Annotated in this window: 60 protein-coding genes and 2 pseudogenes (2 of these 62 running past the window's edge); 30 read left to right on the top strand and 32 right to left on the bottom strand. The window is 37.1% G+C overall.

Features of this window, described 5'->3' with window-relative positions; genetic code table 11:
* A protein-coding gene (gene map, locus FJR09_RS10430; RefSeq protein WP_015079452.1) for a type I methionyl aminopeptidase crosses the window boundary here: on the top strand, positions 1–717 show its 3' portion. The gene continues 54 nt to the left of window position 1, outside the view; only the last 717 of its 771 coding nucleotides appear in the window; its start codon lies off the left edge, out of view; the stop codon is at positions 715–717.
* Positions 612–926: a hypothetical protein gene (locus FJR09_RS10425; protein ID WP_168654065.1), complete on the top strand. Its 315-nt coding sequence runs from the start codon at positions 612–614 to the stop codon at positions 924–926. Before map ends, FJR09_RS10425 begins: the two co-directional genes overlap by 106 nt.
* Here the strand turns inward: FJR09_RS10425 and FJR09_RS10420 are convergent.
* The 3 genes from FJR09_RS10420 to FJR09_RS10410 form a co-directional block, all read right to left on the bottom strand.
* Positions 899–1321, bottom strand: a complete 423-nt coding sequence (locus FJR09_RS10420) for a protease inhibitor I42 family protein (protein ID WP_015079451.1) — start codon at positions 1319–1321, stop codon at positions 899–901. The two genes, FJR09_RS10425 and FJR09_RS10420, sit on opposite strands and share 28 nt — an antisense overlap.
* 87 nt (positions 1322–1408) lie before the next feature.
* On the bottom strand, positions 1409–2596 hold the full coding sequence (locus FJR09_RS10415) for a C1 family peptidase (protein WP_168632460.1): 1188 nt from the start codon (positions 2594–2596) through the stop codon (positions 1409–1411).
* A gap of 232 nt (positions 2597–2828) precedes the next feature.
* A complete protein-coding gene (locus FJR09_RS10410; protein ID WP_168651880.1) occupies positions 2829–4142 on the bottom strand; it encodes a pentapeptide repeat-containing protein in 1314 nt (437 codons plus the stop codon).
* 496 nt (positions 4143–4638) lie between these two features.
* On the opposite strand from FJR09_RS10410, the gene FJR09_RS10405 reads away from it, so the two are divergent.
* The 4 genes from FJR09_RS10405 (at position 4639) to FJR09_RS10390 (ending at position 7703) form a co-directional block, all read left to right on the top strand.
* Complete coding sequence (locus FJR09_RS10405) at positions 4639–5382, top strand: tetratricopeptide repeat protein (protein ID WP_168653509.1); 744 nt, start codon at positions 4639–4641, stop codon at positions 5380–5382.
* A 144-nt stretch (positions 5383–5526) separates the two neighbouring features.
* A complete protein-coding gene (locus FJR09_RS10400) occupies positions 5527–6231 on the top strand; it encodes a 16S rRNA (uracil(1498)-N(3))-methyltransferase (protein ID WP_168653508.1) in 705 nt (234 codons plus the stop codon).
* Entirely contained in the window at positions 6228–6839 is a 612-nt protein-coding gene (locus tag FJR09_RS10395) for a TIGR04282 family arsenosugar biosynthesis glycosyltransferase (RefSeq protein ID WP_015079446.1), read from the top strand. The genes FJR09_RS10400 and FJR09_RS10395 overlap by 4 nt, the downstream gene beginning before the upstream one ends.
* 99 nt (positions 6840–6938) lie before the next feature.
* Positions 6939–7703, top strand: a complete 765-nt coding sequence (locus FJR09_RS10390) for a WecB/TagA/CpsF family glycosyltransferase (protein ID WP_015079445.1) — start codon at positions 6939–6941, stop codon at positions 7701–7703.
* A gap of 133 nt (positions 7704–7836) precedes the next feature.
* Here the strand turns inward: FJR09_RS10390 and menH (FJR09_RS10385) are convergent, their stop codons facing one another.
* The 3 genes from menH (FJR09_RS10385) to FJR09_RS10375 form a co-directional block, all read right to left on the bottom strand.
* The gene (menH, locus tag FJR09_RS10385; protein ID WP_168654071.1) at positions 7837–8655 is read right to left on the bottom strand and encodes a 2-succinyl-6-hydroxy-2,4-cyclohexadiene-1-carboxylate synthase; all 819 of its coding nucleotides are present in this window, start codon (positions 8653–8655) and stop codon (positions 7837–7839) included.
* A 372-nt stretch (positions 8656–9027) separates the two neighbouring features.
* Entirely contained in the window at positions 9028–12312 is a 3285-nt protein-coding gene (locus FJR09_RS10380) for a CHAT domain-containing tetratricopeptide repeat protein (RefSeq protein ID WP_168652865.1), read from the bottom strand.
* A gap of 44 nt (positions 12313–12356) precedes the next feature.
* Complete coding sequence (locus FJR09_RS10375) at positions 12357–13229, bottom strand: hypothetical protein (RefSeq protein ID WP_168652864.1); 873 nt, start codon at positions 13227–13229, stop codon at positions 12357–12359.
* Between the two features lie 448 nt (positions 13230–13677).
* Here FJR09_RS10375 and FJR09_RS10370 point away from each other — a divergent pair, with 448 nt between their 5' ends.
* Together FJR09_RS10370 and FJR09_RS10365 are read left to right on the top strand one after the other, a co-directional pair.
* Entirely contained in the window at positions 13678–14205 is a 528-nt protein-coding gene (locus FJR09_RS10370) for a hypothetical protein (protein ID WP_168652863.1), read from the top strand.
* Between the two features lie 110 nt (positions 14206–14315).
* Positions 14316–14711 (top strand): hypothetical protein, encoded by a 396-nt coding sequence (locus tag FJR09_RS10365; protein ID WP_168632469.1) that lies wholly within the window; start codon positions 14316–14318, stop codon positions 14709–14711.
* Positions 14712–14821: 110 nt separating this feature from the next.
* Here the strand turns inward: FJR09_RS10365 and menH (FJR09_RS10360) are convergent, their stop codons facing one another.
* Positions 14822–15631 carry a 2-succinyl-6-hydroxy-2,4-cyclohexadiene-1-carboxylate synthase gene (gene menH, locus FJR09_RS10360; protein WP_168654070.1) on the bottom strand — a complete coding sequence of 270 codons (810 nt, stop codon included), beginning with the start codon at positions 15629–15631 and terminating at the stop codon, positions 14822–14824.
* Positions 15628–15996, bottom strand: coding sequence for a metal-sensitive transcriptional regulator (locus tag FJR09_RS10355; RefSeq protein WP_015079443.1), 369 nt, complete (start codon positions 15994–15996; stop codon positions 15628–15630). Before FJR09_RS10355 ends, menH (FJR09_RS10360) begins: the two co-directional genes overlap by 4 nt.
* 237 nt (positions 15997–16233) lie before the next feature.
* Here FJR09_RS10355 and FJR09_RS10350 point away from each other — a divergent pair, with 237 nt between their 5' ends.
* Positions 16234–17445 carry an HhoA/HhoB/HtrA family serine endopeptidase gene (locus tag FJR09_RS10350; protein WP_168651884.1) on the top strand — a complete coding sequence of 404 codons (1212 nt, stop codon included), beginning with the start codon at positions 16234–16236 and terminating at the stop codon, positions 17443–17445.
* 64 nt (positions 17446–17509) lie between these two features.
* On the opposite strand, the gene ebsA is transcribed toward FJR09_RS10350, so the two are convergent.
* The 7 genes from ebsA to FJR09_RS10315 form a co-directional block, all read right to left on the bottom strand.
* The gene (gene ebsA / locus FJR09_RS10345; RefSeq protein ID WP_015079441.1) at positions 17510–17896 is read right to left on the bottom strand and encodes a type IV pilus biogenesis protein EbsA; all 387 of its coding nucleotides are present in this window, start codon (positions 17894–17896) and stop codon (positions 17510–17512) included.
* A gap of 105 nt (positions 17897–18001) precedes the next feature.
* Complete coding sequence (locus FJR09_RS10340; protein WP_015079440.1) at positions 18002–19210, bottom strand: 4-hydroxy-3-methylbut-2-enyl diphosphate reductase; 1209 nt, start codon at positions 19208–19210, stop codon at positions 18002–18004.
* A 74-nt stretch (positions 19211–19284) separates the two neighbouring features.
* The gene (locus FJR09_RS10335; protein WP_168653506.1) at positions 19285–20097 is read right to left on the bottom strand and encodes an SGNH/GDSL hydrolase family protein; all 813 of its coding nucleotides are present in this window, start codon (positions 20095–20097) and stop codon (positions 19285–19287) included.
* A 274-nt stretch (positions 20098–20371) separates the two neighbouring features.
* The gene (locus FJR09_RS10330) at positions 20372–21793 is read right to left on the bottom strand and encodes an ammonium transporter (RefSeq protein WP_168653505.1); all 1422 of its coding nucleotides are present in this window, start codon (positions 21791–21793) and stop codon (positions 20372–20374) included.
* A gap of 285 nt (positions 21794–22078) precedes the next feature.
* Positions 22079–22225, bottom strand: a complete 147-nt coding sequence (locus FJR09_RS25140) for a type II toxin-antitoxin system Phd/YefM family antitoxin (protein WP_235081971.1) — start codon at positions 22223–22225, stop codon at positions 22079–22081.
* Positions 22226–22450: 225 nt separating this feature from the next.
* Complete coding sequence (locus tag FJR09_RS10320) at positions 22451–23284, bottom strand: ImmA/IrrE family metallo-endopeptidase (protein WP_168653504.1); 834 nt, start codon at positions 23282–23284, stop codon at positions 22451–22453.
* A gap of 28 nt (positions 23285–23312) precedes the next feature.
* A complete protein-coding gene (locus FJR09_RS10315; protein ID WP_041457810.1) occupies positions 23313–23714 on the bottom strand; it encodes a helix-turn-helix domain-containing protein in 402 nt (133 codons plus the stop codon).
* Positions 23715–23890: 176 nt separating this feature from the next.
* Between FJR09_RS10315 and FJR09_RS24665 the strand changes: the two genes are divergently transcribed.
* Complete coding sequence (locus FJR09_RS24665; RefSeq protein ID WP_041457809.1) at positions 23891–24145, top strand: hypothetical protein; 255 nt, start codon at positions 23891–23893, stop codon at positions 24143–24145.
* A 103-nt stretch (positions 24146–24248) separates the two neighbouring features.
* Here FJR09_RS24665 and FJR09_RS10310 read toward each other — a convergent pair.
* Positions 24249–24599: pseudogene (locus FJR09_RS10310) on the bottom strand (ferredoxin:protochlorophyllide reductase (ATP-dependent) subunit B); the annotation flags it as partial.
* Between the two features lie 884 nt (positions 24600–25483).
* Between FJR09_RS10310 and FJR09_RS10305 the strand changes: the two are divergent.
* From FJR09_RS10305 to FJR09_RS10285, 5 genes are all read left to right on the top strand, one after another.
* Positions 25484–26128 (top strand): COP23 domain-containing protein, encoded by a 645-nt coding sequence (locus FJR09_RS10305; protein ID WP_015079433.1) that lies wholly within the window; start codon positions 25484–25486, stop codon positions 26126–26128.
* A 156-nt stretch (positions 26129–26284) separates the two neighbouring features.
* Positions 26285–27082, top strand: a complete 798-nt coding sequence (locus FJR09_RS10300; protein WP_254433074.1) for a serine protease — start codon at positions 26285–26287, stop codon at positions 27080–27082.
* Between the two features lie 22 nt (positions 27083–27104).
* Entirely contained in the window at positions 27105–28109 is a 1005-nt protein-coding gene (locus tag FJR09_RS10295; RefSeq protein ID WP_217361117.1) for a serine protease, read from the top strand.
* 96 nt (positions 28110–28205) lie between these two features.
* The gene (gene murF / locus FJR09_RS10290) at positions 28206–29561 is read left to right on the top strand and encodes a UDP-N-acetylmuramoyl-tripeptide--D-alanyl-D-alanine ligase (protein ID WP_168653096.1); all 1356 of its coding nucleotides are present in this window, start codon (positions 28206–28208) and stop codon (positions 29559–29561) included.
* Between the two features lie 367 nt (positions 29562–29928).
* Positions 29929–30111: a hypothetical protein gene (locus FJR09_RS10285; protein ID WP_015079429.1), complete on the top strand. Its 183-nt coding sequence runs from the start codon at positions 29929–29931 to the stop codon at positions 30109–30111.
* 181 nt (positions 30112–30292) lie between these two features.
* On the opposite strand, the gene FJR09_RS10280 is transcribed toward FJR09_RS10285, so the two are convergent.
* Both FJR09_RS10280 and FJR09_RS10275 read right to left on the bottom strand, forming a co-directional pair.
* On the bottom strand, positions 30293–30622 hold the full coding sequence (locus FJR09_RS10280) for a hypothetical protein (protein WP_015079428.1): 330 nt from the start codon (positions 30620–30622) through the stop codon (positions 30293–30295).
* Between the two features lie 207 nt (positions 30623–30829).
* Positions 30830–31231: a fasciclin domain-containing protein gene (locus tag FJR09_RS10275; protein WP_015079427.1), complete on the bottom strand. Its 402-nt coding sequence runs from the start codon at positions 31229–31231 to the stop codon at positions 30830–30832.
* A 120-nt stretch (positions 31232–31351) separates the two neighbouring features.
* Here FJR09_RS10275 and FJR09_RS10270 point away from each other — a divergent pair, with 120 nt between their 5' ends.
* Positions 31352–32290, top strand: coding sequence for a putative 2-dehydropantoate 2-reductase (locus FJR09_RS10270; protein WP_015079426.1), 939 nt, complete (start codon positions 31352–31354; stop codon positions 32288–32290).
* 136 nt (positions 32291–32426) lie between these two features.
* Here the strand turns inward: FJR09_RS10270 and FJR09_RS10265 are convergent, their stop codons facing one another.
* The 5 genes from FJR09_RS10265 to FJR09_RS10245 form a co-directional block, all read right to left on the bottom strand.
* Positions 32427–32984, bottom strand: a complete 558-nt coding sequence (locus tag FJR09_RS10265; protein ID WP_148761982.1) for a CBS domain-containing protein — start codon at positions 32982–32984, stop codon at positions 32427–32429.
* 166 nt (positions 32985–33150) lie between these two features.
* Positions 33151–33606: a CBS domain-containing protein gene (locus FJR09_RS10260; RefSeq protein WP_015079424.1), complete on the bottom strand. Its 456-nt coding sequence runs from the start codon at positions 33604–33606 to the stop codon at positions 33151–33153.
* Between the two features lie 2 nt (positions 33607–33608).
* Positions 33609–33962: a hypothetical protein gene (locus FJR09_RS26130; RefSeq protein ID WP_015079423.1), complete on the bottom strand. Its 354-nt coding sequence runs from the start codon at positions 33960–33962 to the stop codon at positions 33609–33611.
* Positions 33963–33974: 12 nt separating this feature from the next.
* Positions 33975–34334, bottom strand: a complete 360-nt coding sequence (locus tag FJR09_RS10250) for a co-chaperone YbbN (RefSeq protein ID WP_015079422.1) — start codon at positions 34332–34334, stop codon at positions 33975–33977.
* A gap of 210 nt (positions 34335–34544) precedes the next feature.
* On the bottom strand, positions 34545–35201 hold the full coding sequence (locus FJR09_RS10245) for a nucleoside monophosphate kinase (RefSeq protein WP_168653095.1): 657 nt from the start codon (positions 35199–35201) through the stop codon (positions 34545–34547).
* Positions 35202–35334: 133 nt separating this feature from the next.
* Between FJR09_RS10245 and FJR09_RS10240 the strand changes: the two genes are divergently transcribed.
* Together FJR09_RS10240 and FJR09_RS10235 are read left to right on the top strand one after the other, a co-directional pair.
* Positions 35335–35676 carry a recombinase family protein gene (locus tag FJR09_RS10240; protein ID WP_015079420.1) on the top strand — a complete coding sequence of 114 codons (342 nt, stop codon included), beginning with the start codon at positions 35335–35337 and terminating at the stop codon, positions 35674–35676.
* A gap of 243 nt (positions 35677–35919) precedes the next feature.
* A complete protein-coding gene (locus tag FJR09_RS10235) occupies positions 35920–37104 on the top strand; it encodes a CBS domain-containing protein (RefSeq protein WP_168651893.1) in 1185 nt (394 codons plus the stop codon).
* A 144-nt stretch (positions 37105–37248) separates the two neighbouring features.
* Here the strand turns inward: FJR09_RS10235 and FJR09_RS10230 are convergent, their stop codons facing one another.
* The gene (locus tag FJR09_RS10230; protein WP_174782890.1) at positions 37249–37467 is read right to left on the bottom strand and encodes a hypothetical protein; all 219 of its coding nucleotides are present in this window, start codon (positions 37465–37467) and stop codon (positions 37249–37251) included.
* 261 nt (positions 37468–37728) lie between these two features.
* Entirely contained in the window at positions 37729–39270 is a 1542-nt protein-coding gene (locus tag FJR09_RS10225) for an NAD(P)/FAD-dependent oxidoreductase (RefSeq protein ID WP_168653094.1), read from the bottom strand.
* Between the two features lie 125 nt (positions 39271–39395).
* On the opposite strand from FJR09_RS10225, the gene FJR09_RS10220 reads away from it, so the two are divergent.
* The 4 genes from FJR09_RS10220 (at position 39396) to FJR09_RS10205 (ending at position 44923) form a co-directional block, all read left to right on the top strand.
* Complete coding sequence (locus tag FJR09_RS10220; RefSeq protein WP_015079417.1) at positions 39396–39590, top strand: hypothetical protein; 195 nt, start codon at positions 39396–39398, stop codon at positions 39588–39590.
* Positions 39591–39893: 303 nt separating this feature from the next.
* Positions 39894–41753, top strand: coding sequence for an NAD(P)H-quinone oxidoreductase subunit F (locus tag FJR09_RS10215; protein ID WP_015079416.1), 1860 nt, complete (start codon positions 39894–39896; stop codon positions 41751–41753).
* A 184-nt stretch (positions 41754–41937) separates the two neighbouring features.
* Entirely contained in the window at positions 41938–43431 is a 1494-nt protein-coding gene (locus tag FJR09_RS10210; RefSeq protein WP_015079415.1) for an NADH-quinone oxidoreductase subunit M, read from the top strand.
* 169 nt (positions 43432–43600) lie between these two features.
* Complete coding sequence (locus tag FJR09_RS10205; RefSeq protein ID WP_168653093.1) at positions 43601–44923, top strand: CO2 hydration protein; 1323 nt, start codon at positions 43601–43603, stop codon at positions 44921–44923.
* Positions 44924–45153: 230 nt separating this feature from the next.
* Here the strand turns inward: FJR09_RS10205 and FJR09_RS10200 are convergent, their stop codons facing one another.
* From FJR09_RS10200 to FJR09_RS10170, 7 genes and pseudogenes are all read right to left on the bottom strand, one after another.
* On the bottom strand, positions 45154–45624 hold the full coding sequence (locus tag FJR09_RS10200) for an ArsC/Spx/MgsR family protein (protein WP_015079413.1): 471 nt from the start codon (positions 45622–45624) through the stop codon (positions 45154–45156).
* 234 nt (positions 45625–45858) lie between these two features.
* Positions 45859–46470 carry a cupin gene (locus FJR09_RS10195; RefSeq protein WP_168653092.1) on the bottom strand — a complete coding sequence of 204 codons (612 nt, stop codon included), beginning with the start codon at positions 46468–46470 and terminating at the stop codon, positions 45859–45861.
* Positions 46471–46711: 241 nt separating this feature from the next.
* Positions 46712–47197, bottom strand: a complete 486-nt coding sequence (locus tag FJR09_RS10190) for a hypothetical protein (protein WP_015079410.1) — start codon at positions 47195–47197, stop codon at positions 46712–46714.
* 137 nt (positions 47198–47334) lie between these two features.
* On the bottom strand, positions 47335–47601 hold the full coding sequence (locus FJR09_RS10185; RefSeq protein ID WP_168653091.1) for a type II toxin-antitoxin system ParD family antitoxin: 267 nt from the start codon (positions 47599–47601) through the stop codon (positions 47335–47337).
* 188 nt (positions 47602–47789) lie between these two features.
* Positions 47790–48893 (bottom strand): hypothetical protein, encoded by a 1104-nt coding sequence (locus tag FJR09_RS10180; protein ID WP_168653090.1) that lies wholly within the window; start codon positions 48891–48893, stop codon positions 47790–47792.
* Positions 48894–48987: 94 nt separating this feature from the next.
* Entirely contained in the window at positions 48988–49326 is a 339-nt protein-coding gene (locus FJR09_RS10175; protein ID WP_015079404.1) for a XisI protein, read from the bottom strand.
* Positions 49314–49733 (bottom strand): annotated as a pseudogene (locus FJR09_RS10170) (XisH family protein). The gene FJR09_RS10175 and the pseudogene FJR09_RS10170 overlap by 13 nt, the downstream one beginning before the upstream one ends.
* Before the next feature lie 323 nt (positions 49734–50056).
* On the opposite strand from FJR09_RS10170, the gene FJR09_RS10165 reads away from it, so the two are divergent.
* From FJR09_RS10165 to hypB, 8 genes are all read left to right on the top strand, one after another.
* Positions 50057–51217 (top strand): hypothetical protein, encoded by a 1161-nt coding sequence (locus tag FJR09_RS10165; RefSeq protein ID WP_168650980.1) that lies wholly within the window; start codon positions 50057–50059, stop codon positions 51215–51217.
* 39 nt (positions 51218–51256) lie between these two features.
* Positions 51257–53608 (top strand): carbamoyltransferase HypF, encoded by a 2352-nt coding sequence (gene hypF, locus FJR09_RS10160; protein WP_015079401.1) that lies wholly within the window; start codon positions 51257–51259, stop codon positions 53606–53608.
* A 58-nt stretch (positions 53609–53666) separates the two neighbouring features.
* Positions 53667–53915 (top strand): HypC/HybG/HupF family hydrogenase formation chaperone, encoded by a 249-nt coding sequence (locus FJR09_RS10155; protein WP_015079400.1) that lies wholly within the window; start codon positions 53667–53669, stop codon positions 53913–53915.
* Between the two features lie 58 nt (positions 53916–53973).
* Positions 53974–55125, top strand: coding sequence for a hydrogenase formation protein HypD (gene hypD / locus FJR09_RS10150; RefSeq protein WP_015079399.1), 1152 nt, complete (start codon positions 53974–53976; stop codon positions 55123–55125).
* A 24-nt stretch (positions 55126–55149) separates the two neighbouring features.
* On the top strand, positions 55150–55365 hold the full coding sequence (locus tag FJR09_RS10145) for a 4-oxalocrotonate tautomerase family protein (RefSeq protein WP_015079398.1): 216 nt from the start codon (positions 55150–55152) through the stop codon (positions 55363–55365).
* A 68-nt stretch (positions 55366–55433) separates the two neighbouring features.
* Positions 55434–56528: a hydrogenase expression/formation protein HypE gene (gene hypE / locus FJR09_RS10140; protein ID WP_015079397.1), complete on the top strand. Its 1095-nt coding sequence runs from the start codon at positions 55434–55436 to the stop codon at positions 56526–56528.
* A gap of 157 nt (positions 56529–56685) precedes the next feature.
* Positions 56686–57027, top strand: a complete 342-nt coding sequence (gene hypA / locus FJR09_RS10135; RefSeq protein WP_015079396.1) for a hydrogenase maturation nickel metallochaperone HypA — start codon at positions 56686–56688, stop codon at positions 57025–57027.
* Positions 57018–57252: the start of a hydrogenase nickel incorporation protein HypB gene (gene hypB, locus FJR09_RS10130; protein ID WP_168650984.1), read on the top strand. Its footprint extends 590 nt past the window's final position; only the first 235 of its 825 coding nucleotides appear in the window; the start codon lies at positions 57018–57020; its stop codon lies beyond the right edge, outside the window. Before hypA ends, hypB begins: the two co-directional genes overlap by 10 nt.

The following is a 57252-nucleotide window of genomic DNA, read 5'->3' as shown; positions in this document are numbered from 1 at the left end:
CGTGCTGGCAGCTTGGCCGCCAAGTTATTACAACATTTAGAACCTTTGGTTAAACCGGGAGTTAGCACTCTACAATTGAATGATGAAGCGGAAAGATGGACTCAAAAGCATGGAGCAAAAAGCGCTCCTTTAGGTTATAAAGGTTATCCTAAATCTATTTGTACCAGTGTGAATGAGGTGATTTGTCATGGTATTCCCAATGCTAAACAAATTCTCAAGGATGGGGACATTATTAATATAGATGTTACGCCTATTGTTGAAGGTTATCATGGTGATACATCAAAAACATTTCTAGTGGGTAATCCTTCCCCCACAGCCCAAAAGTTAGTAGAGGTAACCCAAGAGTGTTTGCGGTTGGGGATTGCAGAAGTAAAACCAGGGGCAAAAATTGGGGATATTGGGGCAGCGATTCAAGAGTATGCGGAGTCTTTCGGCTTTTCTGTGGTGCGGGATTTTGTGGGACATGGAATCAGCAATATTTTCCATACTGCACCGGATGTTCCCCATTATGGCATCAGAGGTAGAGGCAAGAAACTTAGAGCCGGGATGGTGTTTACTATTGAACCAATGATTAATGAAGGCACTCACGAAGCCGAAATGCTGAATGATGGTTGGACTGCGGTAACAAGCGATCGCTTACTTTCTGCTCAATTCGAGCATACCATAGCTGTCACGGAAGATGGCGTAGAAATTCTGACTTTGCCAGAAAATTTATAGTCACCGAGTCAGGAGTCAGGAGTCAGGAGTCAGGAGTCAGGAGTCAGGAGTCAGGAGTCAGGAGTCAGGAGGAAGAAAGAAGGAGTCAGGAGTCAGGAGTCAGGAGTCAGGAGGAAGAAAGAAGAAGGAAGAAGGAGGAAGGAGGAAGAAAGAAGGAAGAAGGAGAAAATGCTTTTTATTGTCAACGAATTTGGACGTTAATTTTATAAGTTTTTAACGGTGGAAGATTTCTTTCCCAGGGACGTAAATAGTGAAGTTCTAGCATGGTTAAGCCCGAATTTTGGGCTAAAAACCGGAAAACTTGATTTTCAGATGCTCCTGGGGCTTCTGCTTCTATTGGTTTTAATACTGAATCTCCCAAAGATTTGAGTTTATCAGGATCATTTTTAATAATTTGCCAACTATAGCCTGTTCCTGGGTTGGTTAACAATTCAACAATCATAATATTACCTTTTTGAATAATAATCTGACTGTTATTGTTAGTATCGTTGACAGTGATTTCTGAGTTAGACATGGGAGGAGTAGCAGCATTACTAACTTGAAAAATAATGGTCAAGGTAGTTAGCAGAGAAATAATCAAAAAGACTCGCTTGGTAAAAGTCATAATTTTAATCTACCTTGTCGAGTGAATTCAAAAAAATCAATTTAGGTCAGATAAAACTTGCGCTTTACCCAACCTAAAATCAAAAAATTATCGAGAGATGTTTTTGGAATTAACTTTAATTAATTCTGGATTGATTTGGAAGATGTTGATTTTTTTCAACAAGTCAGGAGACAATTTATAGAAGTTGCTTCTAGCTTGAGTCCAAGCTGCGCCATAACCGATGCTATTACTGTTATAACCAATCCACATATAACCATTATCACCCCAACCTGTACCCCAAGAATTTTTGATTAACCAGGCTTGTTTTTGATCATCCCAACCAATGAGGGTGACACCATGATTGATAGGACCTTGTGCTTGTTCGTTAAATACGCCGCTAACATAACCTTGGAAAGCAGGAGTAACCCGCACTGCAACTGTTAATGGTCCATGTTTACACATAGCCTGTTTCATTTCTGCAACTGTGGGAATTCCACCATCAGGTTTGACATATCCCCAGGCTATGGAACGGTAGGGAGTGGCTATGCTGGGGTTGTAGGGATTATTGGTTGCTGTATAGGGTACAGTAGCTTCGGTAGCTGTGCCTTTGCTAATGAGGAAATCAAATGCTTTAGACCACCAACCACCACCACAACTACCTGAACCACCCCAGTTGATAATTTGCTGTTCTGAAGCATCAGCAGCAGTGTTATTCCGAATAAGGTTACTACCTTCGTAAGCTCCCAAGGTAGCAAATGCCCAACAACTGCCGCAACCTCCTTGGTTCCGAACTGGGGTAACTTTATTGAAAGTCCGCCAATCAAAGGATTTTGCGGAAGCAAAGCAGCCACGAGCTTTAATTAATTGTAATTCAGGGATTACTCCTGGATTAATGCGTTCAAATTTTTCGCGTTCGGCTAAATCAATATTTAAGATTTGTGCAGCAACGGCATTTTGGATATTAGCCTGTGTTGGTAAATCATCTGGTGCTTTGGTAGCGGCTAGTTGCTCTAGTTTATAATCTAAGGCTGTGGTGTAACCTACCTCAAAAGTTAGATTTTTTGACTGGATATCACGGCGTAATTCCAGTATTTGATTTTTAATGATTAAGGGAGCTTTTTGTTCTCGTTCAAGATAAAGGGGATTGATTTTTATTTGAGATAAATTTCTCTCTACAGTTGAAGAAGCGGGAATTCTTATTTGGCGTTGAATTGGTTGAGCAAAAGCTATGTTTTGGAAGATTCCCAAACTCAATAAAGCCGCACTAGATATTTGCAGAAATTTGGAATTTTTCATCAAATTAAATTATCCTCAAACTTATTAGTTAAGGTTTAGTCTGTTTTTTTTAAAGAGTTTTTTTTACCCATTGATGGGTATGGCTGTTGACTTGTGGTTTGTAGATTTAGTTCCAAGATTTTTGAATATTAAGAATTGTCAATTTCCTGTTAGATAGGTCAAAGAGCAGCGTCTTAGTATAATTATTTCTTTAAAGATTTAGAAACTTAAAGAATGGTCATTTTCCTAACTCTTATCTTCCTAATTTATTGGGAATTCCTTCACAACCACCGGGAATTGTCGGTCTGGTTTTTTCTCCACACCAGGTACAGCAATAGTAACGGGTAGATTCGGACATTCTTTGAGCATTGGTGAAGTCGGCATTTTCCACAACTGCGCCGGTGTGTTCTCCTGTTTCGTAGTTGGGTGGTTCGGTGCGACTGCGGGGGGATGCCTGTTCTCGTAAACCATAAAATAGGCGCACTCCATTTAAGTCAGCGTTGGTCAAATTGGCATCATATAAGATTGTGCGGGAAAGGTTGGCTTTGACTAAATCGCAATTGCTGAGATTAGCACGAATGAGGTTGGCTTCACTTAAATCTGTCCAGCGCAAATCATTGTCGGCTAAATCTGCACCTGCTAACATGACACCTAAGTCAATGACGCGCACTCCTTCTAAACGATCTTCGGCATAACCACCACTACCATCTAGAATAGCTCTTCCTAGTCGGCGATCGCGCTGGAGAGGAGAGAGTAATTTGGAACGGGAAAGAAACCGCAGAATTTTGGCTTTACCACTGCCATCTACACTACTAAATATAGCAGCGGTGCGTCCTTCGGCGATCGCTCTTTCTTGCGGCCAGTCTTCTAATAATCCTTCTTCATCTAATACTAAGTCGGAAACTCCTTGAAAGTAGGAGTCTATGGTTTGTTGTTGGGTAATGATATTTTGCTGTACAGTCAGTAGGTTTTGTTGGATAGTTAAGTCTTTGGAAATTACATATTGTCGCCATGCTACATAAACGGCGATAATGGCAATGGCAATTTGTCCCAATGCTCCAAACCATTCTGCTAAAGTACCAGAGGCATCCCAGTTAACTCTTCTTCCCCAACGCAGTAAGCCACTACCTAAATTAGTAAATCTGAATAAGCCAATTATTCCGACTATTACTCCTATTAAACCCACAAATACATTTCTATCTTGAGGTGAAAACCACTCTTGGATCACATTTCGCAACCACGGAAAGAGGATGAACAGTGATAACGCTAAGGTTGCCAAAGTTCCCAAAATGCCCAGAAATGAGTTATTAATGACAATACTAATGATAGTTGTGGCGATCGCCAAACTAGTGAATAATAAAATTCTGGGGGTGATAGCAGTTTGCAGGCTGGAGTTGCTCTCAACCAGAAACGCAGTTCCTTTGATCATATTTGTTTTGAAGGCAGATTGTCCAGATATTTGTTTTTTTTCTAATCCTTCTGTTAGTAATAAGTGATCACTACCACCAGTTTCTAATTCATCTTCTTGATTTATTTCTGAGTTAGATGAGTCAGGTTCAATTGTCATAATTTTTATTTTCCTCCCATCGTCTCACTATAAATTTCCACGCCGTAAAAATACTTACATTTACAGTATTATATACTTCTAATACCAAATTAAGATCAAGCTGGATAAAATCAGATTTTTAGAATATTTGACCGCAGATAAACGCAGATAAACGCAGATAAGTGCAGATAGGTACGAATAATTATGATTCTGTGTCTCCATTAAGCAACAAGCAGGCAATTTTATCACAGATCATTTAAAATTTTTGTGTGGGATGATTCTTTTTTAGGATGATTAACCCAGATTGATCTAGTTCAGCTAAGTTTGTACTTACCAATAATTGATTTATTGACTACGAGTATGGTATTGTATTCATAACTTCTGATGAAAACCTTATCCAAATCTTCATCTTGAGTTTACATAATCAAAGAACAATTAAGCACAATTAGTTGATTTTGATACGACTTTTAACTTCCCATCAGTTTTAGGATAATTGTATGATTTTTTTAGGTGCAGTATGATAATTTGGCGACAATTAATTACCTCTAGTTTAATCAGTTTTTTGGCGATTGGCTGTAGTGATTTGGCAAATTCTTCACCAGATAATACCAAACAAGTTGTTCAAGAAAGCAATGTTAATCAACTAATTACAGAGGTACAAGATAGTCAAAAAGCAGAAAATTTATTACTACAGGGAAATGGCTTATTAGATACCCATCATTATCAAGAAGCTTTAGGGGTATATAATCAGGTGATAGCTATTAAAACCGATAGTGCGGAGACTTGGGTAAATCGCGGCAATGCTTTGATTGCGTTGCAACAGTATCCAGAAGCTGTAGAATCTTATGATAAGGCGATCGCTATTCGCCCAAATAAAGATGAGGCTTGGTATAATCGTGGTAATGCTTTAACGGCTTTACGAAATTACGAAGAAGCTGTAAGATCTTATGATGAAGCGATCGCTATTCACTCTAATAAACATGAGGCTTGGATTAACCGAGGCATTGCTCTGACTAAATTACAACGCTACAAAGAAGCTTTAGCATCTTATAATCAAGCAATTACTATCCAGCCTAATTTGCATCAAGCATATTATAACAAAGCTTGTAATTATGCCTTACAAAATAATCTAGAACTAGCAATTGATAACCTCAAAAAAGCTATTCAATTTGTCCCCAAAAAATATCAAAACTTAGCGAAAACTGACCCGGATTTTGATAAAATTCGGGGTGAACAGCGGTTTCAAGCATTATTACAATAACGAAAATAGTTAATTCTGCGCTATCAAACACCACTTTTACTTCTTCTTCTTCTTCTTCTTCTTCCTCTTCTTCCTGACTCCTGACTCCTGACTCCTGACTCCTGACTCCTGACTCCTGACTCGGTGACTCCCGACTCCTCCCCTATGTCACAACTTCAACGCATTACTATTCATCCCCAGCAAGTTCAAGCCAACCAGCTTTTATTAACACCTCAACAACAACATTATTTGCTGCGGGTATTGCGCTTGCGAGATGGTGATAAATTTATTGTCATGGATGGTATGGGGAAATGGTGGTTAGCGCGGTTACAAGGGGAACAGGGAGAGGTTTTAGAACCGCTGGAGGTAAAAACTGAATTACCTGTGGCTATTACCTTGATGATGGCATTACCAAAGGGAAATGGATTTGATGAAATTGTCCGGTGTTGTACGGAGTTAGGAGTAACTTCTATTGCACCTATTTTGAGCGATCGCACCCTATTAAATCCCAGTCCCCAAAAACTAGAACGCTGGCAGCGCATAGCTTCAGAAGCCGCTGAACAGTCAGAACGGGCTGTTGTTCCCACCATCCTCCAACCCGTAGCTTTCAACACTGCCATAAAAGAAACTACTGCCACTCATCGTTATATCTGTGAAGCCCGTGGGGATTATCCTCATCTACAGCAGGTAATCAATAAAACTGCAAATGAGATAATTATTACCATTGGACCAGAAGGAGGTTGGACAAATCAAGAACTAGAAATAGCCATAGCATCAGGATTTCAGCCCATTTCCTTGGGTCGTCGGATTCTTCGCGCAGTCACCGCACCCATAGTTGCGATATCTTTAATAGCAGCATATTTTGAATGATCTCCTTAAAACCATCAAAACAACATCTGATTATTTTTACCCGCTACCCAGAACCAGGGAAAACAAAAACCCGGTTAATACCTGCTTTGGGTGATGTTGGTGCTGCTAATTTACAAAAGCAGATGACTGAAGATACTATTTCTCAGGTTAAGGAATTACAAAAAATGTCTAAGACATCTGTAGAAATACGGTTTACGGGTGGCGATTTACAAGTAATGCTAAATTGGTTAGGAAATGATTTACTATATCAATTTCAAGGTGAGGGAGATTTAGGTAAAAGAATGGAGCGATCGCTAATCAATGCGTTTAATCAAAAAGCAGAACGAGTCATCATCATTGGTACAGACTGCCCTGATCTAAACTCGCAAATTTTAACAACCGCTTTCGAGCAATTAGAGGTTTTTAATCTTGTCCTGGGTCCAGCCCTGGACGGTGGTTATTATTTAATTGGATTACAACAACCAATAGCCGAATTATTTATGAATATTTCCTGGGGAACTGCTCAAGTATTCGTAAAAACAGTAGAAATTGCTCAAAAGTTAAATTTATCAATTGGCTATCTGCAATCTTTAGCAGATATTGATCGTCCAGAGGATCTTAACCCCTAAACTGTTTTCCTTGACAAATTATTGTTATTTATTCAGGAAAAAATTTGATACCCTAACCTTTCATCAAACATCCGCCTAAAGTCCGATTTTAAAGAAACTATGTTTAAATTCCCTCAAGTATTTCCCGTATTAGGTTTACCAGTGCATATAATGAGTAATTATCCAAACTGGTTATTAGATTGCTTAAAAGCAGGTCAAGGGACTCATGTAGTCACCCTCAATGCCGAAATGACTATGCAAGCAGAGCGCAATCTCCCATTAGCAAAAATCATTAAAAATGCTGAATTAGTTATTCCCGACGGCGCAGGAGTAGTTCTCTATTTACAATATTTATTAGGACAAAAAGTGCAACGGTTTCCCGGAATTGAATTAGCAGAAAGCCTTTTACAAATAATAGATCAAGAACAAACATCTGCTTCAATATTTTTCTATGGAGGCGCACCAGGAATAGCCGAAAAAGCAGCAGATTTATGGGAAAAACAACTTCCCACTCTCAAAATATCCGGCACACATTCTGGTTATCATTCCCCAGCAGAAGAACAACAGTTATTGCAAACTCTGACTCAACTACAGCCACAAGTAATATTTGTTGGTTTGGGAGTACCACGTCAAGAATTATGGATTGCTGAACACCGTCATTTGTGTCCTCACTCCATTTGGGTAGGTGTTGGTGGTAGTTTTGATATTTGGTCAGGAATAAAAACTCGCGCTCCCCGTTGGTTAGCAAACAATAATTTAGAATGGCTATATAGACTATATCAAGAACCTTGGCGGTGGCAACGAATGTTAGCCTTACCAGAGTTCGTTTACAAATCCTTGATTTATCGTTGGACTAGGAAAGATGTTAATCGTTGGGAGTTCTGAGTTCAACGGCAATACGGAAACAGTTCACAACGAAGAACGACAAACTCAACGTCAAGTTGTGTCATCATCCTGTGGTGCAAGTTAAAGATGGAAAATTATATCGCAAGTAGTCAACAACAAGATCCCCAACTTCTTAAAGAAGTTGGGGATCTAAAAATTTTTGTATATTTTGCACAAATGCTACAGTGTTTTCTAGATGAATATTATGCCCGACTTGAGGAATTATTTGTAATTTAGCCAAGTTGCATTTTTCAGTCATAGCGATATTAATATCAATAAATTTTTCGTCTTTCTCACCAACTAATAATAATAGAGGAGTAGTATTTTTAGTTAGCAATTCCCATAAACTAGCTTGAGAACCTGTTCCCATAAACTGTAATGACTTGACTAGGTTTAAAGGATGATTTGTTAATCTACTGGATATCATAGATTGGTATTGAGGATGATTTTTGATATCACCAAAAATTGGCTGTTGATACCAATTATTGAGAAAGTTATAAAAATCATCTTGATTGATGATTCTAGATAGTTTTCTGGCTATTTGAGTATCACCTTTAATTCTGGCTAATCTTGCGGTTTCTGTTGCTAAACCTGGAGAAGCAGATTCTAAAATGACTTTAATAAACCTATGGGGAAAATGCAAAGTCAAATATAAAGCCAATCTTCCTCCCATTGAGTAACCAATTAAATAACATTGGTCAATTTTTAATTCATCTAATAATTGAATAATAGCTGCGGCTGTAGATGTCATGGGATAGCATTCATCGTCTAAAACCTGAGTTTTGCCATGCCCAGGTAAATCAATGGCCAGATAGGAAAAATCAGCAAATAGTAATTTTATAACTTGATCAAATTCATGAATATTACCCATGAACCCATGTAAAAACAGAATTATTGGTTTTTCTTTATTTAGCTTACATGAGTAATTAAATGTATATTTTTTTAGATTCATTTTTTTATTTTGAACTAAGAACTAACCTGTATAGGAATCTCAATTAGGTACGATTTGTTTAAGTTTTGCTATCATGATTTAATATTTAAAAATAGATCCTATTAGATATAGAAATTGAAAAATATTCTCAGAAGTTTCCATATATCCAGTTGATAATGGCAATGGATATTTTTGAGTCTACTAAGGTTAAGGTAAAAATCTATCTAAAGCAGCTTTTAATTGTTCAATCTCTAATTCTATATTCCCCTTTTGGGCGTTAAGGAAATGTAGAAATGTAGGTTGGGTTAAGCGACAGCGCAACCCAACATTGTCAAAAGTTTTGTTAGGTTTCCTTACGTCAACCCAACCTACGACTATTATATTCACCCTCTATTAATCCGCTAATCCCAGATAAATAAACGCCCCCCAATATTTCGGATGTCTATAAGGTTGATAATCATCTGAATTATTCCTTAATATCCGTAAATTATCCTCCATTCCTTCACTATATCGCCCCACATATTCAATCTTTTCATCAGTTAACCAAGTATCTCGCATTTCCCCCACAGTTAAATTACAGACATATCTTTTCGCCAGTTCTAATGCTTTTCCTACTGGTTCTTTATCCTCTAAATAATAATGATAAAACTGACCCATTAAAATGGCGGTAGAAATATCATTCACAGCCCATAAACTGACAATTAAACTTTTTGCCCCAGTTTGGAGAAATGCGTGTCTTAAACCGTGTACAGATTCCCCTAATTTGACTTCTCCTAAACCTGATTCACAGGCGGATAATACTACTAATTTGGTCGCGCTTAAATCTAAAAATGTGGCTACATCTTGGGCTGTCAGAATGCCATCTTCTGCTGCGGCTGGGAGTCTGCCCCCATTTAACGCTGTATTTGCCCCGGCAAAGGCTAATCCTGCCCTTAAAAGAGGATTTTGAACGTTTTGCATTCCCGCTCGATGTAGGCTGTCTAACTGAGAAAAAGGGGTGTCTTTTAAGGGTTTCAGGTTTTCGATAGTCAGAAAATAGCCATGTGTAGCAATATGCAGAATGCGAGGGGATAATTGGGATTTGACTAGGGATTCTAATGCGTTTTTCTCGGTTTGGGGAGTTACCCCTAAATATCGGGATATTTCTACGCTTTCTAAACCTGTTCCGGGTATGGGTGCAAACATACCGTCTGGTTGGGATTTGTGGAGATCAGAATAAACCGTGTCAATGCTGCGCTGGGTTTGTGTAGGTGTATCTTGGGAAGTGACGGCGTTTTCATCGTTGAGGTTATAGTCAGGATTAGCAATAATTAGAGGTTCGGTAGGTTGGGTGGTACTGGGGAATTTTAAGCGAATAATATCCCGTCCGACGTTCACGTAACTAATGGTATATTCATCCATTAAATATTGATGATTATTGACAGGTAAAAGTTCAAAGGGAAGTAAGTTTAATTCACCATCGGGAGCGATAATTAATTTTTGAGTACCTGCGGTTAAGCATTTTTGAATAGGATCAAATAGCAGTTGTTTTAATTGTTGTTTATTCTGGAATACTTCATTTAATTCAGGATTAGCTTGGATTTTATCTAGTTCCTCTTGGGTTTTCATCTTTAGGATCGTTCTGTCAAAACCATCTGATTTTCCTAGAATGATATTTTCTCGAAACACTTTAATCAGACGATCAATATTATCAGCTTCTCCTAAATCAATCATTTGCACTTGATCTGGTTGTTTTGCGGGTAAGATAAATGCTAGATAACGAGCAGGTTTCCATTGAGTATCACCATTAGCAGGAATTGCTTTGAAATCGAAGACGTTAAACCGCACAAATTCTAATAGGGTTGAATCTTTTGGTAATTTTGAAGCAACCGCACCGCGATCTATTTTTAGTAAATTTTGTTCAATGTTTAATTCAGGAATTTGGCGACTAAGTTCTTCTTCAATTTTTTGTTGTTCTTGAATTAGTTGATTTCTATTACTTTGCTGTGCTTCCGTGAGATTTTGAAAAGTTAAGTTAATAATTATTTGTGTTTTTTCTTGATATTCCTTAAAGAGTGTGTTTAGCTGAGGATAACGTCCTGACAAGAGAGTGTTTTTTTGTAAAATAGTAGTTTCTGTAACTATTAATTTACGTTTTTGGATTAATTCAAATGCTGCTTGTATAGGTTTTGAGGAATTGGCAAGATATTGAAAAATAAGAGAGATAAAAGCCTCAAAATTATAATATTTTTCATCCAGATACAAATAATTTAAACGTTGTGCTTCATTGCTAAGTTTAAAAATTTGAGAAATTAAATTTAATTCAATATCAAAATATTGTTTCATGAATTTATAAGCATATTCATAATCTCCCATTGATGAATACAATATTCCTATATCATATAGAAAAGTTGCTGTATCAGGATGATTAATACCTAAGATATTTTCCAAGTTTTCTAAAGTTTGTTGATACAGATTTTCAGCATCTTTATACCTTCCCATTAATGAATACAATACTCCCAAATTATGTAGAAAAGTTATCGTATCAGGATGATTAATACCTAAGATATTTTTTAGAATTTCTAAAGCCTCTTGATATAGAGGTTCAGCATCTTCATACCTTCCCATTGATAGATAAAATGTTCCTAAATTATTTAGAGAAATTGCTGTATAACGATGATTAATACCTAATCTCTTTTTTAGAATTTCTAAAGCATTGTTATACTGAGTTTCAGCATCTTTATACCTCCCCATTGATTTATATAATGCTCCTAAATTATTGAAAGAAGTTGCTGTATCACGATGATTAAGACCTAAGACAGTTTTACTTATTTCTAAAGCCCGTTCATAGAGCAGTAAAGTATCTTCAAACCTCCCCATTGATTCATACAATAATCCTAAATTATTTAGAGAAGTTGCCGTATCAGGATGATTAATACCTAAGATATATTTCCGAATTTTTAAAGCCTTTTCAATGAGAGGTACAGCGTCTTGATATCTCCCCATTAATTTATACAATAATCCTAAATTATTTAGAGAAGTTGCTGTATCAGGATGATCAATACCTAAGATATCTTCCCGAATTTCTAAAGCCTGTTTATACTGAGGTTCAGCATCTTCATATCTCCCCATTGATTCATACAATAATCCTAAATTATTTAGAGAATTGGCCGTATCAGGATGATTAATATCTAAGATATATTTCCGAATTTTTAAAGCCTTTTTATAGAGTGACAAAGCATTTTTAGTCCTTCCCATTAATTCATACAATCCTCCTAAATTATTTAGAGAAGTTACCGTATCAGGATGATTAATACCTAAGCTATTTTTAATAATTTTTAAAGACCGTTTATACAGATTTTCAGCATCTTCATATCTCCCCATTAATTTATACAACAATCCTAAATTATTTAAAGAATATGCTGTATAACGATGATTAGAGCCTAAGATATGTTCTATAATTTCTAAAGACTTTTGATACAGAGGTACGGCATCTTCATATCTTCCCATTAATTTGTATAATTTTGCTAATTTCTGTAAAATATTTGCAGTACCAGTATCAAAGTTAGATAAGTGTATTTTTATTAATTCATAAATTTGTACTAGTAGATTTATTGAATCAGAATATTTTTGTTGCTCATAGAGGTTATTTGCATTATTCAACAATAATTCAATTTCTTCGATAGTTTTGTTTTCCATAATAGCCACCTAGTTTAAAATAATATGCAACGTTTATTTCAAATTTAACTTACCCTGAAAGTTCGCTGAAATACCTGACAATTAGACAACTTACCTACCTCTTGAAAAATCTCAAATAAACCCTGTTCATCCAAATCCACATCCTCATTACAATAATCTTCATTTATCCAAGATAATTTAATCTCCTTATCCGTTACAATCGCCAAAAACAACTCTTTTTGAGTTCCAAAAGCTAAAGGAGCGCGGTGTGTATCATTATCAGGTGGGAAAAAAAGCGGTTGAGATAGACGACAAGAAGGAATTTGAGAAAAGGCTTTAGAAGGAGAAATTAAGAATTTATCACCATTAGCACTTTCATTAATCAATAATAAATAACCTGTATGGGGTAAATTCAGTATTAATCTATAGTCTTTTTCCTTTTGTAAAGTTTCCTCTCTAGGAATATGTTTGGTGATCATGCGTTTATCTTTTTCATAAAATTGATACAATTCAATTATAGGTATTTCATAAGATTTCATCTCCAATTCATCTTTTACAGGTTCAGCCACTTCTTTAGCCAACTCCCAAGCCATACGGGGAAACTTTTTCTCCCATAACCATCTATAGGTGACACGATAAGGAGATTGATTTTCATTTCTAGGTTGTCCCTGTTGATTTGTTCTTTCTAATTTAAAACCATCAGCAGTCATTTCTTCCTGAAATATTTCCCATATCTGATAAGCAACCCTACTAATAATTTGACTAATACCCTCAATATTCCCATTGAGTTGTTTTCTCATTTGTTCTTCAATAAATCCCTGAGATTGTGTGACATTTTGGGGATGCCAACGCAAAGGAAAACAGAGTTCCTGGTAAGTTTCTCTTCTTCTTGGATATAGCTGTTGTTTAATCTGTTCTAAAAATTTATCTTGCAGCATTTTATTTCCTCAATTTTTATTATACAAGCATTCTAGGGTAAATTAATTACACTGTCAATACCTCTGAAAAATCTCTAATTGTTATCTTGATATTTTTGTGTAATCCTTAACGGGTAGGGGTTTAGCATTGCTAAACCCCTACATCATTTAAACCATATCCCTAGATTTTGTTATTTCTTATTATTACTTTTCATATATTGTTATTTCCTGTCATTTCTGGCTATTTATTATTATTTGTTATTTGCTGTTATTAAAATTGAAAACCTGATATTAATAAATACTTTACCAATCAAAAAATCTTTGGTAGCTTGGTTATCAAGAAACAAGCAAAGCAGATTTAGCAAGCTTCTTTCTCAAACCTTTTTCAATATCTGATTAATAGTCAGTAATTCAATTATTTGAACATTACAGACTAAAAAAGTTTTCAAATTACACATCAATTAATGTTATGAACAACCTGAAAAAAATTCCTGTCTTTGTAGCTATGTTAGCCTCCTTGGCTACATCCTCCTTCCCCGTCCAGGCTTCACAAAACTATCAAGAGCGTGATGGTATTGCTGGAGAAATCAAATATGCAGAATTTTGTAATACTTCTGGCGCATTACGAGCTAGAGTCGTTGCTGAGGCTACTAGTCGTTCTTCAAGAGTCTCTAGTGTAGAGTTTAAAATTTACTCAAGATATGGTTATGGGGTGAATTTGTGGGGACAAACCTTTGGCTATATAACTGGAGAAAACTGGAGACCTATCGGTATTCCTGATACGAGATTTAACGTTATGCCTTGGCAGGGTGACAGAAGGTTTTATGACACTAGACCTATGACCTTTCCCTTGAGTTCTCTTGTAGATTCACCAATCAAATTTACAATTCATGTCAATCATAGCAGAGGTAAAACAATTGACCTTGGCGGTATTGTTGACTTGGGTAGAATTGAGCCTGGAAAGTGCCGAATCTACGATGATGGAAATTTCAGATAAAGAACTAATTGATTAACTTTCCATAGGAGAGGGTACAAACATCTTACCTTCTCCTAATTAATACAAATCATTCCAGACACTTTTGATCATCAAATCCAGGGAAAATAACCATGAAACTTAAAGTTGCAACTGCCATTATTATTACATTGTCTACAGTTTTTTTTAATTCACAAAAAGCTTCAGCCGTTGATATGAAGCCTTTGCTAGAAAACTTTGCAAATCAATTAGTTCAGGGTATGTTTTCATCATCAAAAACTCCCACTAATCCGCCTTCACCTTCCCAACATCCAGAAAACAACTATCCGAGTAATCCTAACTATTCCAATCCCTATCCGTCCTCTCCCATGCCTAATAACTATCCTCCCTATCCTCCCACACAATCTTATTCACCTACGCAATATAGTCCATCATCTTCACCTGCTGCACCATTCATCTATAACCCAATAATTATCGTTCCCCAATCTCCACCAATCTTTAATAATTACAGTAATAATATGCCCAGATAATTACCATGAAAATACAACCATAATTTTGCACTTGAATATTTACAAAAAAGCAATCTCACCCTAGAGATTGTTTTGCTATGGGATATAATTTAAAAATAGAGGAATCAAAATTAAAAAAATAAAAAATCACGAATATTTTGCACAAATGCTACAGTGTTTTCTAGATGAATATTATGTCCGACTTGAGGAATTATTTGTAATTTAGCCAAGTTGCATTTTTCAGTCATAGCGATATTAATATCAACAAATTTTTCGTCTTTCTCACCAACTAATAATAATAGAGGAATAGTATTTTTAGTTAGCAATTCCCATAAACTTGGTTGAGAACCTGTTCCCATAAACTGTAATGACTTGACTAGGTTTAAAGGATGATTTGTTAATCTACTGGATATCATAGATTGGTATTGAGGATGATTTTTGATATCACCAAAAATTGGCTGTTGATACCAATTATTGAGAAAGTTATAAAAATCATCTTGATTGATGATTCTAGATAGTTTTCTGGCTATTTGAGTATCACCTTTAATTCTGGCTAATCTTGCGGTTTCTGTTGCTAAACCTGGAGAAGCAGATTCTAAAATGACTTTAATAAACCTATGGGGAAAATGCAAAGTCAAATATAAAGCCAATCTTCCTCCCATTGAGTAACCAATTAAATAACATTGGTCAATTTTTAATTCATCTAATAATTGAATAATAGCTGCGGCTGTAGATGCCATAGGATAGCATTCATCGTCTAAAACTTGAGTTTTGCCATGCCCAGGTAAATCAATGGTCAGATAGGAAAAATCAGCAAATAGTAATTTTATAACTTGATCAAATTCATGAATATTACCCATGAACCCATGTAAAAACAGAATTATTGGTTTGTTTGGTTGATGATTTAAATAATAGTGAAATTGATATTTATGGATAATCAAGGTAAAAATCTATCTAAAGCAGCTTTTAATTGTTCAATCTCTAATTCTATATTCCCCTTTTGGGCGGCTCTACCGATACACTCAGTTAAATGTTCATCTAGGACAATTCTGGCTACTTTATCTAATGCCCCACGCACAGCAGCAATTTGTAATAATACATCAGGACAAGGGGTATTTTGCTGTACCATTGTTTTAATTCCGCGAACGTGACCTTCTATGCGCGATAGTCGGTTAACAATCCGCCGTAATGACTCTTCACTGTGGACATGAGGATGAACAGAATCAGCCTGATTGTGTGTATGATCTGGATGGTTGTGATCTGATGTAGGTAAAGATTCGTTAGTTACTGGGTTTGCTCCATTCATGGGTATTCTCTGCATATTTTTTAGCCATTTTGGCTTTAATTAATATTTTAGCCCAGAGAGCGCGGGGGAAGATGAAAAAATATCCTGCACTTTGAGCCAAGATTCCGTGAAATCAAAGAAACTTTAAATGAGCGAAAATGTCAATAAACCAGAATTCTGATCTGAATCTGTAAAAATAGGTGTAGATAGATTTATCAAGAAACAGCAAAAATTAGACTTGTAGATTAGGTTGTGATTATGCGATTGTCCCAAATGTCCCGGTCTATCCGAAAACTCAGTACCCATATTTTAGCGATTTTTATAGGAGTGATGTTGACTTTCACCTCCCTGCGGGTATTACCTTCAGCCGCAGAACCGGGTCCGAATCCTGTCACTGAGTCATTGACGAAAATTGCTCAAAAGCCTTCTCCCGCTACGGCTGTGATTGGTAGTCATAGTTTTGTGACAGCAGCGGTCAATCGGGTAGGTTCAGCAGTGGTGAGAATTGATACAGAAAGAACGATTACGCGCCGAAATGATCCGATGATGGAAGATCCGTTTTTTCGGCGGTTTTTTGGTGATAGCTTTCCCCAACAATCACCGACTGAACAGTTACGGGGTTTAGGTTCTGGTTTTATTATTGATAAAAGTGGCGTAATTCTCACCAATGCTCACGTAGTTGATAAGGCTGATAAAGTCACAGTCCGTCTGAAAGATGGTCGCACCTTTAAAGGTAAAGTTCAAGGCATTGATGAAGTTACAGATTTGGCTGTAGTTAAGATTAATGCTGGTAAGGCTTTACCTGTTGCAGATTTAGGTAATTCTGATCATGTTCAGGTAGGAGATTGGGCGATCGCTGTGGGTAATCCGCTAGGATTTGATAATACCGTCACCTTGGGGATTGTCAGCACCCTCAAACGTTCCAGCACTCAAGTAGGAATCAGTGATAAACGGTTAGACTTCATTCAAACTGACGCAGCTATTAACCCCGGTAACTCCGGTGGACCATTATTAAATGGTTTGGGAGAAGTGATTGGCATTAATACTGCAATTCGCGCCGATGCGATGGGGATTGGCTTTGCAATTCCTATTGATAAAGCTAAAGTAATCGCTGCTCAATTGCAACGTGATGGCAAAGTTGCTCATCCCTACTTAGGTGTGCAAATGGTGACACTAACACCGGAATTAGCAAAACAAAATAACAATGATCCTAATTCCATGTTTGCAATTCCTGAAGTCGCGGGTGTTTTAGTCATGCGGGTTGTTCCTAATTCTCCGGCTGCAACTGCGGGTATCCGTCGCGGAGATGTGATTTTGCAAATTAACAATAACCCTATTACTAGTGCTGAACAGTTGCAAGGCGTAGTAGAAGACAGTACCCTTGGTCAAGCGTTGCAAGTGAAAGTGCAAAGAGGTAATCAGACACAGATGCTTTCGGTTCGTACCGCTGAGTTGAAAGATATTTCTTAGTTAGTTTTGAATTTTGAAAATGGGGGTATGCGTAGGTATACCCCTGACTATATCTATTTCTGCTTTAATCGTCTAAGTGTAAAAGTTTGCGGTAAAAAGATGTAGGAAAATCGCTGATGCTATTTCGCTTAGAGTTTTCCATTAGTTCAATTAAAAAACTAATAAATTCAAAACTTGGCATCATTACTTCATAAGTTAGTTCAGAGTTAGTGTCAAACTGGATTCGGCAAATGGTTGAATCTAAAGGTAAAGTGGCATCATTCCAAGTCGCAACAAAAGAAATATTCTTACCACCCTCAATTTTACGCTGTCCCTCCAACTCACGTGTTTTATAAAGACTGATGGCATAGGGTAATAAATTTCGCTTACTACCCTGAATATAAGGTAAATAGACGGTAGCTTGTTGTTGATTTGCAGGTTGGAGTTGATCAAAAGACGTATTACCAGACATTTTTGTAGATTCCTTCAATTATTCGCCATTTTTTGGGAGTTTGGGTTAAGCCAAGCCAAACCCAACCTCCGAATTCAGGCTTTTTTTACTTTAGCTAAGGTATTGTCAAACTAAAGTGGCTGTGGCTTTGAGGGCAAAAATTTTCTCAATTATATCTTCAACTACCTGATCCGGTGTCGAAGCGCCAGAAGTAACCCCAACTTTAATTTTCCCTACTGGAAGCCAGTTTTCTGTAATTGCCAATTCTCCTGTTAATTGCCGATGTTCAATGTTATTAATTGATTGAATCCGTTCCACACAATCAATGTGATAGGAAGGAATATCCCGATCAAAAGCAATTTGTTGTAATTGGGTAGTATTTGATGAATTAAACCCCCCAATAACTATCATTAAATCTACCTTTTCTTCCACTAATTCCAGCATAGCATCTTGACGTTCTTGAGTAGCATCACAGATAGTATTGAAATTTTGAAAATGCTGATTTAACTCTGCTGGTCCATATTTCTGCATCATGGTTCGCTCTAGCATTTTCCCGATTTTTTCGGTTTCATCTTTGAGCATGGTTGTTTGGTTAGCAATACCTACCCGTTCTAAATCTTGATCAGGATCAAATCCCGCAGAACAAGCTTTAGCAAACTTAGCTAAAAATTCCTGACGATTGCCACCATTGAGAATATAGTTAATGACATATTCTGCTTCTTGTAAATTTAAAACAATCAAATATTTCCCAGCAAAAGAACTGGTCGCAACGGTTTCTTCGTGCTTGTATTTTCCGTGAATAATTGAAGTGTAATCACCTTTTTTGTGCTTTTCGACAGTGTTCCAAACTTTAGAAACCCAAGGACAGGTAGTATCAACAATTTGACAACCTTTATCATTGAGAATTTGCATTTCTTGAACACTGGCACCAAAAGCTGGTAAAATCACCACATCACCGCTACCAACAACAGAAAAGTCTTTTACTTGATCAATAACGGGAATAAATTCTACCTGCATTTCCTGCATTCGTTTATTCACAGATGGATTGTGAATAATTTCGTTAGTAATCCAAATGTGTTCTGTCGGGAAATGCTGACGGGTTTCATAGGCCATGGCTACAGCCCTTTCTACACCCCAACAAAAGCCAAATGCTTGGGCTAGTTGGATTGTGACATCACCACGGTTGAGAGTGTAGTTAGAATTGCGGATTTCCTGAATTAAGTTACTTTGAAACTCAGACTGTAACTGAGTGGCTACTTCCGCCTGATGACCAAAGCCCTTACGATTATAATTGGCTGAATGTTGGAGGCTGCGTTTAAAAGCTTTTGTATCCATTTGAGATTGACCACTAATAATTACTATTTTTGATTTTCTCGCGCTTGGAGCCGATTTAGATAGAAATTTTGGATTTATATCCTATTTGTTGACTGTACCTTTTGTGGTTGAGGAAGTTGGGGTGTTAGTTGTTGGTTAGTATACATTTGCAAAGCAGTCCGCCAAACTAGATAACCAGGGGGACTCAGATGTAAACCGTCGGTGGTAAAATTTGAACGAAGATTACCTTGTTGATCGGTGAATAGGGGATGTAAATTGAGATATCTCGCGCCTTTTTTAGTAGCGATGTTATTCAGTTCCTGATTTAATTTGCGAATTCGAGAATTGGGAATAGCTAGGAGTTTTTCTTTTCCTTCCCAAGTTGTCCCCCCCGCACCATGTGGCAAAATTGACTGAATGACAATTTCTGCTTGGGGGTGTTTTCTGCGTAGATAGCTGATAATTTGGCGATAATTAGTGAGAATTTCCTGATCCTCTAGCCCGCGAATTAGATCATTAATACCTACCATCACCAAAATCATATCTGGTTGGGTGCGGTCAAAGAAATCTAATCTTTGTAACAGTCCATTGCTAACTTCCCCGGAAATTCCTTGATTTAGCCAATTTCTATCTTCCGGTAATAATTCTGGTGGAAACCATAAACTCAGAGAATCTCCCGCTAGTATGGTTAACCGTTGGGGATTTTTGTCAGCGGTTATTTTAGCTTCTTGCTTGAGCATATCCAACCATTGGGGATAACTGAGTTGATGACGGGAGCCTAACTCTGGTGGTACATATTGATTTTTCCAGTTAAGGTTAACTGGTTCTGGGGGATTTGGGATAGCTGTCGTTGCTACCACAGGGGTTATTTTTTGCTGTCGCCAAATCAATAAAATGACCGCTAACATTAGGATAAGGTTAGTTAACAGTGACAAGAATCCCCAAGCAGGAAAGGTTTTTACACGGTTAAACACGACTGATAAAAATGACCAATATTAAACTTCATTGTAAATCTGGTAAGAGAGATACACAAATAAAAAATCTGCCAAAATTTCTGGTGGAGTTTTCTAATTGGTAATTGAGATCAAGATTATAGGATTAACGGCTCAGAATCTAGTTTCTTTGGGAAAATGCGGTTTATTTCTGAATGTAGAGACGTTACCTATAACGTCTCTACATTATCTATATCCATTTGTTAGAAATTCGATCTGCAAACTCGGAGTTATAACCTTCTTCTCCGTGTTCGTTAATATCCAAACCTTGATCTTCAGTTTGATCCGGAACTCGTAAACCAATTGTAGCCGCAATAATTTTGAGAATGATCCAAGTCCCGACAGCCGCAATGATATAGGCTAGGGCGATCGCTCCTAATTCTACAAATAATTCACCGAAGTTACCACGCAATACCCCATCTTTACCGCCGCTATTAACTTCGGTTGTCGCCAAAATAGCTGTTAAAATTGCGCCAATCGTCCCACCAACACCATGAACGAAATAGGTATCTAAGGCATCATCAATCCGCAATTTGTGCTTGAAACTGACAGCATAGAAGCAGAAGAAGGCGGTAATAAAACCGATGAGAATTGCTCCTAGAGGTGTGACAAATCCGGCGGCTGGGGTGATCCCAACTAAACCAGCTACCGCACCTGTGGCCGCGCCTACTGCGGTGGGTTTTCCCCGTAATGTGGCTTCTAAAATTAACCACATTAATCCCCCAGCGGCGGCTGATGTATTGGTAGCAACAAAGGCAACTGTAGCTACTGTTCCTGCGGATAAGGCGCTACCAGCATTAAAACCGAACCAGCCAAACCAAAGTAAGCCAGCACCTAACAAAATAAAGGGGACATTGTGGGGAGGGCTAAGACGATCTGGATAGTTTTTTCTGGGGCCGAGAACAATTGCTGCTACCAATGCTGACACACCAGAACTAATATGCACTACTGTCCCACCAGCAAAGTCTAGAGCGCCGATGCCGCCATATAAACTTAAAAATCCTCCTTTTGCCCAAACCATGTGTGCCAGGGGTGTGTAGATGAAAGTTGACCAGAGCAGGACAAATAGGCAATAGGCGCGGAAACTCATCCGTTCGGCGATCGCTCCTGAAATTAAGGCTGGGGTAATAATTGCAAACATGGCTTGATAGATCATGAATGCTTGATGGGGAATTGTTCCAGCATAGGAATTCATATCAGCGTAGGCTGGATCTGCGGCTTTGAGGGCATCTTCATAGCCCATGTGGGGTAAATAGCCTTGAGTTTCTAAACCCACATTTCCAAGTATCCAATTCCAACCACCGATGATGGAGTTACCTGGTGCAAATGAAAGGCTATAACCCCAGAGAATCCAGGTGACTCCGACAATGCCCATCAACACAAAACTCATCATCAATGTGTTGAGGATATTGTGCGATCGCACAAACCCACCATAAAAGAAGGCTAATCCCGGTGTCATTAGCAATACTAAGGCTGATGAAATTAGCATAAATGCTGTATCACCTGAATTAGGAGGGGGTGCAGCAGCGGCTTCTGCAAGGGCATTTCCTGTTAATAACCCTACCAACAGAAATAGGGTTAAACACCCAATAATGACTACTTTTTTGAACATTTATTTTCGCTCCTCTGTGTCTACAATATTAGTCTTAATTAAATATAATTCGTATTATTTGCTACTTCTTTCTGTCTTTAAAGTTACTTAATGTTTAATTTTTCAGTAATTTTCACAAAAATCTGATTTATCTAACTTAAAATTTACACTAAGGTTCATTTTATTATGCAATATTTACATTTCGTTGATACTTTGCGGTTTTAAAGTTCTGGTTTCTGCTCTTTCTAAAGCAGTTAGAAGACGCGCTGCATTTTGAGATGAGCGCAGTAAATGAGTTGTTTCTAATCAACTTTCTAATTCGTCAACAGCAATAGGGGGGAGGTTTTCACCATCAGGTTGGGTAATAATCATTACTTCTCTATCTGCAACTACTTGAGCGCAGATTTCAGCTAGGTTATTACGAGCATCTGTTAGGTTTGTTTGGTTGGACATGGTGGGATTTTTCCTCATGCTGTAGCTGATATTTTTTAATATTATCAGTTAGCTTTCTAACCCGTCTGGGAATTAATTCCCAGACTCATAGCCGAAGTCCGTTAAAACGGACTCAATGATTAATTATTTTAGTCGTCTTGAGACGACTTTTGCTATTAGCCTCAGAATTCATTCTGAGGCGGTTTCTTCTAGTGACAAAGATAATCTAAAAAATGTATTTAATTCCTAGAACAGCGAAAGTTGCTTTACGTCATTTGAGCAGTGATGTGGGTAAGCATCTAAAAATAAAGCCACAATCCTATTACAATTAGAGTTTGCGGCGGCAACTACTTTACTTTTCCACTTTCTTTTACCTCCTTTAAATGGTATATATGCCTCAAAACGTTCCTCTTCAAGAGGTTTATATTTATCTGTAATTAGAGGATGATTACTCTCAAGTTTAAAACCCGACCCAACCGGATATTTTTTGCGTTTTTCGCCGTGAGCAATACTGTAGAGAATCCTACCCGTTTTGTCTATCACTAATCCATGAACATTTGTATTTTCAGAATAAACAAGTCTCGCCAAAGAAGCTTGAGCAGAAGCCCCTGTACGTTCCATGAACTCTAATACTGTAAGAGGTGAATAACCATTTTTATTTTTTACTTTTTTCAGTATTGGTGTTGGTATCAAAAGAGTTGCTGCGGCTTGATCACAAAAATCATCTTCGATCTTTTGACGAGTCTCTAAATTTTGAAATGTGTGTTCCCTAAGATATACAGCAAGCTCACCCGCTTGAATATTATCAATTTCAGCCATATCAAAAAGATGATGGCTCAATTCATGCCAGATAGTAAACTTAAATCGGTTAGGCGCAACAGTTTCATCAATTAGAATTAAGCGTTCACCTGTTGTCGGGTGCTTAATTGCTTGATTGCTGTCTCCCTTGCGAACTCGAATACCAAGACTCTTTGCAAGAGCTTCAGGATCACAAGTATATTCATGTTTAGAATGAAAGCTCTCTACATATTTCAAAAAAGCACGCCTGATATCTTCTAAATCTGGGTCTCTGTCTATCATACATCTATCTCAAAACGACGTAACATTTCTAATATAACGCCCTCCTTATATCTAAAAAAATCATCAACCAGTCCTCTGTATTTTCAGGGTATTGCCCTCTGAGGCGAATATTACAAAGCATTTTTTGCCAATCCTGTTGATTTAGTTCGGTATACTTATCTTTGTATTCGTTTATGAAGTTTTGCAAGCTTTCAGGTTGATCTTGTTTGGGGGATGACTCCCTACCTACATCAACCGTTAACTCTTCCAAACTTAAACCCAATACTTTTGCTAACCTTTCTAAAACATCAACAGTGGGGTTGGCTTCATCATGTTCAATCTTAGAAAGATATGCAACAGAGATTTCTGCCATACGAGCGACTGAACGCATGGATAGGTTCTGTTCTTTCCTAATTAGGTGTAGTCTCTGACCCAAGGTTTTAGTAGACATAACTTAGCAGATAGGTTTTCTAGCATAATTTTACAGTATATATGTACTATATACTATTTCTTTTCCTGGTAGTAAACAAAAGAAACTTTTTGTTTACTAGAGATTGACACAGCTAAAAGTATGTGTAAAACTATAGTAAGTCAAATTTATCAAAAAATTTACTGTGAGTGAACAATATGAAAAACAAGCAAACGGAACTCAATCTGAGATGTTCTAAATTTCCAGTTGAAGTAGACTGCAAACTAGAAAGAGTAATAGAGCTAACACACGCTAAAGCTACAGACATCAGCAAAGCAAGAAAGAACGGTAGTCATACTTATGAGATTAATGTCTCAAACGGATCTTGGATTATTCACAGCAAACGAGAACACGGTATCCACTACTATTATGATGTTTGGTTTCGTCCAATGACTTTATTAAAGCCCGCTTAAAAATTTTAAATAGATATTCTGAAAGTATTTTTATTAACAAAATTAAGGGCTAAAGATAATCAATGAATCCTTACCCCTTAATCTTCTCAACCAACCATCAAACCTACGCCCCTACAGATTCCTTAGCTGCATACAAAACCTCAGCCGAGATATCCTTAAACCCACGTTCACGGGCAAACTTTTCGGTATTTCGCTTCACTTTCCCGCGCACAAAACCAGGAATCTTATTCAATTCTGCTTGTCCATCTTTTGTCCAATTCAAACCAGACTCCGCAGAAATTCCTTTGGTAATTACTTCCTTTGTATCGTGTCCACCAAAGATTTCTAAAAGGTGATCTTCCATTCCCAAAGTGAAGGAATTGTAGATTAAATCCGTGATTTGATTTGTGCCTTCATAACCCATAAATGGTTTGTAACCAATGGGGAAATTCTGAACGTGAATTGGTGCTGCAATCTTAACAAAGCTTTACGCAGAAATTTCACTACTTTCAATAACTATGGTTTTCAACATAGACATGGTATAATTACAATTATTATTGATAGCAAACAATACTGTGTTAACCCCCATCCTGGTTTAACTGCGGGAAGCTACCAATATAATCGGACTTATGGTAAACTCAGACTCTTAACTTCGCTGCAATGCCATCCTCCGCGAAAAAGAGGCTAGTAATTATCTAAGTTATAAATCAATCTGTTGCCTCTGTGTATTAAAATATTGATGCAGTATTTTCTCTGGAAAAGTTGTACCCAAAAACTTCGTTTCTACATTTGTAAGATTTAGGATTAAACTGTCAGTAACCCAGCCCTAAAGGGACTGGGCTTGCAAGAGTAATCAAGCAAGCCGTGCTGACCAGACCACCCTGAGCATAGTCGAAGGGTAGCCGTTATTTGAGTCACGACACCCCGGAATGCGTAGCCCCTTCGGGGTTCAGCAGTCGCTCATGGGGGAAACCCCCAAGACCGCGCTGCTTCACTAGTTCCCTGCTCTGTCATTTGCAATTAAACAGTTTTAAGGTCACTGAAACAGTGTTGCAAGTCTAAAAAGCTCTTATAACTGGTCTAAGCTAACATTACCCCAGAAATGGGAGGCTCTTTGGAGCAAAACATTCATTATGCGTACAGAGTTGGGAATTTTGAATCGGTAATTGTCCCGTTGAAAGTACATTACAAAAGTACACCGAATTTACCAACTCCAAGGCGGTAATGAAAAAATATTCAAGGCGGTTAAAACCGCTCGTGCCGTGGCTGGTGAGCCATGTCGATAGCGTAGCGTGGCGTTAGCCATACCATCCCTCTCAGGGCTAAAGCCGCTGAGTTTCCCACTTACCGGATATTCTTATGAAATTTCCATTAGCTGCCCCCGTATTAATTGCAACTTTAACTCTATCTAGTGGTTTAGGATTAACGTCCACAGTCCAAGCCAAGCCTCCTGTAGATAATTCAGTCAATAATGTACCCGTTGATAATGCAGGGGTTAGTGATTCAGCGGTCAATGGTACTAAATTTAGTTGCGTTGCGGAAAATAATGGTAACGTGGCTACAATTGGTCAACGTCCCGGTGGACAGCCAATTCCTTTAATTATTTGGACTAAAAAGGGTGCTGATGCTTTTGGTGGCAAATATAGTCCACAAAAACGTTGCGGTATCGTCACACCAAAATTGAATAAAGCTGTAGCTGACAGTGGTGGTAGGTTAAAAGATGTCGTTTTAATGACTGGCAAGGTTAATGGTAGTACCGTAATCTGTGTAGTCTCGATGACAGATAGTGGTTGTAATAAAAACAATGTTCTGCTGACGCTGAAACCGGAAAATGCTGAAAAAGCAGAAGAAATTCTGTCCCAAATCGTGAAAATTAGCCGTGAAGGTTCGAGCGCGACTGCAATTTTAGAAACAACTGACAATCGGGTTCAAGTAAATTTAGGAGATTGGGAAAAAGCAACTATGGGTAATGCAAATCGTAAATCTGCAACTCCAAAATTTTAGTTGATTATTTTGTCAGGGTTTAGCGAAAAATACTGAACCCTGATTCCTACTTATTTTTTTGTCATTTTTTATCAATTTTCGGAAAATTATTGCATGATCAATCATATTTTTTTCTTATATAAAAAATCTTTTTTAGGATTACTCCTGACTATATTTATGAGTAAGTTTGTTCTGGACTCAAATGCTCAAGCTGTAACTTTATCTGAGCAAGATTTGAGAAATTCAGTCCAGACAATCAATGTCAATGCCTCAGAAATTGCCAAACAAGTAACTGTCAGAATTATCACTAAGTTTGGTTCTGGATCAGGAGTAATTATTAAGCGTTATGGGCAAACTTATCTAGCACTAACAAATCATCATGTAGTGGCAGATAACCCTAAAAATGGCTATCAAGTCATGACGGTTGATGGTAAGCTGTATTCAGCACGGGATAGGACTCAAGTTAAAATTGCGACCTTGGACTTGGCATTGGTAGAATTTACTAGCCAACAAAACTATCAAGTAGTAGAATTGCAGAAATTACCAAAAATACTAGAGGGAGAAAAAGTATATGCAGCAGGGTTTCCGGCCTGGAATTTTATCCGAGAAGGAAACAAAATTACCAGATTTGAAGAAACTCGTAATTGGGGAATTAGAGCTTTTCATTTAACAACGGGAAAGATCGAAATGCAACTTGCGAAAACACTTCCTGGAGGTTACCAAGTTGGTTATACTAATGATGTTAGGCAAGGGATGAGCGGTGGACCACTTTTAAATCAAAAAGGAGAATTAATAGCAATTAATGGCTTATTAAAGTATCCCTTCCAGGGGATTAAGGCTTTTACTGATGGTTCTGTACCTAATCAACAACTTTATGCAAAAATAGACTCTTTAAGTTGGGCTATTCCTATTACTAAAGTCATTGATTTTATGGAGACACAAAATCTAGTTGAGCAAAATTTACATAATTACTGAAAAAAAATCAAAAATATTGAATATGCTTTTAATAACTAATCAATTAACTAGGGTGTTTCTGGGGATATCGGCAATAACAGCAATGGCTATAACTATTCCAGTATTAGCTAACAGTGTACCTCAAGGAATCGCCGAAAATGTCAGAGAATCTATAGTCCAAATCAATAGCAAAGATAATGGTTCTCCTGGAGGTTCAGGAGTGATTATTGACGAAGAAAATAATATTTACACTGTATTAACTGCCAATCATGTTGTTTGTAGTGCCATAAAACGACCAGGGAAGATTAATTGCTCTCAAGATATCAATTACTCAATTCGTACCTACACAGGGAAAGAGTATGTTATGAAAAATCGTCAAGTTTTACAGACAGATCAAAATGGAGTTGATTTAGCAATTATTACATTTCAAGCTCCAGACTCAGAATATTATCGTCCTGTTGTTATTGAAGATAAGCCATTGGAAATTGGTACAGACATTTTTGTTGCTGGTTTTCCAGCCGTATTTGGCAGAAAAGGTGCAGATAGAGAATTTGCTTTTACAGGAGGGAGAATTGTTTTTAATCAGAATCTCCGAAATGGCTATAGTTTGGTTTATGATGCCAATACTTTGACTGGTAATAGTGGAGGAGGTGTATTTGATATTAATGGCAATCTTGTAGCCATTCACGGACTTGCAGATGCTACTAAATCGGGATTTAATGCCGGCATTCCTATTAAAACTTATTTGCAGTTAACCAAAGGGAAAGTTATCTCAAGTGACACGGAGACAATCCCCCAATCTGAGCCAGCAAAAATCTCCTCCAATGACCGAAATTTGCAGATTATTCAAAATTTCGGATACAATCCTACAGCTTGTGAACCTGGGAGACAAGTAGTATCAATTATGTTTGGCAATAAAGAATACTGTGTTGAGCCTAGACCTCCTTTAACTGGTCTAAAATACCGATATAATTCGACTACTAATCAATTAGAGCTTTTCGATGCACCAAAATCTAATGACCCTAATAACCCTAATATAGGTTTATAAGGAAAATGCCGCCAAGGTGGAGATTTTAAATTTTATTGAAAATGACACAAAAAATGTTAATGTAAATAGCTTTAAAATACCCTGTCATTTATCAATATGTCAGTCTCTATGACTATCTCTCAACTGCTTGAAGAACTTCAAGCTGAATCGGTGAATGTATCTGCGTCTACCTTAACTCAGTTGGGGATGGGGATACAAACAGATACTCGCATTTTGCAACCGGGTGAAGTCTTTTTGGCTTTGCGAGGAGAAAAGTTTGATGGACATGATTTTGTCGCGACAGCGATCGCTAAAGGGGCTATAGTTGCCATAGTTGATCATGCTTACAAAAATCCCGGTTTTCCGGTTTTGCGGGTTAAAGATACTTTAAAGGCATATCAACAAATTGCTAAATGGTGGCGTGAAAGCTTTACTATTCCTGTAATTGGCATCACAGGTTCAGTAGGGAAAACCACAACTAAAGAATTAATTTCCGCAGTTTTAGCCACAAAAGGAAAAGTTCATAAAACCTACGGGAATTTTAATAATGAAATAGGAGTCTCCAAAACCCTGTTAGAAATGGGTCGAGAAAATGACTTTGCTGTGATTGAAATGGCAATGCGAGGCAGGGGACAAATTGCCGAACTGACAGAAATTGCTAAACCGACAATTGGGGTAATCACCAATGTGGGAACTGCACATATTGAGTTACTTGGTTCAGAAGAAGCCATTGCTGAAGCTAAGTGTGAATTATTAGCAACAATGCCAAATGATGGTATCGCCATTCTTAATCATGATAACCCCCTATTAATGACAACAGCAGCGAAATTTTGGCAGGGTAAAGTTATCAGTTATGGCTTTTCTGGTGGTGATATCCAAGGAGAATTAATTGATAGTGAAACTGTAGAAGTTGCCGGCATCCGTTTACCTTTACCTTTACCTGGTCGTCATAATGCTACCAATTTTTTAGCAGCTTTAGCAGTAGCTCAGGTATTAGAAATTGATTGGCAATTATTACAATCTGGGGTCATGGTAAATATGCCCACAGGTAGAAGTCAACGCTTCACTTTAGCTAATGATGTGGTGATTTTAGATGAAACCTATAATGCCGCCCCAGAAGCCATGTTAGCGGCTTTGCAGTTGTTAGCAGACACACCAGGAAAGCGGAAAATTGCGGTTTTAGGGGCAATGAAGGAATTAGGAGAAAGATCCCCAGAACTTCATCAAAAAGTCGGGGAAATGGTCAAAAGTTTGCATCTTGATGGATTATTAGTATTAGTTGATGGTAAAGATGCGGAAATTATGGCTAATAGTGCCGATAATATATCTTGTGAATGTTTCACTAATCATACCGATTTGGTAACAAGATTAAAAACATTTATGCAAACAGGCGATCGCTTATTATTCAAAGCAGCCCATTCTGTGGGATTAGATCGAGTTGTCAACCAATTACGGGCAGAATTCACCAATTAAAAAGAGTTGAAAATTGTATTTTCAATATGTTGTCTATTTGCTATAGTTTAGACAAAACAAACTTAATTAAGTCGGTATTTTCTCAAAAATATCATCCACAAGAAAATTACATCTTTTGTAGAGATGTTGCATGAAACATCTCTACCATATAGCAAAAAACAATCTAAAATGTCGTTTAACGAATGAAAATAAACCATTAATTGTTATCAATAGCGAGACAAAAATATTTCAATAAAGTCTTATCCATTGAGATCAAAGCCTTGAATTTATGGATTATTTTTGGAAGAATCAAAAGTAAGGTTAGTCAATATCAAGTCTAATCTCATTTGTTTGATATCAAGACAATATATAATAAGGAGGAATTATCATGGCTAATATCCAAATATCTGCACTACTTCCTATCGGTTATGATTTATTTAATGATCCCGCTAGTTTTCTCAATGAACTAGCTAATGAGGAAGTACAAAATGTTATTGGTGGAGGTTATGGTGGTTATGGTAGAGGTTATGGTGGTTATAAGAACTGTTGCTGCTGGGGTTGCTGCTGTTAGTTAATTCACAGCTATTACGAATAGTCAAAATAGTAATTTTTATTTTTTATTACTATTTTGACTATTAAATTGTATTTGATCAAGACGAGATATCAAGGAGGAATTATCATGACTAATATCCAAATATCTCCACTACTTCCTGTAGGTTATAGCAATCGTGAAATTCTGACTTCTGTTGTAATTACTTACCAAAAGAAAACAATTGTGGAGAATTTTTTCGCCACATAATTACCAAAAGATTAGTTAATAAACAGGTAATTGCTAGGGATAACAAAATATAAGTTGGTGGCATAACTACACCAATCATGAACCAAGTGTAAACGTGCAGAAGCATGATACTAGCAAACAGACAAGCAAATCCAACAGATATCCACACCTGAAGCATGGGACGATTTAGGAAGGTGAGGACAATTGTGAATAAGGTTGTCAGGATATTAGCTGGAACAAGAAAGGCACAAATGCCTATACAGTTGTTGCGGGAAAATTCGATTAAGGTGTTGAAATCTAACATTAATTTTTGGGGATAATTGTAGGTTCTTATTATTAAGTTTTATTATCAATAATATCATTAATAAAATCATAGTACCTTAAAAGTGAGTAATTACGCCATTTATGTAACAATTTTTAAAGAATTAGCCTTGGCAACTAAATTTATTAATGATAGAGACGCTGTCAGAAACGTCTCTACAATGTCTCCCAGATGAAAAACTCTCTCCGATTAACCCATCAAAATCACAGTATCAATAACGTGAATCACGCCATTATCAGCATCAATATCTGCTGCTAAAACTGTGGCATTTTTTACCTCAAAACCATCATCACAATTAATTTTAATAGGAGAACCTTCCACAGAAGTTACAGTACCAAGTTTTGCTAAATCAGCCTTTGTTAACTTACCAGGCACGACGTGATAGGTTAAAATCCTTGCTAACTGAGGAATATTTTGTAATAAAGTTGTAATCGTGCCTGGGGGTAACTTAGCAAAAGCGTCGTCAGTTGGTGCAAATACGGTGAATGGACCAGGACTTTTTAATGTTTCCACTAACCCAGCAGCTTGGACAGCCGCCACTAAAGTTTTAAACGCATCATTACTAACTGCAATATCAACAATATCAGGCATTGACTTTACCTCTCATCTACCAAAGGTTCTAAAAAATAGTAAATCATGTTTAAGTTTTATTAATGACAATTCTGATAAAATATATTCTGATGATTTTCTGAATATTTTTTTATACATAAAATGGATAAACGCACTTATGCAATATTGGGGACTGGTGCATTAGGTGGATTTTATGGTGCAAAACTGCAAAAATCCGGTTTAGAAGTTCATTATCTACTCAAAAGTGATTATCAACAGGTAAGCGAACAAGGTTTAATTATTGAGTCTAAAGACGGTGACTTTACCCTTTCTCAAGTTAATGCCTATAACAATGTAGACAAGATGCCACAGTGTGATGTGGTTATAGTATCACTAAAAACTACCCAAAATCAACTTTTACCAGATTTATTACCGCCAATAGTTAAAGATGACGGGGTAGTATTGGTATTACAAAATGGATTGGGTATAGAAGCAGAAGTTGCGGAAATTGTGAATAATGTCCACGTTATTGGGGGTTTATGTTTTCTCTGTTCTAATAAAGTTGCACCAGGACATATTCATCATTTAGATTATGGACAAATTACATTAGGTGAATATACATCTAATTATCAATCAATTGGCATTACTAAAAAAATGCGAGAAATTGCCGCAGATTTTGAAAATGCCGGTATATCAATAGAACTATTAGAAGATTTACTATTAGGACGTTGGAAAAAGTTAGTTTGGAATATTCCCTATAATGGCTTATCTGTGATTCTTGATGGGAGAACCGATGAATTAATGACAGATATATATACTCGTCAGTTAGTAGAAAGTTTGATGTGGGAAGTAGTTATAGGGGCAAAAAGTACGGGCAGAATTATTCCTGAAAGTTTCGTTCAAACCATGTTAGATTACACCGTGAAAATGAAACCTTACCGCACCAGCATGAAAATTGATTTTGATGAAAAACGTCCTTTAGAATTAGAAGCAATTTTTGGTAATCCATTAAGAAAAGCAGAATTAGCAGGTGTAAATTTGCAGCAAATTCGTTGTTTATATCAACAATTGAAGTTTTTGGATATGAGAAATAGAAGTTAAATCTAAATCCTGACTCATCCTATCCAAAAAATGGACAAATAAACTATCCCCATAGGTGTTATTTAAAGGGACAAAGGCAAGAAAAAACCTTTACCCCTATGAGAATTTTGGGCAAATCAGGCAAGGCAAATAGTATTTATTCGACAACATTCTCCTTCACTAATCTTTGGTCAGATGCTACTGCCAGAAGTTCTTCCACAATATCCCAAGCTGCTGCACATTCACGAGAAGAATCGCCCTTAGTTGCACAAATTGTTCTCGCTTCTTCCCGTGCAACTTCTATTTCGTCCTCAATAAAGATACGTTTTGGATTTTCAAACAAATCACTTTTTCTGAGGATATCGGTAATTGAGATGATTCCTAACAGCTTACCTTTAATTACGGGAGCGCGACGAATACGGGTATTGGCAAACAAGCGAGCTACATACTCCACACCAAGCTCAGGATTGACGACAATACAAGGCTTAGTCATAATTTCATAAACTCGCACTTGTTTGGAGTCTTTACCGTGAGCAGCAACTTTATAGACAATATCAGTTTCACTGACCATGCCATAGGGGTCATTTTCTGTACGAGGTTCCACAATTAAAGATCGCAAACCTTTATATTTCATCAAATCCACAGCTTCCGCTACGGTTGCTGAACCACGAATTGTAATCACTTCTGTGGTCATTATGTCTTCAGCTTTCATCATCGGTTTATAAGTTCCTATCAATAGTTGGATTGAAAATTGCCTTGGGTAACTTGTGAAATGAAATGTAATAAATTTGCAAAGATCAAGTTTTATCTTTTTTCAATTTGCCCATTATTCTTGGGTAAATTAGTATGATTAACTGAGCCAAAACGATGAATTCTTGGATTTAATCTTCGTAAATTCTGGCTTCTAAAGCATTGGGAAATTCTTGACAATACATCTCAAAATAGCTTTTTGGGTTTTCCACAAAGTCACTTTTTCTGAGGATATCGGTAATTGAGATGATTCCTAATAGCTTACCTTTAATTACAGGGGCGCGACGGATGCCTGTATTGGCAAATAAGCGGGCTACATACTCCACACCAAGTTCAGGATTGACGACAATACAAGGCTTGGTCATAATTTCATAAACTCGCACTTGTTTGGAGTCTTTACCATAAGCACCAACTTTATAAACAATATCAGTTTCAGTGATCATGCCATAGGGGTCATTTTCTGTGCGAGGTTCGACAATTAAAGATCGCAAATGGCGTTCTTTCATCAGTGCTACGGCTTCGGCTACGGTTGCTGAACCACGGATTGTGACAACTTCTGTGGTCATTATGTCTTCAGCTTTGATCATGGTTAAAATCCTGAAAGTAATGGGTATGAGTCTGTGGGACTTTGATTGGGTAAATGTCTAAATATGGAGCAGATGGAAATAGATTCACTCATTTCTAAGATTTGCTGCTCAGACACTTTTGGAGAAAGATTAGATGTAGTTAATGGTTGAAAATTACTTGGTATTCCGGGTGCGTAAGCTTCAATGACACTTCCATCCAGAGAGCGCATTACCATCAGGTAGTCACAAACTGGACACTCTGTACGGATAATTTGATTCATCAAAGAATGCTTGTGAGCTAGTTTTCCATCAGTTAAAAACTGACGTTTTGCTTCACTACCGCAATTAGGACATGGAAATATATACGCTCTCTGCATGGAGAAACCCCCTCAAGAAGGTGAAAGTATTTTGTTTAAAGCTGTGGTGAATTTCTCATAGGGAACTACCCCAACAACTATTTCTGATAATTCGCCATGATTGAAAAACATAACTGCGGGAATACTGCGAATACCGTACTTTTTAGCAATGCTTTGATTTTCGCCATCACCAACATCTAACTTGACTACTTTTGCCTGATCTTTGTATTCTTGGGCCAGTTGATCCATTAAAGGAGCAACCATCCTACAAGGTCCGCACCAAGTTGCGGTGCAGTCCATGACAAACAACTCTTTCGCCTCTAAGAGCGATTCAAAGTCTGATTTTTGGATATATTGAACAAGAGTTTCATTCGGACTTTCAGAAGTAGCCATAGGTTTCTCCAGTAAAAATTAAAATTGGTGATTATGTGGTTGGGAAATGGGAAATTGTCAAGGATAAGATGGAATGTCCATGAGTTAAGTTGTTTGTTGAGGTAAAGCCAATCTCAGAAGTGCTATAACCCTGATGCCATAGAAATTTCAATCTTTTGATTTTTCTTTTATTTCGCATAAAATACTCAGGACTTTTACTTTATTTTTGTGTCATGCAGATAAAATCTGTTTTCCTGCTTTGATTAATCTTTTTCTAGCATTTAAAGTTTTTTTGTTTCCTATTAAACGAGACTTAGAAAAAGAATCTTGTAAAAACTGAGTTACTATTTCGACTGGGCGATCGCCATTAATCACAGTTAAACAACCTTGTTGGCGATAATGCTGAATTAAGGGAGTAGAATGCTCCTGATAGACTTCTATTCGCCGATAAATCACCTCATGATTATCGTCTAAGCGACCTCGTTGCAGTAACCTTTGTACCAAAACATCAATTGGGACATAAAAGCTAAAAACTTGGTCGTAAGGCCGTTCTGATAATGCAGTGTTGCCTTTAGCCCGGATTTCTAATAGTAATTGATCAAGAAGTTTCACCTGGGATAAATTACTAGGAAATCCATCCAGAATCCAACCCCGTTGGGCAGAGGAATGACTGAAGTGTTGGCGGATGATATCAAGAATGAAATCATCTGGAACTAAATCACCTCTTTCTATATACGGCTTGACTTTTAAGCCGAAAGAAGTCTCTTTAGCGATCGCCTGACGGCATATATCATCAATGGAAATATGGGGAATTTGCCATTGGCTTGACAGTGCTGCCCCCTGGGTACTCTTGCCAGCACCCGGTACTCCTAAGAAAATCAATCGCATTCAAACACCCCCTATTTCCAACTGAAAATGAGATGAAATCAACAACCAATACAATCCCCAAATATAAGATTCCTCTAGGAATAGCCAATATTTGAGATATCATATCTACAGAGGTGATTGAATTCTCAAAACTATGGCAACTGAAAAATCAAAAGACTCTTACCTGTGGGAAAAGCTAGACCAAGCCAGGAAAGCGAAAGCTGCCAGTGGCGGCTATGCCGGCTATGGTTCACCTGCTTTTGGTCAACAGTCAGTTAATGGTGAACTAGTAGAGAATCCATCTGAACAACAGATCATTGAATTAATTCGCCGTCACCACAAGTCAGGAAAATCACTTCCACAAATTGCCGCGTGGCTTAACCAGCAAGGATATACAACCAAGCGAGGCAGTCAGTGGCAACCTGTATCAGTTAAAAGGGTTTTAGACAGGCTGTATGGTAAAATACAAAGAATTTCCGGCATGGACGAAGACTGATGCCCACATTGGCTCTGATTTAGAACCACAAAGTAAAAATGTCTTCTTTGCCCTATTTGGATAGACAACTTTAAATTTTATCCCCCATTTACCTTTTAATCGTTAAACCCTTTATATGTAAACTGTTTCCTCGATTTATCCTTTACATCCCTCATATCATAACTGAAATTTGTAGAAATAATATGTATATGACAAAAAACTTTACAAAACTTTATAAATTAACTTTATCAGCTATTGTCAACCATGCAAATTGATGACCCACTCATTGGCGTTCCCTGCTTAGAAGAGGCGATAGATAGGCATCCACTGGTTGTTGCGCCCCATACTTCCCTAATTAATGTTGTGAATTTAATGAATCAGACGCGAGGTAATAGTTGTTTATTACCTGATTTTGATTCAGCAATTGGCTTTAGTTCCATGGGAGGTACGCGTTCAAGTTGTATTTTAGTCATGGAAGAAACAGAAATACTGGGTATTTTCACAGAGCGAGATATTGTCAAACTTACAGCGGCGGGTAGAGATTTTGCTGATGTGAAAATAGCTGATGTCATGGTGCATCCAGTCATAACCTTAGCGGAAACTGCATTTCGGGATATCTTTGCCGCACTGTTTTTGTTTCGACGATATCGCATTCGCCACTTGGTGATAGTCAATGCAGAGGAACAACTCGTGGGGATTGTCTCCCCAGAAAGTATTAGACAAATTTTGCGCCCCACCAACTTGCTGAAAATGCGGCGGGTGTCAGAAGTAATGACAACTCAGGTAATTCATGCACCACCTACAGCCTCCGTACTCAGCTTGGCGCAGATGATGGCGGAAAATCAAGTTAGTTGCGTGGTGATAGTCAAAACAGATTCCTGGAACGATGTCTTATCAGCCTTTAAACCAGTAGGAATTGTGACAGAAAGAGACATCGTACAATTTCAAGCATTGGGATTAAATTTGGCTCAAATTGAGGCAAAAACAGTGATGAGTACACCCTTATTTTTGCTAAGTCCAGAAGATTCCCTCTGGTCTGCCCATCAAGAAATGCAGCAGCGACGAGTGCAGCGATTAGTTGTATCCTGGGATTGGGGAGCAAAGTTAGCTATCGTCACTCAAACCAGCTTGTTGCGAATATTTGATCCACTGGAGATGTATGGAGTCATAGAAACATTACAAATAACTGTAGCTCAATTAGAAACCGAAAAAGCTAAATCTTTCCATAACCAAAGTAACTCCACCGAACTACCTCTACAGCCAGACTTAAAGCAGATACAGAAACAACATATAGTTGCTGACGAAAACTTAGATAACTTGATTGCTACTGTGCAAAGCCGGATAGAACATTTGATCAAAAACCCTGATTTATCCACAGAATTACAGCAAATGTATTTAGGTTTAGCGACAACGGAGATGGAAAAAATCCGCCATTGTCTTCATAGCTGAAAAAATATATAGGACTATTGGGCGTTGCTGATTAAGAGTATGATTTTGTTTCACGCAGAGGCGCAGAGAGTAAGAGTTTGAAATCATTGATTTTTCAATTTCATACCCTAATTCAGCAACGCCGACTATTGTTTAGTAAGCATTCTAAAAATAAGATGCGTTTGCCCTGGGTTCTGGAACTAGCTCTTCATTAGATTCCATATCAGTTACTACATCTTTTACTAAATCTGTAATACCTTTGAGTGTAGCATTCTGATCTTTATGAAGATAAGACAGACTGGGAAATTCAGCACACAATCCCACGAATTCTTGATCTTCTTCCGACCAAGTAACTTTATATGTGTAGTGGGTATAGTTAACCATCTTCCATTTCCTCAATTTTTTTATAGGATAGGTAAGATGCTTATGATTAGCATTAAATAAATAATAGTATCAATATTAATACTATGTCAATGGGAGCGTTAAACTAATTTGAGGTATAAAATCACAAAACCTCTATTCATAACCATTTACCAGATACAGCAGATTCCGCTCTAATGAGGTACAAACTTGAATTATGAAACTCTTGTAGTGCGGGCATCTTGCCCGCTGGATATGTACCTCATCACACCGGAAAGTGCTGTATTATTCAGAATAATCACTACCAGAACCAAACTTCCATTTATCTATTAACCGATGCCAATAATATCGGTTTTCTGGTGATAGATTATTAACTAATATTTCTAATCTTGGACTTAGAGAGAACAAACTAGTATACACAATTAAATTCACATAATGTAACATCCAATCCAACAAACTCAATAAACCAACTTGGGGAATGATTTTCGCAACTAATAAAGGATGAGATAAACCAGTTTTTAACAAAGTTTTTGTTAACGCCCCAAACTGGACAATATCTTGTAAAAAAGGTTTTAAAGCAGGTGTTCCTAACTCCTGCATTTGCACAAATACAGCAGAGAGTAATTGGTTAATTTGATTGGGTTCAATTTTTTGATTTACACCTACACTCATAGCTTTTTGAAATAACCAAGTTACACTTAAACTCGGTTGATAGGGTTGCAATATTGCTAAAGATTGGGCAGATAATTGATCAGTTTTTAATGCTTCTTCAATTCCTAAAGTTAGCCTTTGTAAATGACGTACCATAGCCCCAAAACCACCAAAACTTAAAGGTGATTGATTACCGCTACTATCTCCCACTGGGAGAATCCGATTCCAAGGGGTTTGCAGAGGACTTTGACGATAACTAGGAAAGAAACCAAACAACGCCCTTTGAAAATTTAGGCGATTAATTTCCACACCTTGATATTCTGGTAACAAGCGTAAATATTCGTCAAATAAAGTTTCTAAACTCAACCGTTGTGGATCTGCATCCATATAGGTAAATAAATATGTAGTTCTTCCGTCTTTTGCGGGAAATGCTTCCCAAAAATATTGACATTGATTTTCCAAAGCTGTGAAAGATAACAACAAGTCTCCTGAGTTATTTTCTGGATATCCTTTAGCACAAGTTCCCACAACTAAACAAAGTGCATCTGGTTTTTTTCCTTGACGCGCTTGTTGGCTAATGGGAGAAAGATTTCCCATAGCATCTAGTAACAATTTTGCAGTAAATTGATTATTGACTATGACTCCATTTGGGTGAACTACAATATCGCTAAATGGTGTATTTTCAAATAACTTTCCTCCAAGCTTAAGAAAGCGGGTTTTTAAGGTTTCGAGGAGATAAATAGGATTGACACCAATGTTAAGAACATCTTCTACCCAAACTTCTGTACCTCCTTGAAAGCTAACTCTTGCGGGGTTATATTCAGTGACGATAGCTTGTGCTAATTCGTCTGCTGTCAACAATTCCAATTCCCGAAATACTTCTAACTCTTTGCGAGAAATATTCCATTCCTGTTCTCTTCCGCGCAAAATTCCCCTTTCTAGTAAGGCTACGCCCACACCACGTACAGCTAAAGCGCAACCAATCAAAATTCCTAAAGTTCCACCGCAAATAATCACATCAAATTCTACAGATTCTAAATTTTCGGGATTTTCTGTAACTACGTTGGGTATGGGTGCGTTACCTTTTCGCAATAATGTTAATATGCTGTCAGTACGACGCAAGCCGCCTAAAACATCGCCTGGGAGTTGGGAAAGAATTTCTTCGGTTAGGGACATAATTGTTGATTTTAAGCAAAGTTCTATATATTGATACTATCTTTGCTGGATACATAAACCTGTTTATAGTTTATGGCAATCTAGATATATAAGTCTCTCAATAACTTAATTTGTAGGAAATACTTATGAACCGTTCTCAGATAGTTGCGATTATTACAGGGGCAATTTCTATTCTACTAGCGATCGCATACCTAATCGTTGTCCAAATTATTGATTATCGGGATATGAAGCCAGCGCCCGTTAGTCAACTCAGCCCAGTCGTAATCATTGCGTCAAGTAATTTACCCAATTTGCAACTTGACATAATTGCTAAAGTGTGAATTTGATCGGGGTGGAAAATACCGCCCCTATACTATAGATACTATAGACAAATACAATCCATAGACTCAAAATAATAGTTACCATTTAATAATTCAATCTATTGAAATATAAGAATTCTTTACAGAAAATATCGTGAATTTGTCTAATTAGGTAATTCTTTTTTGGCACAGATAAAGGTAAGCTATTTCTAACAATATTAAATAAAGATAAATTTTCATTGTCTGTCATCACTAAGTTGATAGGGATCAACGCTACTTGGTGTGTTTTCTTTAATTTTTGCTGCAAACTATAGAGGTAATTTAATGGATCAGTATTTAGTAGACACTGTTTGGCTAATTCCGGTTTATGCTTTGATAGGTGGGCTTTTAGCTATACCTTGGTCGCCGGGAATCATTCGCAAAACTGGTCCTCGACCGGCGGGATATGTCAACGTGGTGATGACCTTTATCTCCTTTTTCCATGCCGTCTTTGCTTTCTTTGCTATTTGGAATCATCCAGCTAAAGAAGTATTTATTCCTTGGCTATCAACAGCAGGTTTAAATCTGACTATTAATTTAGAACTTTCTGCTGTCAGCATCGGGGCAGTAATTATTATTACCGGCTTGAACTTGCTGGCGCAGATATACGCTATTGGTTACATGGAAATGGACTGGGGTTGGGGACGCTTCTTTTCCTTATTAGGATTATTTGAAGCTGGTCTTTGTGCTTTGGTTTTGTGTAACGATTTATTTTCCACTTATGTAATTCTGGAAGTCCTCACATTGGGAACTTACCTATTAGTAGGTTTGTGGTTTAGTCAGCCTTTGGTAGTGACTGGGGCGCGTGATGCTTTTTTGACTAAACGGGTGGGAGACTTGTTTTTATTAATGGGTGTGTTGGGACTGTGGACACTCTCAGGAACTTGGAATTATACAGAGTTAACTGCATGGGCGGCCACGGCGAATGTTGACCCGACAATTATTACTTTAGTGTGCTTGGGGTTAATAGCTGGACCTATGGGTAAATGCGCCCAGTTTCCTTTGCATTTGTGGTTAGATGAGGCGATGGAGGGACCTGTTCCCAGTACAATTTTGCGGAGTTCGGTGGTAGTGGCCAGTGGGGCATGGGTGTTAATTAAATTACAACCTGTGTTTAGTTTATCACCTGTGGCATCTTCGGCGATAGTGGCGATTGGGGCGGTGACAGCGATTGGTGGGGCGTTAATTGCGATCTCTCAAATTGACATCAAACGCTGTTTATCCTATTCTGTCAGTGTTTACATGGGGTTAGTATTTATTGCGGTAGGCACACAGCAGAACGAAGCCGCATTATTATTAGTTCTCACTCATGCCGTATCCGCTGCATTATTAGTTATGAGTACCGGGGGCATTGTTTGGAATAGTGTTACCCAAGATGTTACCCAATTAGGTGGATTGTGGTCACGTCGTCCCATGTCCGGGATAGCATTTATTGTCGGTACATTGGGTTTAATTGGTTTTCCCCCTTTAGGTAGTTTTTGGGCATTATTTAAATTAGCTGATGGGTTATGGGAAACACATCCGACTTTAGTAGGAATAGTAATTTTTGTTAATGCCTTAACTACATTTAGTTTAACTAGAGAATTTGGTTTAATCTTTGGTGGTAAACCCAAACAAATGAGTGAACGTTCTCCTGAAGCTATTTGGTTAATGGTGTTACCAATGATGATTTTATCTGGCTTTGTTTTACACCTGCCTTTAGTGTTGCAAAGTTTGTCATTACTTCCAGACTGGGCAACATTAAATAAAGACGTAGCCCTGCTATTAATTTGGTCAAGTATCTTCGGCTGTAGTATTAGTAGCATCATCTATTTAGGCAACATTCCCAAACCAATTCGTTTACCCTGGCAAGGTTTACAAAATTTATTTGCTTACGATTTTTACACCCCTCAAATTTACAAAGTTACCATTATTTTCGGCGTTGCCCAACTTTCTAAATTTGCCGATATGCTGGACAGATTTGTAATAGATGGTATTGTCAACTCTGTGGGTTTATTCTCTCTATTGGGTGGTGAAGGCTTGAAATATAGTAACAATGGACAAACTCAATTTTATGCCTTAACAGTTCTGTTAGGAGTCGGTTTTTTAGGTGCTTGGGTGACATGGCCTTTCTGGGGAATTCAGTTCATGAATTTAATTTTCTAAATATCTATGATTTAGATTGCTGATAATAATCTACCCCACAGCGGGGGGAAGAAAAGGATAAACTTTTGATATTGGAGGTGGTTGGGGATGGGGTTCTTGTATCTCACTCAATCGAGAACCGCTATATTACCAATTACCAATTACCAATTACCAATTACCAATTACCAATTACCAATTAATAAATATGTTGAGTGTTTTAATTTGGCTACCAATTATAGCCGCTATAATCATCGGTTTTTATCCAGCAAAAAATGTTCCTGCAAGTCAGATTCGGTTAGTATCTTTAATCGTCACAGGTTTAGTTTTGCTGTGGAATATTTTCATTTTGTTAAAATTTGATATCAGCAATCCAGGGATGCAGTTTACAGAATATCTACCTTGGAATGAAACATTAGGTTTAAATTATCAGTTAGGAGTTGATGGATTATCAATATTAATGTTGGTATTAAATAGCTTCCTCACTTGGATTGCTATTTACAGCAGCAGCAAAGATACAGAACGTCCTCGGTTATTTTATTCCCTGATTTTGTTTGTTAGTGGTGGCGTTGCTGGTGCTTTCTTATCAGAAAATTTGCTTTTGTTCTTCCTATTTTATGAATTGGAATTAATTCCCTTTTATTTACTAATCTCCATTTGGGGAGGAGAAAAACGAGCCTATGCGGGCATGAAATTCCTGATTTATACAGCCATTTCTGGGGCTTTAATTTTAGCCACATTTTTAGGCATGGTATGGTTAACAGGTTCTCATAGTTTTGCCTTTGATGCTGTGGCGACTCAAAACATTTCTGCGGGAATGCAATTAGTATTATTAGCAGGAATAGTTTTAGGTTTTGGCATTAAGATTCCTTTAATTCCTTTCCATACTTGGCTACCTGATGCTTACGTTGAAGCTTCTGCACCTATCGCTATTTTGCTAGGTGGAGTCTTAGCAAAACTGGGAACTTATGGACTATTACGATTTGGCTTGGGAATGTTTCCTCAAACTTGGCAGATTATCGCCCCAACTTTAGCAATTTGGGGGGCAATTAGCGCGATTTATGGGGCAGTTGTAGCGATCGCCCAAACAGACATAAAACGCATGGTAGCATATAGTTCTATCGGCCACATGGGCTATATTTTACTAGCAGCAGCAGCCGCCACGCCTTTAGCATTAGTTGGTGCAGTCGCCCAAATGTTTAGTCATGGAATTATTCTCGCTATTCTCTTCCATTTAGTCGGAGTTATTGAAACCAAAGTTGGGACAAGAGAATTAGATAAACTTAGTGGTTTAATGAGTCCTATTCGCGGTTTACCATTAATTAGTGCCTTGCTGGTTTTAAGTGGCATGGCTAGTGCTGGTATTCCCGGTTTAACAGGTTTCATTGCGGAATTTATTTCCTTTCAAGGCAGTTTTTCCAGCTTTCCCATTTCCACAATTTTATGTGTAGTAGCATCTGGTTTAACCGCAGTTTATTTTCTTATTCTTCTCAACCGTACCTGTTTTGGCAAACTGCAAAATAACCTAGCCTACTATCCCAGAGTATTATGGAATGAAAAAGTTCCCGCGCTAATTTTGGCATTCTTAATTATCTTTTTGGGAGTACAACCCACCTGGTTAGTGCGTTGGAGTGAAACCACAACTACCGCTATGGTAGCGGCAGTTCCCACTATCGAAAAAACCGTAATTGCCTTGAAGTAGTTATCTCGTTCCCAGTCTCCGACTGGGAATGCTATCACAGAGGCTCTGCCTCTAATTCTAATATTATTGAAGGCAGAGCCTTCTAGAATTCATTCCCACACAGAGTATGGGAACGAGAAGAAAACTGTTCCGCAATCAAAAAAATTTTATTAACCAAAACAAAAATATTATGGTACAAACTCCAGCTAAACCAAATACAAAAATCCCACCTTCAAAACACGAATTTGCAGAAATTATTCATCGTTTAGAAGCTGGCGGTTCAATGTTACCAGATACTCCAGAAAACTTAATGCAAATTATCGGTATTTATAAAGCTTATGCTGTACCAATGGATTTCTATTGGCGAGACTTACTTTATATTGCCGAAAGAGTATTTTTAGATCCTTTGCCAGCTTTTAAATATTTCCTACCCCAAGAATATTTAGACTTACATAATCACTATGCCGGGGATGATGCTGATTTAAGAATTTGGCGAGGTATAGCCACTGCACACCCAGAACTTTTGGCATTTATGGAAAAGGGTGAAACTACCAAAATGCCGAAAATTTTCCATCATTTATTCCATGACAGAATTAACATGGAATTTGCGGAAGCCTGTATGCAGGCTATGTTTTGGCATCGCAAAATGTATGCACCTGTTAATCAATTTGATGCCTATTTAGATTCCGAAGAATATAAAGCTAATGCTGATAAAGCCATTAAAGCTTATTTTCGGAAAAACCCCCTCATGTCGGGACTTTATAAACTGTTTCCTGATATGTTTTTGGAACAGTGCCGGATGATGTCCTATTATTCTAATTTAGGACTTTTTTGGGAAGTCATGGCACCAGTATTTTTTGAAATGTCAGATATTTATGATGAAGGTGGTTTCAAAAGTGTACCTGATGCCATGAATTTTCTCATAAATGGTATATTTGCTATTGCAGGTCGTCCGATTTATCATCATGTTTATATTGATGGTGAATGTTATGAAATCATCCCCAAATCTAAAGGTTTTACTTGGCTATATGAAGCCGCATTACCCTATGTAGAAGCTGTTTTTTATCGCACAGCACCATTTAGAGGGACAAAGTCTTATAATGCCCAAGCAGGACAAGTTCCAGAAGATCAAAAAGACTTCCATTATGGGATTCTTTACGCTGATGTTTTTCCTGTGGGTACAGCCGGAATTCCGCCAACATTATTAATGCAAGATATGCTGCACTTTTTGCCTCAATATCTTGTTGATTATTACCAAGAACATTGTCGAGGAGAAGAGGATATTTTGATTCAATTGGGGATTACTTTTCAACGTTCGATGTATAATGTCACATCGGCGGTAATTCAAGCTTTAAGAACTGCCCTGTTGTATCCTTTAGATGATGAAAATCCCCAGCATTTACAAGCAAATCGGGAATTTTTTGAAATGCAGCTAAATCGCTTTACTCGCACTGATTATGGTATGCGTGATGCAGCGAGATTACGGAACATTCAAAGACAGGATTATAGATAAATGGCGTTGCTGATAGCCTGCGTGGCGTAGCCATATTGAATTGAGGTATGAAATTCCCAAATTTAACCTTTATCTTACCTTTGCGCCTTTGCGCCTTGGCGTGAGACTAAAATTCATACCCTTAATCAGCAACACCGATAAATTATTGTTTTTACCCGCCTTTTTTCTCTGAATAACTTTGAGAACTAAGAAAGAAGCGGGTAGAGATTTTTTAATACCTCATGTCCTTGTCAGTGATTTTTACAACCACCTTTACCATGATGGTGGTCGTGATCTTTTCCATGAGAGCAGCCCTGGAGGTCTTGCTGCATGAGGTTTTCACTCATTGGTTTTAAAGACTCATCTGCGGCTTTCAAGCCTATCCATGCGTCAATTTTCTCGACATCAAAGCCTACTTCTCTTTTATCCCCTACTTGGATCAAGGGACGACGGATTAATAAGGGATCTCTCAGCATCATGACCAAGGCATTTTCAGCGGTGATGTTTTCGGGATTCACCTCTCCTGATTTTACACTAGGCGCAGCTTTATTGAACCATTCTATGACAGGGCGATCGCCAAAAAATGACCGCAATTTTTCCACTGTCCAAGGTTCTGTTAATAGGTTATATACTACTACTTCATGACCTGCTGCTGTTAGCAAAACTTTTTGCTTTGTACCACCTTTACAGCCTGGTTTTTCATAGAAAATTACTCTGGCCATTGCTGTTTCTCCTATAAGGTTATAGTTGGATGTTTGGATAGGAAATAATTAACCGCAGATGAACGCAGATAAACGCAGATGGAAGATGATTATTTTGATTGATAGCTAACACTTAGATCCCCGACTTCTAAGATTAATTATTCATTTATTGACAATATCTAAAAAGAAGTCGGCGATCTTATTTTCTATAATATTTATCAGCATAATCTGTTATTTCTGTTTTTGCCACTATCTTTAAAATTTTTTAGCACTGTGATTAGTTACGTCAAATTCAAATCTCTGTTTTGGGTTTGTTTCTCCATAAATATTAAATGTTACTGTTGGTTCTTTACCAATGGCTTGAACTTGATGTATTGTCTCAGGTGTAAAACTGATAAGATCACCACGGGATAAATTTACTTCGCCTGTTTTTTCAATTTTATCAGGAAATTCTGGATGAGAACTCCGTCGCCAAAAGGTGTTTTTTTCCTGACCTTTTAAAATTGCGACTACTCCCCATGTTCCATGATTATGAATATTAGAAGTTGTTCCTGGTGCAAATGTTACTGTTTGTACAGTTAGGGGAAATCCTAATTCATCATATAATAGTAGAACCGAGATTCCCGTTTTTAGATCAGGTTGTAAAGATTGACTTTGTACCCAATAGGAATTAATAATTAATCGTCTTACCAACATTCTAATTTCTGGTAGTCGTGTTGATTCATCTTCAACATTTTTGAGGATATCTTCGACTTCAGTTAAAAAGCGATACAGACGATAATTATCACGCAATAAATCCCATGATCTTGCTGATTTACAAACTTGATATTGTCCATTTTCAGCAACAAATAAATCCTGACCTTGCATAAATTTTAAAATATTGACTGTGCAGAATTAGGTAAAAAAATGATAGGAGGAGAGGTTTGAGGCATTTTAGTTATAGGAGTTATTGGAGATGTAGGCATTCCCGGTAGAATCACAGTATTCTGGTTAGAAAATGACGATATTAGCTGGGAATTTGAGTTGAAAGATAACCAATTATTCATGATTCGTAATTTGCTGATTGCTTGTGGTTGTCATTTGTAGGGGTTTTTCCCTATTTCCAGATTTAATCATCTACTTCTGGTGGACGAGTTAAAATATCTAGAAGAATACCAGCACCAAAATCATTTTTGTCATCAATACCTTTTATTCTGATACTGATTTCCTTTGCTTTTTCTATGTTTCCTAGTTTAGCTAATACCAAACCAGAAGCAGCATAAGCAGTTAAGTACAATCTGATTTGAGATTCTTCGTGACGTTTAACTAGGATAGGTTTAAGTTCTTGCCAATTATCAGGTAGACTTTCCGCTTTTTTTATTTTAGCGGTTATTTTCTCTGCTGTTGTCAGTGCTAAGACATAATTATTTTTGTAGTAAAAATATCTATAAGCTGCAACTAAAACATCTGTGTTATCTCCTGTTTTAGCTAACGCTTGCTGCATATATTTTGTAGATTCTTCTGTATTTTCCCAAGTCTGTGCAGCTAATATTAATAATTCTTTGACATCATCTGCTACATCAAACCATGAAAAGCTATTTGTATCAATTTGCATAATAGGTAATTAATCCCATTTGTTCTGGAATATTGGGGATTTCCCATATTTACTATTTAACAGTTAAAATTATATTTATTTAGATAAATTTAATTATTTTATCACTTTGGTAAAATGAGAGAAAATAACGTAACGATTCATTTTTGTACCTGTCGCTGTTGCTGAAAACGATCTAAAATTTGATTTACAAATGTTTCACCGTCCATAGGTGCTGTGTGTTCTGAAATCGCAATAGCAGCATCAATTTTTTCGCGCACTTCCTTAACCCATGCTGTCTCAGAACGATCATACTCATCTAGCAACTTGAGAGCGATTTCTAGAACTTCTTCTACAGAATGGTATTTTCCAGTTTGCAGCTTTGTTTCAATAAAGCTTTCTTCCTTAGGTGTGAGACTAATGCTCATAGTAAATTTTGATTAACTTGGCTATACATAATAACTATTGTAATATAATTCCAAAAATTTAATTATTCTCAAGGCGTTAGTGAAGATTACCGAAGGTATCGCACTTACTCTACATCAGAAATGCGTTAGCGAAGCGCACCGAAGGTATCGCTCCTAACTCTATATCAGAAATGCGATCGCTCTTCTGTTTACTGTTCATATTCTGTAACTGTATGAGAAAGATTACCATCATCATCAAAAGTTGATTGATGACCACAAATGTGGCAAAAATATCGTTTGAAATTCCTACTACCGAATATAAATTCTTCTAACTTCAAATTTTTTTCATTATGACAAGTTGTACACACAGTATCATTTGAACCTCGTAAATTCATCGACTGTTTAACATTGATTTGAAGAAGTTTTATTCCAACTTCTACAGATTTAGAAATGGCTGTACACCAATCTAAAAAGTCTTGCTCTTTGAAAAGTAGCCCACTCCAAGCATTTTTGTGAACTCCTTTATGTATTAAATACTTTTCCCCACCATGTATGCTGCCATTTAGCTGTTCATACAGGTTAGACACATTTATATTTAGTTCATTAGTTATTAAGCCCGACTTTTCCAACCTATTCAAAAGTCCATCTTTTCCTCGTAGTTGTGGGGTACGATAGTTATTAGATCGCCACTTTTCAAACTCATTGGGTTGATCACAAAAATGAACGGGTAAAACTGCGTTTTCTAAAAATCCACGAAGTATCTGAAATGATTGTTTATAATATAATTGAGCAGCCATTTCTACACAAGCACCTATATCTGTACTTGCTTCAAGTAAATGGGCTTGTGAAAAAAACGCACTATCAGCCAGTATATTGCTATAAACATTCTCCCAAGCTACAAGATACTTCAACGTTTTCCCGAAAATTTTATTGTACAAGAAGTAATCTGGAGCAATTTTTTTATATGTCCGAGCAGCCGCAGGTGCTGGAACTGAGTTCATGGTATACACAGTAAATTTTTCAGCCAATATACTACTTGCATCTATTCCTTCTTCAAGCCTCCGATCAGTTATATTCTTTCTTGTACTCTCATCAAGATGAAATATCTCACCTTCTTTTGAGAGAATGAAAGCAGATTCGTTGTAAAGTTCACTTAAGAATGCAGCTAAATCACCACTAGTAGTTGCTACTTCTGTCCAAGTAGTTAGTGATTCATTAGAAAAATTAAGTAGTGAAATTGCTTTGTCTGTAATTACATCTTTGGAAACAGTAATTACCATAGTTTGAGATTTTATTTTTCTTTTCTGTAACATAAGCAACACTCTCATCTGGTAAAAATATTTGCTTTATATAGCTTATCAAAGCAGATTGACATTAACCTTATGCGTTTCTGATTTTTGATAAAATCTAAAAAACCGCAAACTCCGTATATTTCCTAACTTCAGGAGCTTTAAACCCTAAAATAATATGTCCTTTTGGTATTCCCCCAGCAACCAAATCATTAGCAACCCCCTCCTCAGTGCCATCATGTTGAATCCAAACCTTACCATCAATTAAATCAAGATGTAATAAAGTTCCATATATCCGATAACCATTTTTCCAACCAGTTTCTACTAATAAATAACGATCATTTTTCTCATCTAACACCAATTCAACTTTAACTTGTTCATCATTGCCAAGAAAATCAGCATATTCTTCAAGAATTTTTTTAATGATTTGACGATATTGATTAGTTAAGGAATCCATTTGACAATTACCTCCTGTTCAGCATCAAAACTAAATAAACGAATTACACCATCTTCAATTAAAGTTTGACCAGCTTCTTCTTCAAAAACTGTTTTACAAGTGCTTTCACTCACAGCCAGAAATAACTTATATTCAGGATAATAACGTGCTAATAAATGATCATATAACACAAATTGACCAACAGCGTCTTCCAGGTCTTTCATATCCTAAGGACGAGTAAAACTTTTCACCTCAACAGCTATTTTTTCTGTTTCTCGTTCTGCTGCTAATAATCTTTCAGCACCTAAATCAACAAATAGATTTTTACCTCTTCCTAAACGAATTCGTAAAGGGTCATGGATAATTTTCCAACCATCTTTGATAAGTGCATTTTTTACAGTATTGTGATAGATGTCTTTAGCTGGCATAGTATTTATTTTATCAACATAATTTAACAAAGTAATCTCAACTCTATCAAGTAATACAATTATATCATAATTCATGCTGAGGCAAGCTTTTCTATAACCAGTATCAAAAAATTGTTATTGCTTTAACAGAAACTTTACGAAAAATGCAGGAAATTGATAGAATTATTCCAGGTTTTCCAATAATCTAAGTAGATGAGTTTCACGCAAGGAAACCCAACATTTTCCAAACTTTGTTGGGTTGCGCTATCGCTTAAACCAACCTACAATTTTATTAACTAAACCGTATTGGAGTAAATAGCGTAAATATTAATTCCCTATCTACATTGCAAACCCAAAATATCCCCCATTTACCCCTCTCCCCTCATGGTGCAAAAATAATATTAGGAAACAATATTACACCAGAACAAATAGCAATACCTATTGCACCTACTCCCACAACAATGTTTGGACCCCGTGCAGCTTGTTTATTATCACCAACGGGACCATTATGGGTAGCAGATACAGGACATCATCGTTTATTAGGGTGGCGAAATTTACCCACAAAAGATCATCAACCTGCTGACTGGATAATAGGACAACCTGACTTTTTTCATGAAGGACAAAACGCTAAAAGAACACCAGGAAAATCTACATTTAGTGTCCCTACAGGTATTTGCAAATGTGGTCATGGTTTAGCCGTTGCAGACGCTTGGAATCATCGCATTCTCATCTGGTATAATATCCCTACAGATAGTCATATTCCCGCAGATTTAGTATTAGGACAATCTAACTTTATTGATAATTTACATAACCGAGGAAATCAACAACCTGCGGCAAATACTTTACATTGGCCTTATGGTATTTTCTATCATCAAGGTAAGTTATTTGTAGCTGATACTGGCAATCGTCGCTTATTAATTTGGAATCAATTACCCACAGAAAATGGACAACCTGCGGATATAGTTTTGGGACAACCAGATATGATATCACGCAATGAAAATGGGGGTGGTTCTCCCACTGCTGCTAGTATGCGTTGGTGTCATGATATCACCCTTTGGGAAGATAATTTAGTTGTCACAGATGCAGGTAATAATCGGGTTATGATTTGGGAAGGAATTCCCACAGCAAATAATGCCCCTTGTGCAGTGGTTTTAGGACAAAAAAACTTCAATTTTGTGGAATTGAATCAAGGTGTTTATTTCCCTAGTGCCAGTAGTTTAAGTATGCCTTATGGGGTAGATATTGCAGGGGATTGGTTAATAGTTGCTGATACAGCTAATTCCCGTTTGCTAGGATGGAAAAAACGAGCATCTATTTTATTATTGCAGGGTGCTAATGCTGATGGTGTGATGGGACAAGATAACTTTACAAATAAAAGTGAAAATCGGAATTTTGGACTACCAACACGACAAAGTTTAAATTGGTGTTATGGAATTAAGGTTTGTGGTGAGAATGCGGTAGTTGCTGATTCTGGGAATAATCGCGTTTTGATTTGGAAGTTTTAATTATTTCGCGCAAAGATACAAAGGAGCAAAGACGCAAAGATGAGAATAGAAGAAATTCGGGTTTGTGGTATTGTGCAAGGGGTGGGTTTTCGTCCTACTGTGTATCGTTTGGCGAAGGTTTTTGGTTTGAAAGGTGATGTTTGTAATGATGGTGAAGGGGTGTTAATTCGTGTTTCTGGGAGTGAGGAGGAAATAGCGGAGTTTGTGAATCAATTATATCAAGAATGCCCTCCTTTGGCAAGAATTAATGAGGTGATTAGAAGTCCATATTTGGGGGAGTTTGATTTTAATGATTTTGTAATTTCTCGCAGTGTTAATAGTGTGGTGAAAACGGAAATTTCTCCTGACGCTGCAACTTGTCCCCAATGTCAAAGGGAGATTTTTGATCCTTTTAGTCGTTATTTTCGTTATCCTTTTACTAATTGTACTCATTGTGGTCCAAGGTTGAGTATTATTCGGGCTATTCCTTACGATAGAAATAACACTAGCATGGTGAATTTTTCAATGTGTAAGGAATGTGAAAAGGAATATCAAGATGTCGAAAATCGTCGTTTTCATGCCCAACCTGTGGCTTGTTTTGAATGTGGACCGCGTGCATGGTTAGAAAGGGCTGACGGTAAACCTGTTATCTCTGATATGTTTTCTATGTTAGATGATGTGGATGCTGTTTGTACTTTATTACAAAAGGGTGAAATTGTTGCTATTAAAGGTTTAGGCGGTTTTCATTTAGCTTGTGATGCCACTTTAGAAAATGCAGTTTTAAAACTCAGAAATCGTAAACAGCGTTATCATAAACCTTTGGCTTTAATGGCAAGGGATATTAATATTATTTCTGAATATTGCTATATTAATGAGTTGGAAAAAGAATTATTAACAAGTCCTGCTGCACCTATTGTTTTATTAAATATTAAAGATAATAGTAAATTAGCATCTGACCTAGCCCCAGGACAAAATACCCTGGGTTTCATGCTACCTTATACGCCGTTACATCATTTAATTCTCAGAAGAATGAAAGTACCCATAGTTTTAACTAGTGGGAATATTTCTGATGAACCACAATGTAGAGATAATGAAGATGCAAAAGATAAATTATCAAAAATAGCTGATTATTTTCTTTTACATAATCGAGATATTATTAATAGAGTAGATGATTCCATAGTTAGAGTTATTGATAATCAAATACAAACCCTTAGACGTGCTAGGGGATATGCACCAGCACCGATTAAATTACCACCTGGATTTGAGAAAATACCGCCAATTTTAGCCATGGGGAGTGAGTTAAAAAATACCTTTTGTTTATTAAGAGAAGATGAGGCGATTTTATCACAACATTTAGGAGATTTAGAAAATGCGGCTGCTTTTAATGCTTATCAAGAAATATTGAATTTATATCTCAATTTATTTTCCCATAAACCAGAAATAATTGCTATTGATAAACATCCAGAATATCTATCATCTAAACTTGGCAAAGAACTAGCAACAGGTAACAAAATTAAATTAGCAGAAATTCAACATCATCATGCCCATATAGCTGCTTGTATGGCAGAAAATCAAATTTCTTTAGATACAAAACCCATTTTAGGAATAGCATTTGATGGGTTAGGGTATGGTGAAGACGGTACACTGTGGGGAGGAGAATTTTTATTAGCAGACTATCAAAATTTTCAACGTTTAGCCACATTTAAACCTATGCCCATGATAGGAGGAAAACAGGCAATTTATCAACCTTGGAGAAATACATACTCTCAATTAATTAATGCTTTCACCTGGGAAGAACTTAAAGAAAAATATAGTGATTTAGAAATAATCAAATTCTTAGAACATAAAAACCCTAGACTACTCAATCAAATCATAGAAAAAGGTATTAATTCACCCGTAATATCATCAGTAGGAAGATTATTTGATGCAGTTGCAGCCGCCATAGGTATTTGTCGAGAACAATGCAGTTATGAAGGACAAGCAGCCATAGAAATGGAAGCAATAACTGATATCAATATTTTAAACAATGATAAAGAAAGTCTAAATTATTCCTTTAAATTTGAAAAATTAGATAGTATTTATTATATAGATACATCCCCAACATGGCGAGAAATTCTTAATGATATTAAACAGCACATCTCATCATCAATAATAGCTGCGGGATTTCATAAAAGTTTAGCTATTGCTATTGTAACAATGGTTCAACAACTTAGACAAGAACATCAATTTAATCAAGTAGCATTAACAGGAGGCGTATTTCAGAACCAAATTCTATTACAACAGGTAAAAATGCGACTAGAAAAATTAGAACTTAATGTATTAACTCATAGTATAGTACCCACAAATGATGGCGGATTATCACTAGGACAAGCCGTAATTGCAGCCGCTAAATACTTAAAAGAAATAACATAAAAACCTCTGTTGTCTCTGCACCTCTGCGTGAAATAAATATTAAAAAAGGAAAACTAAAATGTGCTTAGGAATACCCGGACAAATCACAGAAATAACCAACCCAGAACATAAACTAGCCATAGTTAATATTGGAGGAGTCAAACGCCAAATAAACATAGCCTGTATAGTTGACGAACAACACCCCCCAGAAACTTGTATAGGAGATTGGGTATTAGTCCACGTCGGTTTTGCCATGAACAGAATCAACGAACAAGAAGCAGCAGAAACATTAAAATTATTACAAGAAATAGCCCAATTTTATCCTTAAAATCTCCTTTATTCCTTTGCGTCTTTGCACCTTTGCGCCTTTGCGCGAAACAAAAATTATGAAATATGTAGACGAATTTCGTAACCCAGAAAAAGCCCAAGCCTTACAAAAAGAAATCAAAAAACTCAGCCAAAAAATAGACAGACATTTAAAAATAATGGAAGTATGTGGAGGACATACTCATGCTATTTTTAAATATGGAATCGAAGAAATATTACCAGATAATATTGAATTAATTCATGGTCCTGGTTGTCCAGTTTGCGTAATGCCTAAAGGGAGAATAGATGATGCGATCGCACTCTGTCAACTACCCAACATCATATTTACCACATTTGGCGACGCAATGCGCGTACCCGGTGCAAAAACCAGCTTATTACAAGCCAAAGCCCAAGGTGCAGATATTCGCATGGTTTATTCACCCTTAGATAGCCTGACAATAGCCAAAGAAAACCCCCATAAAGAAATCATCTTCTTTGGTTTAGGCTTTGAAACCACCGCCCCCAGCACCGCATTTACCATTCTCCAAGCAGCCGCAGAAAATATCACTAACTTTAGTATGTTTTCTAATCATGTATTAGTAATTCCCGCATTAGAAGCATTATTAGAAAATCCCGATTTACAACTTGATGGTTTTGTTGGTCCTGGTCATGTAAGTATGGTCATAGGCACAGAACCTTATGAATTTATTGCCCAAAAATATCATAAACCCATCGTTATTTCTGGCTTTGAACCATTAGACATCTTCCAATCAATTTGGATGTTATTAAAACAAATAGTAGAAAATCGTTGCCAAGTTGAAAATCAATATAATCGCTTAGTAGAACCTAGAGGAAATCAAAACGCCTTAACAGCCATAAATAAAGTATTTGCAGTCCGTGAAAAATTTGCATGGCGAGGTTTAGGAGAAATCCCCAATTCCGGTTTTAAAATCCGCGAAGAATACGCCCAATTTGATGCAGAAGCTAAATTTACAATTCCTAATTTAAAAGTAGCAGATCATAAAGCTTGTCAATGTGGAGAAATTCTCAAAGGAGTTTTAAAACCTTGGCAATGTAAAGTATTTGGAACAGCTTGCACACCAGAAACACCCATAGGAACTTGTATGGTTTCCTCCGAAGGTGCTTGTGCAGCATATTACAAATATGGGCGACTTTCAACTCTGGCAAAAAGAGATAAATCAGGTGTATCAACCGAACCTATATCAGTCTAAATTGCACAATTTGAGGAAAATTATATGCCTTTTGTAACTGTCCAAATTGGTAAAGGTCACTCCATAGAAAAAAAGCGAAAATTAGTTAAAGCTGTAACTGACGCTTTAGTTTCTGCCTTAGGAACAAAACCCGAATGGATAACTATTCATATTGATGAATTTGAACGGGAAGATTGGGCAGTTGGTGGCGTTTTACATTACGATAAACATAATGGTAGACATGAAGAAACGGGTAGGTAATTAATTAATAATGACAGGCATCTTGCCTGTCCCACAAGAAAACATTATAATTACAAAACAATTTTAAAATGACAATCAACTCTCATCAAAATCCCCTTTTCCAAAAAATTGAACAAATCCGTCGTCGTCAAGGAAAGGTAAGAGATACTCATATTAACTTATCCCATGGTAGCGGTGGTAAAGCCATGAGAGATTTAATCGCCGATATCTTTGTGAAAAGTTTTGATAATCCCATTCTTTCCCAATTAGAAGACCAAGCCACATTTGATTTAGCCAATCTTTCCCAATATGGAAACAGATTAGCATTTACCACAGATTCCTATGTAGTAGACCCCTTATTTTTTCCTGGTTCAGACATAGGAGAATTAGCCATAAATGGCACAATTAATGATTTAGCTGTGAGTGGTGCAAAACCTTTATATCTTACCTGTAGCGTCATTTTAGAAGAAGGTTTACCAGTAGAAACATTACGGCGTGTAGTTGCCAGTATGCAAAAAGCAGCCCAAAAAGCCGGAGTGCAAATAGTTACAGGAGACACCAAAGTTGTTAATCGTGGTTGTGCCGATAAATTATTTATTAATACTACCGGAATTGGCATAATTCCTCCAAACATTGATATTTCTCCCCGCCATATTCAACCAGGAGACGTAGTAATTATTAATGGAGAAATAGGCAATCATGGCACAGCAATATTAATTGCCAGAGGAGAATTAGCATTAGAAACAGATATAGAAAGCGACTGTCAACCACTGCATGAATTAGTCGCCGAAATTATCAAAGTTTGCCCGCAAATTCACGCCATGAGAGACGCAACCAGAGGAGGTTTAGCCACAGTATTAAACGAATTTGCCCACACAGCAAACGTAGGAATACGCATTAATGAAAAAGCAATTCCTATCAGAGAAGAGGTAAATGGAGTATGTGAAATCTTAGGTTTAGAACCCTTGTATTTAGCCAACGAAGGAAAATTAGTCATAGTTGCACCTCCAGAAAAAGCCGATTTAATTTTAGCAACAATGCAAAACCACCCCACAGGAAAACAAGCATCTATCATAGGTGAAATTATTCCCACACCACCAGGAATAGTCCTCTTAAAAACCGCCTTTGGTGCAGAAAGAATCATAGATATGCTAGTCGGCGACCAACTTCCAAGAATTTGTTAGAATCTATAAATTACGTAGGTTGAGTTGACAAAATAAACCCAACGCTTCCAACATTTTTGCGGTTTTGTTGGGTTGCGCTATCGCTTAACCCAACCTACAAATTCACTTCTTTTCTCTGTGTCCTCTGTGCCTGGAGTGGTTCGTTTAAAAAAAGTATATGCACGAATTAGGAATCACCCAAAACATCATCGCTATAGTTAGCGAAAACGCCCAAAACAAAAAAGTCCAAAGAGTATTATTAGAAATTGGTCAATTATCAGCTATTATGCCAGATGCGATTAAATTCTGTTTTGATATTTGTTCCCAAGATACAATAGTCGAAGGGGCAAGATTAGAAATTTTAGAAATACCCGGAATGGCTAAATGTCGTCAATGTAGGACAATATTTTTGATAGATAAACCTTTTGGAATTTGTCAATGTGGTAGTGTGCAATTAGATATCATAGCTGGTGAAGAATTAAAAATCAAAGAAATTGAAGTAGAGGAATTATGTGTGTAACCTGCGGTTGTTCTGACGATAATCAAACGACAATTACAAATATGGAAAATGCAGATCATCATACCCATACTTTAGCAGATGGAACTGTAATAACCCATTCTCATCATCATGAAGAAGCACCCCAAATTCATGCTCAAATCCATAATACAACCATATCTTTAGAACAAGAAATTTTAGGTAAAAACAACTTATTAGCTGCCCAAAATCGCGGCTGGTTTAAAGGTC

The sequence above is a fragment of the Dolichospermum sp. UHCC 0406 genome (assembly GCF_009712025.1).
GTDB classification, from domain to species: domain Bacteria; phylum Cyanobacteriota; class Cyanobacteriia; order Cyanobacteriales; family Nostocaceae; genus Dolichospermum; species Dolichospermum lemmermannii.
This window is presented reverse-complemented; position numbering and strand designations above follow the sequence as displayed.

Bases quoted from the DNA above. Each gene is read 5' to 3' on its own strand.
- FJR09_RS10185 (WP_168653091.1), bottom strand. From the start codon at position 47,601: ATGAGCATTAGTCTCACACCTAAGGAAGAAAGCTTTATTGAAACAAAG.
- hypF (WP_015079401.1), top strand. From the start codon at position 51,257: ATGAGAATAGAAGAAATTCGGGTTTGTGGTATTGTGCAAGGGGTGGGT.
- FJR09_RS10410 (WP_168651880.1), bottom strand. From the start codon at position 4,142: ATGACAATTGAACCTGACTCATCTAACTCAGAAATAAATCAAGAAGAT.
- FJR09_RS10295 (WP_217361117.1), top strand. From the start codon at position 27,105: ATGCTTTTAATAACTAATCAATTAACTAGGGTGTTTCTGGGGATATCG.
- FJR09_RS10175 (WP_015079404.1), bottom strand. From the start codon at position 49,326: ATGGATTCCTTAACTAATCAATATCGTCAAATCATTAAAAAAATTCTT.
- menH (WP_168654071.1), bottom strand. From the start codon at position 8,655: ATGAATCTAAAAAAATATACATTTAATTACTCATGTAAGCTAAATAAA.
- FJR09_RS26130 (WP_015079423.1), bottom strand. From the start codon at position 33,962: ATGCAGAGAGCGTATATATTTCCATGTCCTAATTGCGGTAGTGAAGCA.
- FJR09_RS10335 (WP_168653506.1), bottom strand. From the start codon at position 20,097: ATGTTAGCGGTCATTTTATTGATTTGGCGACAGCAAAAAATAACCCCT.
- FJR09_RS10215 (WP_015079416.1), top strand. From the start codon at position 39,894: ATGGATCAGTATTTAGTAGACACTGTTTGGCTAATTCCGGTTTATGCT.
- FJR09_RS24665 (WP_041457809.1), top strand. From the start codon at position 23,891: ATGAAAAACAAGCAAACGGAACTCAATCTGAGATGTTCTAAATTTCCA.
- FJR09_RS10420 (WP_015079451.1), bottom strand. From the start codon at position 1,321: ATGACTTTTACCAAGCGAGTCTTTTTGATTATTTCTCTGCTAACTACC.
- FJR09_RS10400 (WP_168653508.1), top strand. From the start codon at position 5,527: ATGTCACAACTTCAACGCATTACTATTCATCCCCAGCAAGTTCAAGCC.
- FJR09_RS10395 (WP_015079446.1), top strand. From the start codon at position 6,228: ATGATCTCCTTAAAACCATCAAAACAACATCTGATTATTTTTACCCGC.
- FJR09_RS25140 (WP_235081971.1), bottom strand. From the start codon at position 22,225: ATGTCCAACCAAACAAACCTAACAGATGCTCGTAATAACCTAGCTGAA.
- hypE (WP_015079397.1), top strand. From the start codon at position 55,434: ATGACAATCAACTCTCATCAAAATCCCCTTTTCCAAAAAATTGAACAA.
- FJR09_RS10320 (WP_168653504.1), bottom strand. From the start codon at position 23,284: ATGATAGACAGAGACCCAGATTTAGAAGATATCAGGCGTGCTTTTTTG.
- FJR09_RS10375 (WP_168652864.1), bottom strand. From the start codon at position 13,229: ATGCTGCAAGATAAATTTTTAGAACAGATTAAACAACAGCTATATCCA.
- FJR09_RS10235 (WP_168651893.1), top strand. From the start codon at position 35,920: ATGCAAATTGATGACCCACTCATTGGCGTTCCCTGCTTAGAAGAGGCG.
- FJR09_RS10350 (WP_168651884.1), top strand. From the start codon at position 16,234: ATGCGATTGTCCCAAATGTCCCGGTCTATCCGAAAACTCAGTACCCAT.
- FJR09_RS10245 (WP_168653095.1), bottom strand. From the start codon at position 35,201: ATGCGATTGATTTTCTTAGGAGTACCGGGTGCTGGCAAGAGTACCCAG.
- FJR09_RS10390 (WP_015079445.1), top strand. From the start codon at position 6,939: ATGTTTAAATTCCCTCAAGTATTTCCCGTATTAGGTTTACCAGTGCAT.
- ebsA (WP_015079441.1), bottom strand. From the start codon at position 17,896: ATGTCTGGTAATACGTCTTTTGATCAACTCCAACCTGCAAATCAACAA.
- FJR09_RS10260 (WP_015079424.1), bottom strand. From the start codon at position 33,606: ATGATCAAAGCTGAAGACATAATGACCACAGAAGTTGTCACAATCCGT.
- FJR09_RS10365 (WP_168632469.1), top strand. From the start codon at position 14,316: ATGAAACTTAAAGTTGCAACTGCCATTATTATTACATTGTCTACAGTT.
- FJR09_RS10220 (WP_015079417.1), top strand. From the start codon at position 39,396: ATGAACCGTTCTCAGATAGTTGCGATTATTACAGGGGCAATTTCTATT.
- FJR09_RS10200 (WP_015079413.1), bottom strand. From the start codon at position 45,624: ATGGCCAGAGTAATTTTCTATGAAAAACCAGGCTGTAAAGGTGGTACA.
- FJR09_RS10370 (WP_168652863.1), top strand. From the start codon at position 13,678: ATGAACAACCTGAAAAAAATTCCTGTCTTTGTAGCTATGTTAGCCTCC.
- FJR09_RS10225 (WP_168653094.1), bottom strand. From the start codon at position 39,270: ATGTCCCTAACCGAAGAAATTCTTTCCCAACTCCCAGGCGATGTTTTA.
- FJR09_RS10195 (WP_168653092.1), bottom strand. From the start codon at position 46,470: ATGCAAGGTCAGGATTTATTTGTTGCTGAAAATGGACAATATCAAGTT.
- hypA (WP_015079396.1), top strand. From the start codon at position 56,686: ATGCACGAATTAGGAATCACCCAAAACATCATCGCTATAGTTAGCGAA.
- FJR09_RS10280 (WP_015079428.1), bottom strand. From the start codon at position 30,622: ATGTTAGATTTCAACACCTTAATCGAATTTTCCCGCAACAACTGTATA.
- FJR09_RS10230 (WP_174782890.1), bottom strand. From the start codon at position 37,467: ATGGTTAACTATACCCACTACACATATAAAGTTACTTGGTCGGAAGAA.
- FJR09_RS10415 (WP_168632460.1), bottom strand. From the start codon at position 2,596: ATGAAAAATTCCAAATTTCTGCAAATATCTAGTGCGGCTTTATTGAGT.
- FJR09_RS10155 (WP_015079400.1), top strand. From the start codon at position 53,667: ATGTGCTTAGGAATACCCGGACAAATCACAGAAATAACCAACCCAGAA.
- FJR09_RS10240 (WP_015079420.1), top strand. From the start codon at position 35,335: ATGGCAACTGAAAAATCAAAAGACTCTTACCTGTGGGAAAAGCTAGAC.
- murF (WP_168653096.1), top strand. From the start codon at position 28,206: ATGTCAGTCTCTATGACTATCTCTCAACTGCTTGAAGAACTTCAAGCT.
- FJR09_RS10190 (WP_015079410.1), bottom strand. From the start codon at position 47,197: ATGCAAATTGATACAAATAGCTTTTCATGGTTTGATGTAGCAGATGAT.
- FJR09_RS10205 (WP_168653093.1), top strand. From the start codon at position 43,601: ATGGTACAAACTCCAGCTAAACCAAATACAAAAATCCCACCTTCAAAA.
- FJR09_RS10145 (WP_015079398.1), top strand. From the start codon at position 55,150: ATGCCTTTTGTAACTGTCCAAATTGGTAAAGGTCACTCCATAGAAAAA.
- FJR09_RS10355 (WP_015079443.1), bottom strand. From the start codon at position 15,996: ATGAATGGAGCAAACCCAGTAACTAACGAATCTTTACCTACATCAGAT.
- FJR09_RS10330 (WP_168653505.1), bottom strand. From the start codon at position 21,793: ATGTTCAAAAAAGTAGTCATTATTGGGTGTTTAACCCTATTTCTGTTG.
- FJR09_RS10305 (WP_015079433.1), top strand. From the start codon at position 25,484: ATGAAATTTCCATTAGCTGCCCCCGTATTAATTGCAACTTTAACTCTA.
- FJR09_RS10275 (WP_015079427.1), bottom strand. From the start codon at position 31,231: ATGCCTGATATTGTTGATATTGCAGTTAGTAATGATGCGTTTAAAACT.
- FJR09_RS10210 (WP_015079415.1), top strand. From the start codon at position 41,938: ATGTTGAGTGTTTTAATTTGGCTACCAATTATAGCCGCTATAATCATC.
- FJR09_RS10180 (WP_168653090.1), bottom strand. From the start codon at position 48,893: ATGTTACAGAAAAGAAAAATAAAATCTCAAACTATGGTAATTACTGTT.
- FJR09_RS10270 (WP_015079426.1), top strand. From the start codon at position 31,352: ATGGATAAACGCACTTATGCAATATTGGGGACTGGTGCATTAGGTGGA.
- FJR09_RS10340 (WP_015079440.1), bottom strand. From the start codon at position 19,210: ATGGATACAAAAGCTTTTAAACGCAGCCTCCAACATTCAGCCAATTAT.
- hypD (WP_015079399.1), top strand. From the start codon at position 53,974: ATGAAATATGTAGACGAATTTCGTAACCCAGAAAAAGCCCAAGCCTTA.
- FJR09_RS10265 (WP_148761982.1), bottom strand. From the start codon at position 32,984: ATGATGAAAGCTGAAGACATAATGACCACAGAAGTGATTACAATTCGT.
- FJR09_RS10380 (WP_168652865.1), bottom strand. From the start codon at position 12,312: ATGGAAAACAAAACTATCGAAGAAATTGAATTATTGTTGAATAATGCA.
- FJR09_RS10315 (WP_041457810.1), bottom strand. From the start codon at position 23,714: ATGTCTACTAAAACCTTGGGTCAGAGACTACACCTAATTAGGAAAGAA.
- FJR09_RS10405 (WP_168653509.1), top strand. From the start codon at position 4,639: ATGATAATTTGGCGACAATTAATTACCTCTAGTTTAATCAGTTTTTTG.
- FJR09_RS10250 (WP_015079422.1), bottom strand. From the start codon at position 34,334: ATGGCTACTTCTGAAAGTCCGAATGAAACTCTTGTTCAATATATCCAA.
- FJR09_RS10285 (WP_015079429.1), top strand. From the start codon at position 29,929: ATGGCTAATATCCAAATATCTGCACTACTTCCTATCGGTTATGATTTA.
- FJR09_RS10300 (WP_254433074.1), top strand. From the start codon at position 26,285: ATGAGTAAGTTTGTTCTGGACTCAAATGCTCAAGCTGTAACTTTATCT.